The organism is Kyrpidia sp. (assembly GCF_023512215.1).
In the GTDB taxonomy this organism is placed as follows: domain Bacteria; phylum Bacillota; class Bacilli; order Kyrpidiales; family Kyrpidiaceae; genus Kyrpidia; species Kyrpidia spormannii.
The window spans coordinates 1-56,106 of record NZ_JAILZZ010000015.1 but is presented as its reverse complement, the minus strand read 5'-3'; the positions used below and the strand labels follow the sequence as shown (position 1 = coordinate 56,106).

The following is a 56,106-nucleotide window of genomic DNA, read 5'->3' as shown; positions in this document are numbered from 1 at the left end:
CGGTGGCGACCATCACCTGGGCCCTTTTCGAAAAGATGTCTTTCATCCAGTCCTTTTTCCCGCGTTGGAATCCGCCGCGAAAGGGCACGGCCGGGATGCCTCGCCGTTTCATCATGTAAAGAAGAAAATCTTGGCTAGCTCGATACTCGGTGAACACGATCACTTTGTCATGGATCTGGTTCACCAAGTCGATGGTGGTTTCCACTTTCGTGTAAGCGGGGATTCGAGCCCCGAGTTCGCACAGTTCCAGCAACCGGGCTCGAAAGCCCGCAGGATGGACCTCATCCTTTGCCATGCGTTCCAGGGTGTTCAAGGCCGCGTACGGCGAACTGCACATTTCCCGTTGTAGGGTGATCAAATGAAGGACATTTTGGGATGTGTCGATGCGCCGACGGTACTCTTCCCGAATGAAGGCGGTGACGGCCTCGTAAAAAACGCGCTCCTCCGGAGACAGTTGCAACGGGACTTGGCGCACGTACCGTTTGGTGAACTCGACATTGCCTTCGCTTCGTTTATTCCGAATCATCACTGCATCGAGGGCTTTGCGCAGTCCGGCAGGATTTTTTGGCGTTCGCTTATCTTCGACGAAATTGCGGCAGAACTCCCGGAAGCTCCCCAGCTGTCCCGGTTTTAATAGGGTGATCAGGTTGTACAGTTCCCGCAGGTCATTTTGAATCGGCGTGGCAGTGAGCAATAAACAATATTTTTTCTGCAACTGATTGACGAGTTGCCAGTTTTTCGTTTTGCGGTTCTTGAGCTTGTGAGCCTCGTCGACGATGACCATGTCCCAGGGTTGGCTCAGAACAGCCTGGCGATGGGGGTCCCGCTTGGTGGTATCAATGGAAGCGACCAAAATATTGTAGGTGGACCAAGACCATTCGTTTCTTTGGGCGAAGGCGGGGATGTTGAATTTTTCGTTCAATTCCCGTGTCCACTGCAGCACGAGGGATGCGGGGACGAGGATTAAGGCTTTTTGCACAAGACCCCGAATTAGATATTCCTTGAGAACCAATGCTGCCTCGATCGTTTTACCTAGGCCCACTTCATCGGCGAGGATCGCCCGACCGCGAAATTCTCGAAGCACTCGCTCAGCGGTGCGGAGTTGGTGCGGATAGGGAATGACTGCGGGCAGTTGTTCGATGCAGGTTAAACGGTCAAAATCCTCGGTCAACTGCCGCCGGTGTGCTTCCAGGGCCAATTGAAACATGGCCCAAGAGTCCCAGCGATCCTCCCGGACCCGGGTCACGAACTCGTCAAAGGCGGATTCATTGAATTCCACCTCCGGCAGGTGATTCACGATCCATCCCCCCAAGACATGACAGCCTTAGTGTGTGTCCATTCTCTTTTTTTTACGCACGGCGGAAAACTGGTGGCGCCTGGCCCCGATCTTCGGTAATATGAAGAATATCCAACCAACTGATGCGATGTCGGATGAAGGGTGCGGGAGAGGGTGCTGATGCACCGCCGAAGGAGCAAGGGGAGGATTCCCGATCCTCCCGCGAAACTCTCAGGCAAAAGTACCGCATCCGGACGAGTCTCTGGAGAGTGCCCCGGCGATGGCCGGGGCCACCAAAGGGGTAACCTGGACGGCCGGCGAATGGACCGGCGGCCATCCGGGCATGCTCTCAGGTTGAAGGACAGAGAGACGGGGATGGGAAACCTCGTCTCTTTTTCATTTTTTGCTTTCGGTGAAACGGGAGGGAGCACGATGGGCAAGCGGACACCGATCTACCCGGCCCATGAGGCGATGGGGGCAAAAATCATCGAGTTCGGCGGCTGGGATATGCCGGTCCAGTACGCGGGGATCCTGGAAGAACACCGGGGTGTGCGCACCCGGGCCGGGCTGTTCGATGTTTCCCACATGGGCGAATTCGAAATCTCCGGGCCAGAAAGTACGCCTTTTCTTCAGCGGATGGTCACCGGAAATGTCGCCGCCCTTTCGCCGGGCCGGGCCATGTACACGATGATGTGCCTGCCCAGCGGCGGCACGGTGGACGATCTGTTGGTCTACCGACTGGATGCAGATCGCTACATGCTGGTGGTCAATGCGGCCAACACGGCCAAAGATTTGGCCTGGCTGCAGGAGCATCGCCTTCCGGGCGTCGAAATCGCCGATCGTACCGAGGAGACCGCTCTTCTCGCCCTGCAGGGCCCCGAGGCTGTGGCGGTTCTGCGGGCGGCGAAAGGGGATGGCGAGAGTCTGAAACCCTTTCGGGCCGAGGTGGGATCGGTGGCCGGGGTACAGGGCCTGATTTCCCGCACGGGGTATACGGGGGAAGATGGTTTTGAGCTGTATGTCCCCGCTGACCGAGGGCTGGAACTATGGGACCGACTGCTGGAGATCGGACGGCCCATGGGCCTCATCCCCGCAGGGCTGGGCGCCCGGGATACTCTTCGCCTAGAGGCGGCGCTGCCGCTTTATGGCCACGAACTAACCGAAGAGATCACGCCCTTGGAAGCCGGCCTCGAGGCGTTTGTCAAATGGGACGCCGGGGATTTTATCGGCCGAGACGCCCTGCTGTCCCAACTGGAGAGGGGGGTGACCCGGCGGCTCGTAGGTCTTGTTATGGTGGACCGGGGCATTCCCCGGTCGGGTTATGCCGTGAAGTCTGGGGGACGGGAAATCGGCTGGGTGACCAGCGGGTCTTTTGGGCCCACTGTACAGCGCAACATCGGACTGGCCATGGTGGAGGAGGAATTCGCTTCGCCCGGTCAGGCCCTGGACGTGGTAGTGCGAGGGAGATCCCTGGCCGCCACGGTGGTGGAAAAGCCCTTTTATAAAAGAGCGCGGTCGTCGGCGAAGGGAGCCGGCGCACCGGGATTGGGGGGAGTGCAGTGAATGCGTGGAGTTACTTGCCGCACACAGAAGAAGACCGGCGGCGCATGATGGCGGTGCTCGGGATCTCCGACATTGAGGAACTTTTTGACGACATTCCGGAAGAAGTGCGATTTCGCGGGGCTTTGCAGGTTCCGGAGCGTCTGTCGGAAGTGGAGTTGGATCGGCATATGACCGAGTTGGCCGGGGAGAATCGACCGGCTGCTGAGATGGCCTGTTTTCTCGGAGCCGGTGCCTACGATCACCACGTTCCTGCGGTGGTGGATGCAATTATCGGTCGCAGCGAATTTTACACCTCCTATACTCCCTATCAACCCGAGATCAGCCAAGGGATCCTCCAGGCGATTTTCGAGTATCAAACCATGGTCTGCGAGTTGCTAGGCATGGAGGTTTCGAATGCTTCGATGTACGACGGCGCCTCGGCCACCGCCGAGGCGGCGCTGGCCGCCTGCGCGGCAACCCGCCGGAGCCGGGTGTGGGTGTCCGACCTCCTCAACCCCGCGTATCGCCGGGTGATCCGCACCTATTGTGAGGCGCAGGATGTAGAAGTGGTGGCGTGGCGGGATACCGATGGCCGCTCATCGGCGGCAGCCTTAAACGAGCTTGATGAATCGGTGGCGGCGGTGGTGGTCCAGTACCCCAATTTTCTCGGGATTGTGGAGCCCCTTCGCGACTTTGCCCGGCGGGCCCACGAGGTCGGGGCGCTGCTCATCGTCGCCGCCTATCCCGTCGCCCTAGGCGTTTTGGAGTCGCCGGGCGCGTGCGGAGCGGACATCGCCGTGGCCGAGGGGCAGCCCCTCGGGAACCCTCTTTCCTTCGGAGGGCCGTATCTCGGCCTCATGGCCTCCTCCCGGGCGCTGATGCGCCGCCTGCCCGGCCGAATCGTGGGACAAACGGTGGATACCCGTGGACACCGGGGTTTCGTCCTGACCCTCCAGGCCCGGGAGCAGCACATTCGCCGGGAAAAAGCGACATCGAATATTTGCTCCAACCAAGCCTTGAATGCCTTGGCGGCAACCGTTTACCTGGCGGCCTTGGGGCCCGGTGGCTTGGCCGATCTCGCGGGGTTAAATCTACAAAAAGCCCACTATCTGTTCAACCGCTTGACGGGGATCCCCGGCGTCGAGCCCCTCATCCCCGGGGCGCCCTTCTTCAACGAGTTTGCCCTGCGCCTACCCGTGGATCCGGCGAAGGTGAACCGGGTGTTGTTGCAACAAGGGATCTTGGGCGGCCTGGATCTTGGCGAGTACCGGACAGATTGGCGGGGAGGCTGGCTTTTGGCAGTGACAGAAAAGCGGACCCGGGCGGAAATGGACCGTTTGGTGGATGCGGTGAAAGAGGGGGTTCGATCGTGACCGACATGCAGTTGATTTTTGAAAAATCCCGGCCCGGACGGCGGGGGGTGGACCTCCCGGCCTGCGACGTGCCCGAGGTGGATCTGGCAGACGCGCTGCCCGGGGACTATCTGCGGCAGGTCCCGCCCGGGCTCCCAGAAGTGAGCGAACCCGATGTGATTCGCCATTACACGGCACTTTCCCGGCGCAATCACGGGGTGGATCTCGGTTTTTATCCTTTGGGTTCTTGTACGATGAAATACAATCCAAAACGAAATGAACAGTTTGCCCGAATGTCCGGTTTTGCCGGCCTTCACCCACTCCAGCCGGTTGAAACGGTTCAAGGAGCCCTAAAACTCATGGCTGCGCTGCAAGAAGCCCTGGCGGCGGTAACGGGCATGGACGCGGTGAGTCTCCAGCCCGCGGCCGGCGCCCAGGGTGAATGGACGGGGTTGATGATGATCCGGGCCTATCACCGGTCCCGGGGAGAAGACCGGACGACGGTGATCATCCCCGATTCCGCCCACGGAACGAATCCTGCCAGTGCGGCGATGGCCGGTTTTCGGGTGGTGACGGTGCCGTCGAATGACCGGGGAGGGGTCGATCTCCGGGCCCTGGAGCGTGTGCTCGGCGGGGACACAGCGGCTCTCATGTTGACCAATCCTAATACCTTGGGCCTTTTTGAGGAACAGATTGTTGAGATTGCCGAACGGGTACACGCGGCCGGGGGACTCCTCTATTATGACGGGGCCAATGCGAACGCCATCCTCGGGAAAGCGAGGCCCGGGGATATGGGCTTCGATGTGGTTCACATGAACCTGCACAAAACCTTTTCCACGCCCCACGGCGGCGGCGGCCCCGGGGCGGGCCCCGTAGGCGTGAAGGCATTCTTGGAACCTTTTTTGCCATCTCCGGTGATCCGGCGGGAAGGGGGCCGGGTGGTGCTGGACGACCATCGCCCCCAGAGCATCGGGAGGGTGCACTCGTTTTACGGGAACTTCGGGGTGTTGGTTCGGGCTTACGCCTACCTCAGGGCGATGGGACCCGAGGGTCTGCGGCGGGTGTCCGAGGACGCGGTGCTCAGTGCGAACTATTTGATGAGGCGATTGGCGCCGTACTTTGAGTTGCCTTACGGTCGGACCTGCAAACACGAATTCGTCCTTTCCGGAGCCCGGCAAAAACGCCAAGGCGTGCGAACGTTGGATATGGCGAAGCGGCTGATCGATTTCGGGTTTCACCCGCCCACGGTGTATTTTCCGTTAATCGTAGAAGAAGCCTTGATGATCGAGCCGACGGAAACCGAAAGTCTAGAGACGCTGGATGCTTTTGTCGACGCGTGGGTTCAAATCGCCGAAGAGGTGAAATCCGATCCTGAAAAGGTGCGTTCAGCCCCGCATACGACGGTGGTTTCCCGTTTGGACGAAACCCGGGCGGCCCGTGCGCCGGTGCTGCGTTGGACGGGCGAGCCATCCTCCTAGACCGTGGGCTTTGTAAAATACCACGAGGGGCCTCGAAGAAAGGCCCCTCTTGAGTGGTGTCGACGCGGTCTAGGTGCCCCGGGGCACCTCGATCCGTCGGTCCGGGTGCGCCGCTGAATTTCAGTTGGCCCGCTGGGCGGCTTGCATCACTTGATTCACGCCAGTTCCTTGACCATAGTATCCTTGGGTATAACCCGCCTGACTCGCCTGGCCTTGGCGTTGCCAATTCCCAGCTTCCCCCTGGCCTCGGTCGGCTTGAAGAACTTGTTGCACGGCGGTCTGATTGACACCCTGGGCAGCCTGGGAGTACCCGGCCGCTTGAGCGCCCTGGCCCCCGGCTTGCCAGGTTTGGCCGCCAGCTTGCCCGGCTGCCGAACCGTACCAGCCGGCAGGTTGGTTCTGATTGGCCCCCGGCTGCCGGTCCGCCTGGAGGACTTGGGAGATGGCGGCGGTGTTAACGCCTCCCCCCTGTATGCCAGCGGACTGGGCGCCGGATACCGGTGTCGGGCGGTACCAAGGACCCGTAAAGGGGTTTCGATCCGCCTGCATGACTTGCTGTAAGGTTCCGCCGGGGATATCCGGACGGCTTAACCCCTGGGCCGGACCATAGGGGGCGGTGTATGACACCGACTGCATGGGGGCGATGCCGGCTCCCGACACAGCCCCGGTCTGGGCAGTGGCCGCCAGTCCTTGTTCGATCTGGGCACACAATTGCTGAATCTGGCGAAGTTCTCTCGCGGCGTTGGATTCGAGCTGGGACATGTTCTGAAAGGTATCTTGGCCGAACTGATTCAATTGTGCGGCATTCTGCTGTTCCTGGGCAATGAGCCGGTTGCACAGGTCCTGGGCTTGTCGGGCGGCCTGCTGGAGTTGCTGAACGTTCATCGTTGGTCGTTCACCTCCAAGGCTTGGGCTAAAATTTGGCCGTGTCGCCGTGTTTAGGTTAAACGACATCCCCTTGGCTTATTCGCGGTTCCACGAGGTGAGAAATGTCGTTCGCGACGAGAAGCCGCCACTTGTCCCCCTCCTGGTGCAACATGGTGATGCTCGTGTTGTCGATGGGAGATTTTAGATCCCAATTGGGGAACAGGCGGCCGAGCAGGGCGCGAATCCAGCCGCCGTGGCTGACGACGATAAGGCGGGACCCCTTGTGTCGAGCCGTCATGTCAGCCAGGGCTTCCTGGGCGCGGTCGGCCATCCTCTCCCAGGGTTCTACACCGGAGTGCTCGTGTTCCCAACCGTGCCCCACCAAATGCGGGTAACGCTGGGCGATTTCCGTCCGAGTCAACCCTTCCAACTGCCCATAACTGCGTTCCCGCAGGCGCGGATCAGTTACAAAATTGATCCCGCATGCCTTGGCAATCACCTCTGCGGTGTATCTGGCCCGTATGAGATCGCTGCTGTACACGGCATCCCAGCGCCCTTCGGCAAGACGCCGGGCCACAGCCTCCGCCTGTTGTTGCCCGAGGTCGGTCAAGGGGACGTCCCGGTGGCCCTGCAGGCGCTGTTCCCGATTCCATGCCGTTTCCCCATGGCGCACCAGGCAAATCTGGGTGAATGCCACCGGGCCTTCAGTTTCAGGCATAAGTCTCCATCCTTTCGTTCGTGGGGGTTGCCATGGTTTTTGGCACCGATCCGTTTCGAGTATACAACGAAAGGGGGCCATCGGTGCACGATTCCCCGTCTCCAGGTTGGGTCCCGGTCGAGAGGGGATATACCGTGACCCTCGGGTGGCGTCGTTGTGTTCGCCAGGCGGAGAATGATAAAATGACGAAAGACTTAGGATCGTCGGAGATGGGGTGAAGGCGGAGGGTGTACAGGTTCTTGGTGTTGCACGGACCGAATCTCGGGGCGTTGGGGCTGCGGGAGCCGGAGATCTATGGACGGAAAACCTTGCAGGAGATCGACGAGGATTTACAAGCCTGGGCCCGGGGGCGGGGCTGCGAGATCGAGTCCTTTCAGTCGAATTGGGAGGGTGCGCTGATCGATCGGATTCATCAAGCCCGGGGACAGTTTGACGGCATTGTCATCAATCCCGGCGCGCTGACCCATTACAGCATCGCACTCCGGGACGCATTGGCGGCGGTGCCCCTGCCGGCGGTGGAGGTACATTTGAGCAACGTTCATGCCAGGGAGTCCTTTCGGCACCATTCGGTAATATCGCCAGTGGTTAAAGGGGTGATCGCGGGGCTGGGGGACTTGGGTTATCGACTGGCCCTGGAGGCCTTACTTGAGGCGTGCAAAGGAGGAGGGGAACGAGAAGGTGCGTGAACGCATTGAAGGGGTCCGGAAGGAGTTGGAAGCTCGTCAGCTGGACGCGCTGTTTGTGGCCGACCCCGATAATCGCCGGTATCTGAGCGGGTTTACGGGAACTTCGGGGTACGTCGTGGTCGGCCGGGAAGAGGGCGTGTTCCTGACGGATTTTCGTTATGTGGAACAGGCGCAAACCCAGGTCCAGGGACTCCGGGTGGTCCGGCACGGCGCGCAGATGGTGGAAACCTTAAGCGAGGTCTTGAAGGAATGGGGAGTTCAAGTCCTGGGATTTGAACAGGAGCATATGACGGTAGGCACCTGGGAGCGCCTGAAAACCGCTCTGGATCCGATCCGTTTAGAGGGGACGTCGGGGCTGGTGGAAGAGCTTCGGATGGTCAAGGACGACCATGAGCTGGCCAAAATCCGAAAGGCGGCCGCCATTGCGGACCAGGCGTTTCGAACGGTGTTGGATCACGTCCGGCCCGGGGTTCGGGAGTTGGATCTGGCCCGGGTTTTGGAACGGACGATGGAGGATCTCGGAGCTGAAGGGCCTTCCTTTGAGACCATTGTCGCATCGGGACATCGATCGGCTCTCCCTCACGGGGTGGCAAGCCAAAAAACTTTGGAGATCGGCGACCTCGTCACCTTTGATTTTGGTTGTGTTTACGAGGGGTATTGTTCCGACCTGACCCGGACGGTGGCGGTGGGTCGGGTAGACGACCGGCGACGCCGGATCTATGAGGTGGTTCTGGAGGCTCAGCAGAGGGCCTTGCAGGATCTTCGCCCGGGTATGACGGGTCGGGAGGCGGACGCCCTGGCCCGAAGGGTGATCGAAGATGCCGGGTATGGTGAAGCCTTTGGGCATTCCCTCGGACACGGCGTGGGCTTGGCCATCCATGAGAATCCCCGTTTGGCGGCACAAAGTGAAGAGGTGCTCCGGCCGGGGATGGTGGTGACGGTTGAACCCGGGATTTATTTGCCCGGGGTGGGGGGGGTCCGGATTGAGGACGATGTGGTGATGACCGCAGAAGGATGTACGCGGCTCACCTTCTCCCCAAAAGAACTTTTGATTTTGTAGAAAGGGGATTGGCGAATGATTTCCAGCAACGACTTCCGTCCCGGGGTGACCATCGAAGTGGACGGGGAGATTTGGCAAGTGATCGAATTTATGCATGTCAAACCGGGGAAAGGCTCCGCCTTTGTGCGCACGAAATTGAAAAACGTAAAAACCGGCGCGGTGAAAGAGACCACATTCCGGGCTGGAGAAAAAGTGCAGGAAGCCCGGGTGGAGACCCGGGAGATGCAGTACCTGTACAATGATGGCGATTCGTACACTTTCATGGATACCGAGACCTATGAACAGCTTTCCATTCCGGCGGCTCAACTCGAGCGGGAAACCAAATTTCTGAAGGAGAACATGAATTGTTACGTGATGTTGCATGAAGGGACGCCCATCGGGGTGGAGTTGCCCAACACCGTGGTTTTGGAAGTGGTGGCGACAGACCCGGGGATTAAGGGGGATACGGCGTCCGGGGGGAGTAAACCCGCCACCCTGGAGACTGGTTTGGTGGTCCAGGTGCCCTTTTTCATCAACGTGGGGGATAAGCTGGTGATCGATACCCGGCGGGGAGAGTACGTGTCCCGGGCCTGAAGATTCCCGGGGCGGCCCGCTGGGCGGGATCTGAGAGGATGTTCCCGGAGAGAGGAGGTTTTCTCACCAGGCGCTCGGCTCGGTGCCGGCCGGGCCTGACGAGGCACGGGTAATGCCGGGGGAATGAGTGATCGGCGGTGGCGTCGCTCGATGTGACCCAGTCCGGGATTTGTTCTCCCCGGGGTCCTGTCTGCATATATTCCCCGGTGAGGACATGCGGACAGGAGGGCCAAAGTGATGTGGGACGGACTGAGGGAGCACGCAGTGACCGCGATGGGAACCCTTCGGCTGATCTCGGGCAGCATCGAGGTGTGTGCCGGCCTCTTGATGTTATATTTTCAGTCCTTGGAGAAAGCGATGGCGATCAACGCCACCCTTGCGCTCGTCGGTCCTACCGTGCTGATTCTCGTCACGGCCACAGGCCTCGCCGCGATGGCGGAGGAGCTGTCCTGGGGGCGGATGGTCCTCATCTTCGCCGGCGTGGGCCTCATTCTGTGGGGGATTTTTTCCGATTGAGGGAGTTGCGGCATGCCGTCGGCCCGCCGGGTACATACTAGGGGCGGTTCCTCCGGCCGGGCGGGGAGAGCCCGCAACCCGCCGGTTCGGCAGGCTGACGAAAGGGGGATGCCGCGTGGAAAGCCAAGTGCGGGAAAAGATCGCTTATCTCAAGGGGCTCGCGTCAGGTCTTGAGGTCGATCCCGAGTCGAGGGAAGGTCGTTTGCTGCACGGTTTGGTCGACGTTTTGGACAGTCTGTCCGCTTCTGTGGAACACTGGGCGGACAGTCAGCGGGAATTGGAAGAATATGTAAATCTCATCGACGACGATCTCGGGGATGTCGAGGAGTTCCTCGATCTAGATGCGGATGATGAGATTGAGGAGACTTCCTATATTCGTTTGGAGTGCCCGGAATGCGGCGATACCCTTTACCTGGATGAAGGGATCGTCAACGACGAAGGGGTAGCGGAGGTCGAGTGCCCCAATTGTCATCACACGATGGTCCTGGGAGATTCTCAAGTATCCAGGCAGGATGGTCGGTCGGCGGTGTCATCCAAGCCCCCTCAGGCCTGACCGACCCAGCATTAACGAAATCTACACATGTACTTCAAGCCCTAGGGTGCCCACCTGGGGCTTGGTTTTTTTTGTCTCATATGGACGAAGGTCAGCACCATGACCATAAACAACAGGTAAATGACAAGGAACACCACGACCCACTTGATAAACACAGCTAACCAGTCCATCGATGTTCCTCCCCGCATGGAATGTACCGATGTATTCTATGCCTCCGAGGACGAGGGGGTACGGGCGAATTCCGGCGGAATCCGTCCAGGGATTGGTCTATGAGCAACCCCTGTCCCATATGATGTACTAACCTCTGTCCCGAAAGGGTGGATGTAGGGTGTCCCAGGTCGAGAATCAGCGGCGGGCGAAGGAGGGCGAGGGGGACGCGGTCCCCGGGGTGGTGCTTCGGTTGATGCCCGGGAGGGTTCGGGATGCGCTCCGGCAAGGCTTTTTCCGGGGACTTAGTGGAATTGAAGAAATCCGCATCCGTCGGGAACGGCCGGTACAAGTCTGTACGAAGGGACACGAGGGTTTTCTGACCGAAGATGGGCGTTTGGCCCGTTCGGCGGATCGAGGAATGGTCATCTCCACCGAGGAACTGATGCAGATCGTTCAGGGGTTGTCCCAATCCTCCCTTTATGCGCTGGAGGAAGAACTCCGCCGGGGGTACATTACTCTGCCGGGCGGCCACAGGGTGGGGCTCGCCGGTCGGGCGGTGGTGGCGGGAGGGCGGATTCAAACCCAGGTGGATATCACGGGATTGAATTTTCGCATCGCCAAACCGGTTGTCGGTGTTTCCCGAGTCCTGGCCCCCTGGTTGATCGATGGGATGAGCATGCCCGCCAGCACCCTCATTCTGTCACCACCACAGTGTGGCAAAACCACTTTGCTTCGGGATCTCGCCTACCATCTGAGCATCGGGGCCTGGCATCCCCGGGTTCCGCCCCTCAAGGTGGCGGTGGTGGACGAACGATCGGAGTTGGCCGGGACCTTTCAGGGGCGGCATTACCATGATCTCGGCCCGCGTACTGATGTCCTGGATGGGTGTCCCAAGGCCGAAGGCATGATGATGATGGTGCGCTCCATGTCCCCCGAGGTGTTGATCACCGATGAAGTGGGCGGGGCGGCGGACATTGCCGCACTGATGGAGGCGGTGGGTTCCGGAGTGGTGGTTTTGGCTTCTGCCCACGCCGCCAGCCTGGCTGACGCCGAGTCCCGGCCTGCATTGCGCCCCCTGTTGGAGGGGCGGCTCTTCCGCCGGTACGTGGTGCTCAGCCGGCGCCAGGGGCCCATGACGGTGGAGGGGGTGTTTGATGAAGCCGGTCGGCGATTGAAACGGGACCAGGCTAAAGCCGGAACTGGCCGGCCTGGGCCGGTGGCGTGAAGCGGGAGCATGGGGTGACGAAGGATGAGCTTGTTGCAATGGGTCGGCAGCGCCTTTGTGCTCACCGCGTCGGCGGGTCTTGGGTTTTACAAGGCCGAAAGGCTCAGGAAGCGGGTGGAGGCTCTACGGTCGGTTCAAGCGGGACTTCAATTGCTGGATACGGAAATCGCTTTCTCCGCCACGCCCTTGCCCCGTGCCCTAGCGAGAATCGCCCGGGTGTGCGCGCCCCCCGCAGCGGTGATCTTTGCCGACGCGGCCGAGGGTTTGGAAAGCCGGCCGGAGGTCGGTGCCGGGGTTCACTGGGAGGCGGCGGTGGGAAAACGGTGCGCCGAACTGGCACTGGCGCCGGCGGACGAAGAGATCTTGGTGCAGTTCGGTCGGACTCTGGGTGTATCCGACCGGGAGGATCAGCGGAAACACATCCGCATGGCTTTGGAGCGGCTGTCGGTGCAGGAGCGGGAGGCGGCCGGGGAAGCGGCTCAGCGGGTGCGAATGTGGCGGTCTGTGGGAATTCTGGCCGGCCTTGCCGTGGTGGTTTTGCTGATGTGAGAAGGGGGCCGTGGTCGTGGGACTGGATTTGAGCGCCATTTTCCAAATCGCCGGCGTCGGGGTGTTGGTGGCGGTTATTCATACGGTACTGCGCCAGTCCGGCAAGGAAGAGTTTGCCCACTGGGCCACGTTGACGGGGTTCGTAGTGATCCTGTTTATGGTGATCCACTACATCGGCCAATTGTTCAACGAGATTATGGACGTGTTCCGTCTGCATTGACCGGGGGACGGGTATGGAGATTCTTCAAATCGTCGGATTCGGGTTGACGGCGGCGGTGCTCATTGCGCTGATCCGGTCCCAAGCGCCCCAAATCGCTCTGCTATTGTCGTTGTTCGCCGGAGCCGCGCTGTTTATGCTCATCGTCCAGAAGGTGGGCACGGTGATCGGCGCGATGGAGCACCTGGCCGGTGCAGCGAACATCGACTGGATGTTCGTGCAGACGATTTTTAAAATCGTCGGCATCGCTTACATCGCCGAGTTTGGCGCCCAAATCGTGCGGGACGCCGGGGAGTCGGCATTGGCGGGGAAAATCGAGCTGGCCGGCAAGGTGATGATCATGGTGCTCGCCGTGCCGATCCTCACTTCTGTTGTCGAGACGGTCATGCGGGTCTTGCAGTGAAGGGGATGGGGGTGGAGGTGTGAAGATTCCATCGCCGGCCCAAAGCCCCTGGCGGGCGGTGGCCGCTGTGGTTCTGGTGGGGGCGACGCTGTGGATTCTTTGGGCCTGGCTTGGAACAAGGGCCTGGGCGGCGGGGCCGCTGCCGGATCCCGGATGGGGAGAAGTCCCGGTCGGAACGCGGGCCGGCGATCTTTCGGGGTACGGCCCAGGGTTTGGCCCCGTCCCTTCTCAAGGGCCGGCACCGCCCTCTCCATCCCTGCCGTCCGGATCACCGCCCGCATTGGCTCCGCCGTCCGAGGCTCCCGGCGCCTCGACACCGGGGCCTGCAGCTCCCGCCGGCACTGGCCCGGGTGCGATGGACGTCCCCGGGGTGGACACCCGCAGCGTAGAGCAATTCTGGCGGGACATCGTGGAGAAATACGGGGGCTATCTCCCTCCGGACAGTATTCCCTCCGTGGTGGGTTTTGTGGAGAATGGGTCCGGATCCTGGGCGGTGCTAAAAGGACTGGCCCGGTTTGTCCTCGATGAGTGGGGAAAGAGTTTGGGTTTGCTCGGCATGTTGATCTTGCTTGCGATTTTCGCCGCGGTCCTGGAGACCTTGCAAGGGTCTTTCTCCCATCCCGAGGTCAGCCGGATTGCCTTCGCCGGGGTGTACCTGGCCCTCCTCGTTCTCGCCGTGCAATCGTTTTTTGGAGCGGTGGGGGCCGCCCGGGGAGCCGTTCAAATGATGATCGATTGTATGCTCGCCGTGTTGCCTCTGTTGACGGCCCTTTTGGCCGCGGTGGGGGCTTTCAGTACCGCGGCTATGCTTCACCCATTGACCATTGGCATCACCCACGTGGTGAGCTATGTGACCACGACGGTGGTCATCCCGCTGATCTTTTTCAGCGCAGTGCTGGACATCACCAGTTTGCTGTCCGAGCGGTACCGGGCAACCCAATTGGCGGGGGTCCTGAGGACCGCGGCCATCACGGTGCTGGGCTTGTGTCTCACAGTCTTTCTCGGCGTGATCGCCATCTCCGGGGGAACCCGGGCGGTGGCGGACGGCGTGGCGATTCGAGTGGCGAAATTCGCCACCGCCAGTTTCGTCCCGGTTGTCGGCAAAATGTTCTCCGATGCTACGGAAACGGTGGTCGGTGCGTCCCTTCTCCTCAAAAATGTCGTCGGCGTGGCGGGAGCAGTGGTGATGCTCATGATTTGCGCCTTTCCGGCTCTGAAAATCCTGACGGTGGCCATGGTGTACAACATCACCGGTGCCTTGGTCCAACCCCTCGGCACGTCGATGCTGGCCCAGAGTCTCGGAGCGATCGGGAAGACGCTCATGATCCTCTTTGCGGCGGTGGCCACGGTGGGGATGATGTTTTTCCTGGGTATCACTGCTGTGATCACCGTGGGGAATCTGTCGGTCATGGCGAGGTGACGGGGTGGACGCGCTGGTTGCGTGGCTCAGACAAGTGGTGTTGGTACTCTTGGCCGCCGCCTTCCTGGATTGGATGCTGCCGACGAACACGATGCAGCGCTATGTCAAGGTGGTCATGGGGTTGGTGGTGGTGGGTACGCTGTTGACCCCGCTGATGCAAGTCTTTCACATGACCGAAGCCTGGAAGGCGGCGGTGGCTTCCCTTGGGGAACCTGCAACTGCAGGTTCGTCCGCTTCGGGGTTGACGGATCGGGTCATGGCCTGGGAAGCTCAACAAGCCCAAGGTGCCTGGACGGAGGAAATCCGTCGCCGGGTCGCGGAGCGGGCGGTCCAAGCGTCCGGACACGCGGTCGCCTCCGTTCAAGTGGAGGCGGGGCCGGCGGCTCCCGGCCCGGTGCCCAAACCTCCGGTTCTGCACCGGATCGTGGTAGTTCTTGGGCCGCCTTTGCCGCCGGCTCCCTCTGGCGGCCCATCGGGATCCGGTTCCGGGGCGACGGGGTCGCTGGTTACCCCCGTCCGGCCTGTCGAGATCGGGCCCGATCAGAAGCCTGCCCCTTCGGCGGATGCGGCCCTGCGGCGCTCGGTGGCCCAGGCCGTTGCCGCAGATCTCGGCATCGATCCTTCCCTGGTCGATGTACAGAATGATACCTCGGGAATGGGAGGGGGGGCGGGGTGAACTGGAATTTTGCAACTGGATCAAAATGGTTGTGGATCTTGGGGATTCTCGGGGTGGTTCTCATCGCCCTTGGGGCGTTGAACCGCGGCTCGTCCGGGGCGCCGGTCAATCCCCCGTCGGTCCCTGCGACCGACCAAGCCGGTCGGGGTTCGGCGGAAATGAAGGCCTATGAGCAAGCGTACGAACAACAGTTGACCAGCCTTCTAAGCCGACTCCCTGGGGTGCAGGATGTCCGGGTGATGGTGAATGTGGACTCGACCGAGGAGGTGGTCTACGCACGCAACGATCAGAACCAGAACCAGACGATTAATGAAACGGACAAACAGGGTGGGACCCGGGTGACCACGAGCCAGTCGTCGAACGACCAGGTGGTGTTGGCTGGGCAGAACCAGCCCCTGATCGTCAAACGGCTCAGGCCCCAAGTCCGGGGGGTGCTGGTGGTTGCCAAGGGGGCTCAGGACGCCCGAGTGCAGGCGGAGATCGTGCAGGCTGTGGCGGCCGTCCTCGGTGTGCCGCCGCATCGTGTTGCCGTGGTGCCCGGCCAATGAATCCAGGCAGGCGGGCCGGCCGCGGTTTCCGAACCGAAGGAGACGGGGGGAGACAGATTGGTCAAGAGGCAATCGGTGTGGCTTTCGACGATGATGGTGCTGGCGTTGATGGTCATCGGTTATTACACGGTGAACAGTGAGAATAAACCTCTGCCGACCACGGGGGAACAGACCCAAGGCGCGAGTGGGGCAGGAACGACGAATTCGGACACGCTGCCGCCGCTTCCTCCTTCAGCCACCGGCGACCAAGGGGGAACCGGTTCTACTCATGGCGCCGGGGGTACCGCCAGCGGCGCGGGCACCTCTGGAACCGGGGCGTCGGGGCAGAATTCGGCCACCTCATCCCAGGCCGGTTCTGGGGGCGGCACAGGGGCGCAAAACAGCTCGGGGAGCAATTATTTTGCGGAAATGGCATTGAAGGAAACCCAACGGGAGTCCGGGGTGATGGAGCAACTTCAGCAAGTCATCGCGAACCCGAAATCGTCCAGTGAGGAGGTGGCCAAGGCCAACCAACAACTGCAGGAGATTACCACCATGCAGGGAAAAGCGGAACAAACGGTGGAAATGCTCAAAGGGGCCGGGTTCCCGCAGGCGGTGATCCTGCCTTCCGGGAGCGGGGATGTGAATTATGACCACGTCACCGTCTACGTACAAGCGTCCTCGCTGTCACCCCAACAGGCCGTGAACGTGATGGGCATCGTCCATCAACAGATGGGGATCCCGGCGTCGAACATCACGGTATACTGGCACGAATGAGGCGAAACGTCCAGTGGGCCCTGGGGGCCATGGGCATTTCAAGGACTGTTGGCGTTATTGACCAACAGTCCATTTTGTTTGAAAACGGGTCGAACCGTAGGATCGAATTGCGTGTCTGTGGCCGCTCTTCATAGCGCTGTGGTATACTTGTCCAAGTGAACGAATGCACACAGGGAGTGACCACGGCATGTTCAGGGTAACAGAGATTCGGGAATTGATTCGCTTGATGGACGAAACCAGCGTAGTGGAATTGGAGGTGGAATCGGAGGGGGCCCGCTTGTCCATTCGAAAAGCCCAGGCGGCGGCTCCCATTCCGGCGGTAGCGCCGGCCGCCCCCGCTGCCTCAGCAGTTTTGCCCCAGGCTGCGCCGGTGGAGAAGACCACCGCAATCCAAGAGCAGACCGCTCCGGCAACCCCGGAACCCCGAACCCCGGAGTCCAAGTCTGAGGGGACCGGTAACGGCGGGGGGAAATCGGAGGTCGATGCCTCGCTTTATACCATTACTTCGCCCATGGTCGGCACTTTTTACCGCGCCCCTGCGCCAGACGCGGATCCTTATGTTCAGGTCGGCAGTCGGGTCGACGAGAAGACGATCGTGTGCATTGTTGAGGCCATGAAACTGATGAACGAGATCGAGGCGGACTGCCGCGGAGAGATCGTAGAAATCCTGGCGGAAAACGGCCAGTTGGTCGAGTTCGGACAGCCCCTGTTCCGAGTTCGCTTGGATTGACGGGGGGATGGCTGTGTTTAAGAAGATTTTGATCGCAAACCGGGGAGAAATCGCGGTCCGGATTATTCGCGCCTGCCGGGAACTAGGTATTCAAACGGTGGCCGTTTACTCCGAAGCAGACCGGGAAGCTCTTCACGTTCAGATGGCCGATGAGGCGTATTGCATCGGCCCCACACCGAGCAAGCAGAGTTACCTTAATATTGCCAGCATCATGAGCCTGGCGACGAAAACCGGCGTGGACGCCATTCATCCGGGATACGGATTCCTGGCGGAGAACAGCGATTTTGCCGAAGTGTGTAACGCCTGCAATATTACCTTCATCGGTCCTCCTCCTTCGGCCATCGAGCAGATGGGAGATAAATCGGTGGCTAAGGAGACGATGAAGCGGGCGGGGGTTCCCACGGTTCCGGGAACTGACGGTTTGATCGAGAGCACCGAGGAAGCTCTTCGGGTGGCTCAGCAGATCGGTTATCCCGTGATAATCAAAGCCACCGCGGGGGGCGGTGGAAAGGGAATGCGGACCGCCGGGACCCCGGAGGAGCTCGCCAAGGGGATTGAGATGGCCCGGACCGAGGCGGAAACGGCTTTCGGGAACCCTGGTGTGTATCTGGAAAAACTCGTTCAGGAACCGCGCCACGTCGAGATCCAGATCATGGCGGATCGGCACGGGAACGCCGTGTACCTCGGAGAGCGGGACTGCTCGATCCAGCGACGTCATCAAAAACTGATCGAAGAAGCACCTTGCCCCGTATTGACCCCGGAATTGCGCAAGGAGATGGGGGAGGCGGCGGTTCGGGCGGCCCTGGCTGTCGGGTACGTCGGGGCCGGGACGGTGGAATTCCTGCTCGATAAAAACGGGAAATTCTATTTTATGGAGATGAACACCCGGATTCAGGTGGAACATCCGGTAACAGAGTGGGTAACAGGGTACGATCTGGTGCGGGAGCAGATTCTCGTCGCCGCCGGGGAACCATTGTCCATGGCGCAAGAGGACGTCTCACTCCGGGGATGGGCGATCGAGTGCCGGATTAATGCGGAGGATCCCAATAAGAATTTTATGCCATCTCCAGGGCTGATTCAGGAGTACCTCCCCCCGGGGGGTATCGGAGTGCGGGTCGACAGTGCCGCCTATTCCGGTTATCGAGTAACGCCCTTTTACGATTCGATGATTGCGAAGTTGATTGTCTGGGCACCGACCCGCCTACAGGCCATCGCCCGAATGAAACGGGCTTTGGCGGAGTTTCGCATCGAGGGCATTAAAACGACCATCCCGTTTCATTTGAAGGTATTGGATCATCCGGATTTCATTGAAGGCAATGTGACCACCCAGTTTTTAGAGACCCATGAACTGTGAAAGAAAACTTGGGCGGCTCCGGAGTTGCGCCGTCCCTGTGGGTTGTGCGTCGAGGTGCAAGAAGTTTGAGGGGTTCATTGTTCCCGACGGGGCGCTTTGTTATACTGCAAGTACAGGAAAGTGATGACAGGATCGAGACGGGGTGACGGAGATGGTCGAACCGGATGACTCCATAACGGAATTGGGTAGTATTCGAATTGCCAATGAGGTCATTGAGGTGATTGCTGGCCTCGCTGCCGTAGAGGTGCCCGGGGTGGCCGGGATGAGCGGCGGTGTCGTGGGCGGTATTGCCGAGCTGTTGGGGCGCAAAAACCTGTCTAAGGGCGTCAAGGTCGAGGTCGGCCAGAAACAGTGTGCTGTGGACGTGTCCATCGTGGCGGAATACGGGGCGCGGATTCCCGATGTGGCCGGGGCGATCCAAGAGAATGTGAAACGCGCCATTGAGACGATGACGGGGTTGGAAGTGGTGGAAGTGAACGTCCATGTGCTGGGGGTGGCGTTCCGGCAGGAAGAGAAGGCAGAAGAGACTTCCCCTCGAGTGATGTAACAACGGTCGGCCGCCGGAGACGTCGGGAGGTGGGCTCGTGCACATTGTCGATCGCATTTTGCTTGGAGTCTACGCTTTGGTCGTGGGGGTTGTCGCGCTTTTCGCGGCACTGTGGGCGGCGGGATGGGACGTCGTGGCGCGGTGGGCGGCTCGGATCGACCCCGCGGCCGTTTTGGCGGTGTGCATTTTGCTCGTGGTCGTGAGCTTGCGGTTCCTCTTCTTACGAGGGGCTCCGGCAGACCCGGCGGCCGTGGTGCTTCACCGGACCGAGGGGGATGTGTCCATCGCCCTCGAAGCGGTGGAACAGATGGCCACTCGGGTGGCGAGGCAGATTCGCGGAGTGGACGAGCTGACGGCCAGGGTTCACCCGAGCGGGGAGCGGGTGGCCATTCGGCTGAAAGTGGTGGTCAAGCCCGATGTAGCGGTGCCGCCCTTGATTGAACAACTCCAGTTGTCGGTTCGGGAATATGTGGAGCAGACGTCCGGACTGGGCGTTTCGGACGTGCGGGTGTATGTGTCCGGGGTTGCGGGGGAAGTGCTGTGGAAGGGCAACCGAGACCGGCGGCGGGTGTTGTAAGATGAATCAAATTGCGCAATTGTTGAAGTGGTTGTGGGAAAACCATCCGGGTCGACTTCTCGGCACTGTTCTGGGGCTTGTGGCCGGGGTGGTGTTTTTGTTCGTGGGGTTCTGGCGGGCACTGATCTTTGCGTTCTTCGTTTGGTTAGGCTATGTATGGGGAGGGGCCTGGGAGCGCCGGGAAGACTGGAGAGACGTGATAGAACGGCTGTTGCCGTCGAGATACCGGGATTCGTGAGGGGGTAGGCGGGGTGAGTCGACGAGCCGCCAGGGAAAAGGTGTTGCAGGCATTGGTCGCCGTGGATCTCGGCGGCACCGACGCTGAAGAAGCGCTGGAACAGGTATGGCGGCTGCGGGGTGACGGGGAGGCCGCGGGGGATCCGAGCCCGGAAGATGAGGAGTTTGCCCGAAGACTGTTATTCGGTACCCTCGAGGAAGGACGCCGTGTCGATGGCGTTCTTCGGACGTACAGCACCGGATGGGACCTGGATCGAATGGCTTCAGTGGACCGGAATGTGCTTCGCCTCGCTGTTTATGAATTGCTCCATGTCCCGGCAACCCCAGTGAGTGTAGTGATGAATGAAGCGGTGGAACTGGCGAAACGGTACAGCACGGAAGAGTCCGGCCGTTTTGTCAACGGCGTTTTGGCCCGGATTGTTGCCCATCTTGAGGAACTCAGGACTCGGGTGGGGGAGTGAACCTCCTTTGGACGAGTTCTATGTTCTGGGGATCGACACAAGCAATTACACCACTTCCGTCTGTGTCTTAGACGGGTCGGGCGCCGTTCGATTCGACGGCCGCCTTCCTTTGGACGTCAAGCCAGGGGAACGAGGGCTCCGGCAATCGGAAGCCCTTTTTCAACATGTCCGCCACCTTCCTGCACTTGCGGAGGAGATGGCAAGAAAAAGGGTCGATCTCAAGAAAACGGCGGCCGTGGCCGCCAGTGTTCGGCCTCGTCCTACCCCAGATTCCTATATGCCCGTGTTTTTGGCTGGGGAGGGACTCGGCCGGAGTTTGGCGGCTGGGTTGCAGGTCCCCTTTTATGCTGTCAGCCACCAAGAGGGCCATTTGGCGGCCGCCGAGGCCGATGTGGGGGATGTACCCGCAGCGTCGTTTTTAGCCGCACATGTGTCCGGGGGCACCACGGATATTCTGAGGGTCGAGCGAAAACCCGGGGGTTACCGCATCGACACCCTGGGCCAGAGTATGGATCTTCACGCTGGACAACTGATTGACCGGGTGGGCGTGGCCCTGGGCCTGCCATTTCCCGCTGGACCTGCTTTGGAGCGACTGGCGCAGTCGCTGGCGGGGGGCGATACCGGCGGGGTCGCACTGCCGGTTTTCGTTCGGGGATGCTCCATCAGTTTCTCCGGGCCCCAGACCCGGGCGCTGCGCTGGATTGAGGATGGGGCCTCTCCGGCCAAAGTGGCGATGGCGGTGCAGCGGTGTGTGGCCCGGGCGCTGGAAAAAGCGCTCCTTCATGCCCTGGCCGAGCATGAGGAGCGGCATATTCTGATGGTGGGCGGAGTGGCGTCGAACGCGTGGATTCGCCATCGCCTCACCCACCGGCTCTCTCACCCCGCCGTCGGGGCGGTGCTCCACTGGGCCGGGCCGGAGTATTCCCGGGACAACGCCCGGGGGGTGGCCCGGCTGGGATTGGCCGCTTTTCGGGAAGAGGTGAATTCGGTATAATGAGGTCGGCATTTTTCGGCTGCGCGAGGAGGAAAGCCAATGACAGAAAAAGAAGAACTGACCCAGGAGCAGGAGGAATTATTTGACGTTACGATCATCGGGGGAGGGCCTACCGGCCTGTTTGCGGCATTTTATGCGGGCGTTAGGGACTTAAAGGTGAAGATTATCGACAGCTTGCCCCAGTTGGGCGGTCAGCTCGCGGAGTTGTATCCGGAAAAATATATTTATGATGTTGGAGGATTTCCCAAAGTACGCGCCAAGGAATTGGTGGAGCGGCTGGTGGAGCAGGCGTTTCAATACCATCCCGAAGTCTGTTTAAATGAGCAGGTTCAGGATCTGCGGAAACGAGAGGACGGGGTGTTCGAGCTCCACACGGGGCAGCGGGTGCATCTCAGTCGGTCAGTGGTGATCACCGCCGGGATCGGCTCTTTCACCCCTCGCCCGCTGCCCGCGGAAGGGGCTTCGGCCTTTGAAGGGCGGGGAATCTACTATTATATTGACAATCTTGAAAGGTTCCGCGGTCTGTCGGTGTTGGTGATCGGCGGCGGGGATTCGGCGGTGGATTTTGCCTTGATGCTTCAGCCGGTGGCTTCCCGGGTGATCTTGATTCATCGCCGGGATCAGTTCCGTGCCCACGAGGACAGTGTGAAAAAACTGTTTAGTTCCGGCGTAGAAGTGAAAACATTTTACGAGCTGAAGAAGCTGCACGGGGACGAAACGTTGACCGGAGCCACAATTGTCCACAATAAAACCGGCGAGACGGAAAACGTGGAAGTTCAGGCGGTCGTCTCAGGACTTGGCTTTTCGGCTTCCCTAGGGCCGATCCTCAACTGGGGACTGGAGATGGAAGACAACGCCATTGTCGTGAACACCAAGATGGAGACGAATATTCCCGGGGTATACGCGGCTGGGGATATTGTCACGTATCCCGGAAAGCTAAAACTGATTGCCACGGGATTCGGGGAAGCTCCTACGGCAATCAATAACGCGAAGACTTATCTGGATCCCCAGGCAAAACTGTTCCCGGGACACAGCAGCAGCCGGAAAGAATAAGCTTCCCCTGAAGGAGCGGGACGCAGGGCATGGGCTACTCGGGACACGGATGAAAAGATCGGCGGGGCGAAGGAGGCGTGGGACTTGTCGGCGCAGATTCTTGACGGGAAACAATTGGCGGCCGCCCTTCGCGAGGAGATTCGGCGGGATGTTGAGGAGTTGCGGGCCAAGCGGGGGATTGTGCCGGGGCTTGCCGTCCTCCTCGTGGGGGATGACCCGGCTTCCCAGAGTTATGTGCGGGGAAAACAAAAGGCGAGTACAGAAGTGGGAATCCACTCGGTGGTAGAACGCCTTCCCGCCGATCTGTCGGAACAGACGCTCCTCGAGAGGATCGATCACTATAACGAGGATCCGTCGATTCATGGGATTCTCGTGCAACTGCCGCTTCCGCCCCAGATAGCCGAGGATCGCGTAATCACGAGGATTTCGCCCGGTAAAGATGTGGACGGATTTCACCCGTGGAATGTCGGGCGCTTATACAGTGGCGGGGAAGGATTTGTTCCCTGTACTCCGGCGGGGATCCTCGAGATGATTCGCCGAAACCGAATCGAAATCGCCGGTGCCCACGCGGTGGTGGTGGGGCGCAGTGGAATCGTCGGGAAACCCGTGGCCCAACTACTCCTGCGGGAGAATGCAACAGTCACGATCTGCCACTCAAAAACGAAAGATCTGGGGTTTTACACGAAACAAGCGGACATTCTGGTGGCGGCCGTCGGACGGCCGGGGTTGATCACGGCGGATATGATCAAGCCAGGTGCTGTGGTGATCGACGTGGGGATCAACCGAGTGGACGGCCGCTTGGTGGGCGATGTCGATTTTGAGGCGGTTAAGGAGCGGGCGGGATGGATTACCCCGGTACCCGGGGGCGTGGGCCCGATGACCATTACGATGCTCCTTTACAACACGCTTTGGAGTGCAAAACGGATGGGGAATGTTCAATGACCGAAGCCGGCGTGCAAGCCCTCACTGTTTCGGAATTGACCGCTTATGTCCGCGACTTACTGGACCGGGACGAAGTGCTTCAGGACGTTTGGGTGATGGGTGAGATTTCGAATTTCACCCACCATTCCAGTGGGCACATGTATTTTTCTCTCAAGGACGCGGGAAGCCGGATTCGGGCGGTGATGTTTGCCAGCCGAAACCGCAAGCTGATTTTTCGGCCCGAGGAGGGCATGAAAGTCGTGGCCCGGGGGCGGGTGGCTGTCTTTGACCGGGACGGGACGTACCAATTGTATGTGGAAGAAATGCAGCCCGAAGGGGTCGGCTCTCTGTACCTGGCGTTTTTGCAAACCCGGGATCGACTGCAAAAGGAAGGGTTGTTCGATCGAGAGCGCAAAAGGCCCCTGCCGGCCTTCCCCCGGGTGGTGGGGGTGATCACCTCCACCGAGGGGGCGGCGATCCGGGACATCGCGACAACGTTGCGCAGGCGGTACCCTCTGGCCCGGGTGGCGATTTTCCCGGCGTTGGTGCAGGGTCCCGGGGCGCCCGCTTCCTTGGCGGCGGCCCTGGCGGCGGCCTGTGCCTACGGGGAGTTGGACGTGATTATCATCGGCCGGGGCGGGGGCTCGCCGGAGGAGTTGTGGGCCTTTAATGACGAGGCTTTGGCCCGGGCCATTGCCGCAGCCCCCGTTCCTGTAGTATCGGCGGTCGGGCACGAGACCGATTTCACCATAGCCGATTATGTGGCGGACGTCCGGGCACCGACCCCCACAGCGGCGGCAGAACTCGTCGCTCCCCACGTGCTTGAGTTGCGCCGGCGGGTGGAGGAAGCTCGAAGGGCCATGGTGGATGCCCTGGTGCGGCGGGTGCAGGGCGATCGTCAACGGTTGGAACACCTGTTGGGGCGACCCGGCCTGCGCCGGCCGGAGCAGTGGATTCAATGGCGTCGACAAACCGTGGACGGTTTACACACCCGACTCGGTCAGGCGGCGTGGAAATCGGTCTACCGAAGGAAGGAAACTTTGATCCGCTTGACGGATATCCTCGGCCGGCACAGTCCCAAGGAGCAGATTCAGCGGGCCCAAAACCGGTTGGAAGCGCAAAAACAGAAGCTTCAGTTTGCCGTGTGGACCGGATGGCAGAGGGCGGTCCATCGGTTCGAGCGGCAAGTGGACAAGCTGGAGGCCTTGAGCCCCTTGGCGGTCATGCGCCGGGGTTGGAGTTTGGTATACCGACCGGATCGCAGGGAGTTAGTCCGGGACATCTCCCAGCTTGCCCCCGGAGACAACGTCCATGTGCGGCTGACAGGGGGGTGGGCGGACTGTCAAGTCTGGGGTATCGAGGAGGAGTCGGAGGATGGCGGAGGAGCGACAACCGCTAAAGGAGGAATTGCCCCAAAGCGGGGGCAAGGTGGGACCCGAGGAACCGGCCAGTTTTGAGGAAGCGATGGAGCGACTGGAACAGGTGGTGCGGGAGTTGGAGAGCGGAGAACTGTCCTTGGAACGGTCGATCGTACGGTTTCAGGAAGGCATGATGTTGGCCAAGTGGTGCCGGGACCAGCTGGATCAGGCGGAGCAGCGAATCGAAGTGGTCTTACAACAGGAGGGCGGGGGATGGGAAAGTCGTCCCTTTGAACCCCGGCCCGGGGAGGATGAGTGATCGCCCAGTGGAACAAGAGCTTCGGGAATTCTGGGAGGCGGGCGCCCGGGCGGTAAACGATGCCCTGGATGCCCTGATCCCACCTGGGAAAGGGGCCGGGCGGCTGCACGAGGCGATGCGCTACAGTCTCTTTGCCGGCGGGAAGCGGCTTCGGCCTCTACTCGCGATGGCTGCTTGCGAAGGGGCGGGAGGCAGCCTGCGGGAGGCTCTGCCGGCGGCTTGTGCCCTGGAACTGGTGCATACGTATTCATTGATTCACGATGACCTTCCTGCCATGGACGACGACGATTATCGCCGGGGCAGGCCGACGAACCACCGGGTGTTTGGCGAAGCCATGGCGGTACTCGCGGGGGACGCGCTGCTGACCCTCGCTTTTGGCGTTCTCGCCAAAGCTCCGCTCCCCCCGACAACCCGGATCCGGCTGGTGGAAGAGTTGGCGGAGGCTTCGGGAAAGGAGGGCATGGTCGGGGGTCAGGTTCTGGATATCGAAGCTACGGGCGCCGAAGGCCCGCCGGACCCCGAACTTTTGCGGGACCTGCATCGCAAAAAAACGGGGGCACTCATCATCGCCTCCCTTCGAATGGGAGGATTGTGTGCCGGAGCTGATGAGTCGCTTCTGGATCGGTTGTCGGCCTACGGGCAGGCTGTGGGGCTCGCGTATCAGATCGTGGACGACCTCCTGGATGTGGGCGGGGATGCCGGACGGATCGGCAAGGCCGTGGGGCGGGATGCGGCGCTCAACAAACTGACCTGGCCAGGGGTGTACGGTGTGGACCGGTCCCGGGAGGACGTGCGGCGATTGACCAAAGAAGCGATCGCCCATCTCCATGGGTTTCCAGGGGATACCCGCCACCTCGCCGATTTGGCAAGGTATTTGGCCGACCGGGACTGGTGAGAGAAGGGCTAAGTGGATCCGCGGCCCTGACGGCGAGCGGGCGGGTGGGACGGCACATTGGGAAACGGTTCATTGAGACGACCGGTTCGGCGTGCTATAATGCTGTCAGTTTTATGGGTTTTGATCCTCGGGAAAGAAGGCGGTCTCTGTGTTGTTGGACCGTGTCAACGGCCCGGCCGATCTCAAGGCGATGTCTCTGGCGGAACTCCGGCAGTTGGCGGCGGAGATACGCCGGTTTCTGATTCAACAACTCTCGGTGACCGGGGGGCACTTCGGCCCGAATCTCGGCGTGGTGGAGCTGACCCTCGCGTTGCACCGGGTTTTTGACAGCCCCCGGGACAAGATCATCTGGGACGTCGGGCACCAAGCGTACGTGCACAAGATTATCACCGGACGAAAAGAACGTTTCCCCACCCTGCGCCAATTCGGTGGATTGGCGGGCTTCCCGAAGCGCTCGGAAAGCCCCCACGACGCTTTTGGCACGGGTCACGCCTCGACGTCCATTTCCGCGGCCCTCGGGATGGCGGTGGCCAGGGATCTCAAGGGCGAGTCCCATCATGTGGTGGCTGTGATCGGCGACGGGGCCATGACCGGCGGCATGGCTTTGGAGGCGCTGAACCATGCCGGCCACCTCCGGAAGCGCCTCATTGTCGTACTCAACGACAACGAGATGTCCATCGCGGAAAACGTTGGGGCGATGGCGAATTATTTGGCCAAACTGCGCACGGACCGGACTTATGCCAAGATGAAAAATGAAGTGGAGCATCTGCTGAAGCGCATCCCTTCCATCGGCGGCAAGGTGGCCCGGACGTTGGAGCGGGCGAAGGACAGTGTGAAATATTTTTGGGTGCCCGGGATGTTGTTTGAAGAGCTGGGCTTCACCTACTTTGGTCCGGTGGATGGCCACGATCTCGCAGCTCTCACCACCATGTTGGATCGGGTCAAAGAATGCCCGGACCCCGTATTGCTGCACGTGGTTACTCAAAAAGGCAAAGGGTATGGTCGGGCTGAGCGGGCGCCGGACAAACTCCACAGCGTCACTCCGTTTAACCCCGAAACGGGCAAGGCGGAGAAAAGCTCTTCTTCTTTAGCACCCAGTTATACGGATGTCTTCGGGAATGCCATTGTTGAATTGGCGGAGCAAGATCCCCGCATCGTGGCCATTACCGCGGCCATGCCAGGGGGGACGGGTTTAACGAAGTTTGCCCAGCGTTTCCCGGACCGCTTTTTTGATGTCGGCATTGCGGAGCAGCATGCGGCGACGTTGTCCGCGGGATTGGCTGCCTCGGGGATGCGGCCTGTATTTGCGGTGTATTCCACCTTTTTGCAGCGGGCTTACGACCAGGTGATTCACGATATTTGCATTCAAAATCTCCCGGTGGTCTTTGCGGTGGATCGGGCGGGATTGGTCGGAGCGGACGGCGAGACCCACCAGGGTGCATTCGACGTGGCCTACCTCCGGACGGTGCCGAACATGACGATCATGATGCCCAAAGATGAGAATGAGCTGCGCCAGATGCTGTATACGGCTCTCCAACTGCCAGGACCGGTGGCGGTGCGGTATCCCCGGGGTGCAGCCCGGGGTGTCCCTCTGGATAAAGAGTGGCACACCATTCCTATCGGTTCCTGGGAAGTGATTCGCCAAGGGCTTTCCCCGGTGGCGGTGGTGGCGATGGGACCGATGGTGGCATTGGCCGAAGAGGCAGCGGATCGCCTTGCCGAGGAAGGCGTCGATCCCATGATCATCAACGCGCGATTTGTGAAACCGTTAGACGGGGATTTCCTCCTTCGCCTGGCCGGGGAGGGGTGGGCACTGGTGACGGTGGAGGAGACGGCCCTCGCCGGGGGGCTGGGCTCTGCGGTGCTGGAATGGCTGGCCGGCCACGGTCTCTACGGGGTCCCGGTGCGGTGTTTGGGGCTTCCCGACCAGTTTATCCCTCACGGCGGACGGGGGGAGTTGCTCCGGGCCGTGGGTTTGACGGCAGAGCGAGTTGCGGATGCGGTGAAAGATGTTCTTCGGGCTGGCAGGGTGCCCCGGGCGGCGGTTCATCCCCTGGAAGGTTCGGATTTGCGCCTAGGCCAGGGCCGCCGTTAAAGGAGGAGTGCGATGTCGGATCGGGAAAGGGCGGATGTACTGCTCGTTCAACGGGGGTTGTTCCCCAGTCGCGAAAAGGCCCGGGCGGCGATTATGGCCGGACGGGTTTTTTCCCGAGGACGGCGGATCGACAAGGCAGGGACCCCCGTGGGTCGGGATGAGCCGCTGGAGGTGCGGGGGGAAGACCATCCTTTCGTGAGCCGGGGCGGATTGAAGTTGGAGAAAGCGTTCCAGGAGTTTCCCGTTTCTGTGGAGGGCCGGGTCGTACTGGATATCGGGGCCTCTACCGGGGGGTTTACCGACTGCTTGCTCCGCCACGGGGCCAGGATGGTGTATGCCGTCGACGTGGGATACGGCCAACTCGACTGGCGGCTGCGCAACGATGACCGCGTGATTCCAGTAGAACGCACGAACGCCCGGTATTTGAAGCGAGCGGACCTCCCGGGGCCCGATCCTGACCAGGCGGTCATGGACGTTTCGTTCATTTCCGTTCGGTTGGTCCTTCCGGTGTTATGGAGGCTTCTCCCTGACGGGGCTGATGTGATCACTTTGGTGAAACCTCAATTTGAAGCGGGAAGAGAATCTGTGGGGCGTGGCGGCATTGTCCGGGACCCGGCGGTGCACCGAAGGGTTTTGCGGGAAGTGATGGAGGCGGCAGGAAACGACGGATTCGAGGTGAAAGGATTGACATTCTCGCCCATCACCGGAGGGGACGGAAACATGGAATTTCTCCTATATCTGCGGCGAAAGGCGGAGGACGGTCTGCCCGACGGGAGGTGGCAGGAGGAGATTCCGGTGGTGGTGGAGGAAGCGCATCGGGTCCTGGGTCAGATCCGCCGAAAGGAGGGGGACCGGCGCTGATGCAGTCGGTGGGCTTGGTCGTGAATTTGGACAAACCCCGGGCGGCGGAGATCGCCGACACACTTGTTCAGTGCATCCATGCCCGGGGGCGGGATGCCGTCTTGGATCCCAAGGCTGCCGAGGCCGTGCGGCGGCCAGACCTGGGATTGGCTTTGGAGGCATTCCCGGGCCGGGTAGACGTGGTGTTTATTCTCGGCGGCGATGGCACGTTTCTCGGGTATGCCCGGCGGTTTGCACCTTTTGGCCTGCCACTCCTGGGTTTTAACCTCGGCCACCTCGGTTTTTTATCCGAGGCGGAACCCGAGGATCTCGATCAAGCGGTGGACCGGGTGGTGAGGGGCGACTACGAGCTGGAGCACCGAATGATGATCGAGGCGGAAGTGCGGCGGGGCGGGTCGACGGTTCACCACCTGTCGGCCCTGAACGACATCACGGTGGGCAAGGGGGCCCTCGGCCGCATGGCCTCCCTGCGGGTCGAAGTGGATGGCCAATATGTGGATCAGTACGCGGGGGATGGGCTGATCGTTTCTACCCCCACGGGATCCACCGCCTACTCCCTTTCGTGTGGGGGCCCGATTGTGGCTCCCCAGGCCGAGGTGATGCTTTTGACCCCGATTTGTCCTCACACCCTGAGCACCCGTCCGATGATCGTTCCTGCCGATCGAAAGGTGCGAATCGAGGCCCGGGCGAACCACCAGGATCTGGGTCTCTCTGCAGACGGTCAAGTGTCGGTGCGCCTGCGGGTCGGGGATGAGGTCCTTGTGCAAAAATCCGCTCATTGTACAACCCTGATTAAATGGCGGGAACGGCAATTCTTTGACGTCCTGCGCCAGAAGCTTCGGGGAGTGGAGGCGCAGTGATGAAAAATAAACGTTTGACGCGCATTCGGGAGTTGGTCGCCTCTCGCTCCATCGAAACCCAGGAAGAACTGGTCCAAGCTTTGCGTGAAAGTGGGTTTCAGGTCACCCAGGCCACGGTATCCAGGGATATCAAAGAACTCCAACTGATCAAAGTTCCAACAGCCGATGGTCGGTACGTCTATGCGTTGCCGCCGGAACCTGCGGTGAACAACGAAGCCCGACTCCGGCGGATGCTGCCGGAGAGTTTCGTGGCACTGGACCGGGCCGAAAACCTCATCGTGATGAAAACGCTCCCCGGGAATGCCCATGCTGTGGCCGCCCTGGTGGATGCGGTGGGATGGCCGGAGGTTATGGGAACCATCGCCGGGGACGATACCATTCTGGTCATCTGCCGCTCCGCTCTACAGGCCGCGGCCGTCGAGGAACGATTCCATCAGATGGTGTGACACCGCACTGCGAAAGGGGCGTGGGACGCTGTGCTGATGTCGCTGTCGGTGCGAAATTTTTTGTTGATTGATGAAGCCCACCTGGATTTTGAAACCGGGTTCCACGTGCTGACCGGGGAGACGGGGGCCGGGAAATCGATCCTCCTCGACGCCCTAGGACTCATTCGCGGGGAGCGGGCCTCGGCGCAACAGGTTCGGGCTGGAGCGAAACAGGCGGTGGTGGAAGCGTTGTTTTCTACCGACGGCCGCCCAGAAGCCCTCCAGTGGCTAGAGGAGATGGGCTTCGAACCAGCGGAGGAACTACTCCTGGTCCGGGAGGTTAGCCGCCAAGGTAAAAGCTTGTGCCGCATCAACGGCCGGACGGTCACGGTTCAAATGTTGCGGGATCTGGCCGCCCGTTTAATCGATGTGTACGGCCAGCATGAGCACCAGAGCCTGTTGCAGCCGGATCGGTACGCGCGAATGTTGGACGGTTATGGTGATGCATCCCATCAAACGCTGCTGGAGGAATACCGAAGGGCTCACGATCGTTTCACCCGGGCTGACGAGGACCTTAGGGCCGCTCAGTTGGGGGAGGAGGAACGATTGCAGCGAATCGACTGGTTATTGTTCCAATTGGGAGAAATCCGGGATCTTTCCCCCACCCCCGGAGAGGAAGAACAACTGGAGGCGGAATACAGGCGATTGAGCCACGCTGGGCGGATCCTCGAAGACGCTTCCCGAGGGTACGAGATGTTGGATGAAGGTGGACAGGGAGTCCGGGCTGCCACCGATTTGGTCGCCGAGATTGTAGAAACGGTTGAAGGGCTGGTCAAATACGACCCGGGGCTGGCGGGCATACTCGAAATGTTACAGAGTGCGGCGGCCAATCTCAGTGAAGCGGCCCATGAACTGAGGCGTTATTTGGAAACTGTCGAGGCAGATCCCCAGAAGCTGGAGTCCGTGCAAGAACGGCTTCATCAGTTGCGCCGGCTCATGCGAAAATACGGCGGTTCGGTGGAGTCAATTCTAGAATCCGCGGCAACAATGGAGAATGAGCTCTCCCGCCTTCGCAATTATGAAGCTGATTTGCAGGAACGATCAAAGGCCAGAACCCGGGCTTGGGAGGAAATGGTCAGCACAGCCAGGCGCCTTTCCCTTAACCGTTTGGCCCTGGCGGAACGAATTCAAGTGAAAGTCCAGGAGCAGCTGAGGGAGCTGGCGATGCCCCGCGCCCAGTTTCAGATCGAAGTGCGCTGGCTGGGGGAAACCGAGAAAGGATTTCGGTCCGACGGCGCGGATCAAGTGGAGTTCCTGTTTTCGGCCAATCCGGGCGAGCCACCGGCGCCGCTTTCAAAAGTGGCTTCGGGGGGCGAATTGTCCCGATTGATGCTCGCGTTAAAAGTGGTCTTGGCGGACGCCGATGACGTTCCAACTCTGATTTTCGATGAAGTGGACGCTGGCATGAGCGGCCAGGCGGCGGTGGTGGTTGGGGAAAAATTGGTCCAGGTTGCTCGGTGCCGCCAGGTAATCTGTGTCACTCATTTGCCCCAAATCGCGGCCATGGCCGATGGCCATCATCGCATCCGCAAGGAACAGACGGAGGAATCCACTCGGACAATCGTAGAGGTTCTGGAAGAGGCGGATCGGATCGAAGAAGTGGCCCGGATGTTGGCGGGTTCCACGGCGACGGAGATCACTCGTCGCCAGGCCCAGGAGATGTTGGAGCGACGGGCGGCGGCGCAGTCCAATTTCCGGTTGGGGTAAAAGCGGGGGGAGAGGCCACATTGCACGCGGGGTGCCAGCTTTTTGGCGGGATAGACCCACAGGCCGGGCGGGCAGGTTATAAGCACGCACAGACGCCTAGTCTACGGTGGAGGTGCATCTAGGAAAGGGAGTGGAACGGCGTGGCACACCAGCGTCGGAAGTGGGTCGGTCTGCTATTGGCAACCCTGATCGTCGTGACGTGCTTCTGTCCTCCGTTCAGCGGGTGGCTTCGTCTTCCTGATTCCATAGAAACCGTTGTGGGTTCGTCGGTGGCGGTGCAAGCCGGGGGACCCAGCCGTCTAGTGCCGGACGCCCGAAGCGCCATCGAGGTCCGCAGCGGAACGGCAGGCACCTGGCAAGTCAATGGAACCCAACCAGGCCAGGCTCGCATGCGTCTTGAGGTTTTCGGGATCCCCGTTCGACAAATGCGGGTTGACGTCCTGCCGGATTGGAAAGTGATCCCCGGCGGCCAATCGATCGGTGTCCGTCTGCGTTCAAAAGGGATCATGATCGTCGGGTATAATTTGATCCACACGGGCAATCGAGAAATTTCGCCTGGGGAACAGGCAAATATCAAAGTCGGGGACCGCATCGTTGAGATCGACGGCCACCCGGTTTCCACGGTTGAAGAGGCGGCTCAGAGGATTCGTCAAGCCGGTGAAGCGAACCGCGATCTCGATGTGACCTTGATCCGCCAGCGACAATCCTTTCATGTCAAGGTGCACCCGGTGTACGATAATGATCAGCGCACCTACCGCATCGGTTTGTACATTCGGGATTCCGCCGCTGGCGTGGGCACCTTGACTTTCTACGACCCCGTGAATCACGTCTATGGCGCTTTGGGTCACGTCATCACCGACGTCGATACGGGACAGCCCATCGAAGTTGGCGAAGGACAGGTGCTCAACTCCTCCATCACGTCCATTGACAAGGGGCAAAATGGACAGCCGGGAGAAAAACGAGGCCAAATGGTGGACGAACATCATGTGCTCGGCGACGTGAAGGAAAATTCATCATTTGGCATCTTTGGGCATATGGTCCATCCCCCGGATCACGGTCTTTACAATCAACCCATCCCCGTGGCCCCGGCAGATCAAGTCCACCCTGGTCCCGCTAAGATCCTGACGGTGATCGAGGGTCAGAAGGTCGAAGCCTTTAATATTGAAGTGGTCAGTGTCATGAAACAACGCTATCCGGCCATTAAGAGCATGGTTCTCAAAGTGACCGATCCTAGGCTACTGGCCAAAACCGGAGGCATTGTTCAGGGTATGTCCGGCAGCCCCATCCTGCAGGACGGCCGGCTGATCGGCGCCGTTACCCACGTGTTTATCAACGATCCCACCCAGGGGTACGGGGTTTTCGCGGAATGGATGATGCGGGAAGCGACCGGCAATGAGGCGCAAGACACTGTCTCTGCGGCCTGACTGAACCATGACCCCCGCAGGTTGTGCGGGGGTTTTTTCCCTGCGGGCGCTGTTAACCGGTGCGGGCATTCAAGCGCAGACGATCTGCGACCATGGCGATGAATTCTGAATTCGTGGGTTTACTTTTCCCCATGTTTACGGTGTACCCGAACACCGAACCAATCGCGTCCACGTTACCCCTCCCCCAAGCGACCTCGATCGCATGTCGGATGGCCCGTTCCACCCGGGAAGGCGTGGTGTTATATTTTTCCGCGATTCGCGGGTAGAGAACTTTCGTTATGGATCCTAGAATCTCCACATCCTGATATACCATGAAAATCGCTTCTCTCAGGTATTGGTATCCTTTAATATGCGCGGGGACACCGATTTCATGGATGATCTGGGTGATGTCTGAATCTACGCTGCGCTTTCCCGGCCCTTGCCAGCCGCTTCCCCCCATGGACTGGGTACCGCTTGAGGCGCCGGGTGCAGAGCCGGTACTGACCTGGCGAATGCGATTCGCAAGAATCTCCATATCAAAAGGTTTCAAAATGTAATAAGCGGCCCCGAGCTCGACGGCTCGTTTTGTGATTCCTTCTTGGCCGAAGGCCGTCAACATGATGAATTTCGGCATGTTTTCTCTTTCGAGGGGAGCCACTTTTTCCAAAACGCCGATTCCGTCTAATACAGGCATGATGATATCGAGAATCACCACATCGGGCTGAAGGGTTTCGATGGAGTCCACCACTTCTCGCCCGTTAAAAGCCAGCCCGATCACCTGCATATCCGGAAGGCTATCGATATAATCCTGAAGAAGCTGCGCGAACTCTTTGTTATCATCGCCGATCAATACTCGAATAGGTGTCACGCTCCACCTGGCCACCGACCAGGCACTACACCTCCTTCTATGACGGTCTGCCGACTTGGGAAGTGGACCTGCTCATCAAGGCAGGCGGACGCCGGGGGGTCTTCTACAAGGGGCACATCGATAACCATTCGACACCCGCTGGTGAGATCCTTCCCATGCGACAGGAAAATTTTCCGTGTAAGAAGTTTGCAGTTGACCGTGGATGCTCCTTTATGTATGGTGGACATGCACGAAGGAGGTCGGAGCATGAGCGCGATGAGTCCGATGTACGACCCTTGGGAGGCGCTGTTGTCTCGGAATTCCCAGGGCGAGATCCGGTTAAGCAGCATCGAGGTCACGGTAACGGGCCGGTGCAATCTGCGCTGTGAACATTGCGCCGTAGGGGATGCCTTGACAATTAAAGAAGAGCGCCCGGATATCGGGCCGCTTTTGCGGCGGCTGGATCAGATCGATCATTTGACCACACTCAGTATCACCGGCGGTGAACCGAGCTATGATCGCGAGCTGATCGAGTCCACCGTCCTTCCGCTGTTACGCTATGCGAAGAATCGAGGTTGTCAAACACAAATCAACACAAACCTCACACTCGATGTGGATCGCTATCTCCTTATAGCGCCCTTCGTAGATGTCATGCATATTTCCTATAATTATTTGACACCAGAGGATTTTGCGGTGCTGACCTTTGCGGGTCTTCGCCGACGGCCGGCCCCGAAAACCGCGGAAGCTCTGTTTCAGAGGCTAGAGGCTAACACCCGGCGACTGGCGGCAGAGGGGGTCTTCGTGTCGGCCGAGTCGATGATCAGCCCGCGGACTCAAGGAAGGCTGACGAAGATCCACCGCCGTCTCGCCGAACTGGGGGTTCGGCGGCACGAAGTTCATCCCCTGTACCCCAGTGACTTCGCCCGGGAGCTGCCGTTGCTCGGCCTGGACGATTGGCGCGCCGAAGCCCTGGCGCTACTTGATGGGCGAGATCCCAGGGTATGGATTCTGTTCGGAACCTTCCCCTTTTATCCGTGTAGTGACGACCCTCGGGACCGGGAACTTTTGGCGCGCATCGCCCGGGAGCCCGGGGTGACGGTGCGCAATGATCCGGATGGACGAATCCGTCTCAATGTAAACCTCCTTGACGGCGGCATCTATGTGACCGATTTTGCGGACATGGGGCCGATCGGGAACTGGCACAGGGAGCCGATTCGGGACGCTTTCGAGCGATGGCGTGATCAATGGCGGCACACCCGTTTCGGATGCCAATGCCCCCACGTTGGCTGTTTAGGCCCTAACGTTCTTGTGGCCGAGGCCTATTATCCTGGCGTTGATTTCCGCCGTCGCCGGGCTCCGGAGGAGAGCGGATGGCGGGGCCGCTATGCAATCAGCGGGGTACCGGTCTCCGGAGAGCGCGAATCAGTCAGGGGAGAAGGAAACCCAGCCAAAGTAGCTGATGGCCGTCTGAATATCGATTCTCCCGCCCTGGGCTGAAGCCACCGCCACGCAAGGGAGCCCCACCCCGAATCGACCGGCGGCAGCTTGACCCGGCCGGCCAGCCATCCACGGTCCGAACAAGGACCCGGCGGGTGCGAGGGTCTGGCCTTGTACCCGCCATGCCATCCACCGCCCGTCCCCGGCCATGTACCCGATGAGCACCGGGGTTTCGGGAAGATTTGGATCCCCCATGGCAGGGATGATTTGCAAATCCGGTGGGAGCGCGGCCGAGACGGCATTCCTCACGTGTCCCTGGTGATCGATCTTGTAAAGGGTGACCTCACCTGAATCCGGACGGTACAGCCCGAGGTCTGAGGCATGATCACCCGCCGGGCCTTCCCCGTTCCACGCAAACCATTCGGTCCTGGGTCCTTGACTGTGAATGCCCAGCAAAGGAACGGGAGGGGAAACCGCCGCTAAATCCGGGCCGAGCACATATCCTTCCGCCGTTCCCTCAGAGTGCAATACCACCAGCGACGGGCGCCCTGCGATCAAGTACCCGGCGACCACGGTGTCCTTCGGATACAAGGAAATGGGCAAGCGCCGGAATGAACCGAAGGCTGCGGTTTTTGCCCGGGCTGCGTACACGGCATTGGAGGCGGCGACGAGAAGATCGTCCCGGCCGTCCCCATTGATGTCGAGCGTCCACAATTTCTTGGCCTCGATCCCCGGTGGAAGCCGTCCCCAAAGTTGAGGGGATGCCTCCGGGGAGGTCCGGAGCCAGTCTCGTTCCGAGGAGGTCACCCAGATGTCTCCCGACTGGCGCTGGATGCTTACCCAATCATCCCATGCCTGGCCCGAGGGTCGCCCAGATGCCCAAAGATCCCCGGGCAGGGTATACTGCCAGGCGGGTTGCAGAGGCACCACTTGGTGGAGCGATTCAAAGGTGTATCCCTCGCGCCCCAGACCGTCGATCAATTGGTGAAGATACGAAGGCGGTCCGGGGCGATACCGGTATTCCGGCAAACCGTCTCGCCAGACTTGTCGGCCGTTTCGCTTGACCGGCTCCAAAAATGGAAATTCCAACACTGGATGATAATATAAGCTTCCGAGCCCTTCGAAAAAGGAAGCGCGGTACAGAATCCGCTTCACGGAGTCTTCGGGTTGATCGGACCGCACATACCCCAAGGGGGTCGGGATGTACACGGCTCCCCATGCCCCGGAGGCCGTCGGGCCGTCCCGGGGAACGATATCTTTTAACGACCTCACTTGCCGCCGGTCCGGCTCATACAGGATCCCAAAATTACTTCGGAGAGCCCGTTCTTGTTCCGCGGTCGCCGCATAGTGAGGGGTCTCCCAAAAGCCCGGGACCAAACCTGCGGCGGCAAAGGAATGCACGCCCGCCGCTAGCCGCCGAGCCGCATATTCGGGCGTATCCGTCAGGGGCTCATGCGGCACTTCAAACTCCCGGCCAATGGTCGTGATCGTTCCCGGGTTGCGCCAGTCCGGTTGGCCGTATTGGTGGGTGTACCCATGTACTCCGACCACGGCCCCATGTTTCGAAGCCCAGCGCAACAAAGTGACGAAGGGGGCGGCATCAGGCTGCGTGATATCGTGGACCACCGGCCGATTTTCCGGGTCTGTGCCCAAATATCTGGGGACGACGGTAATCTGGTACGGGACCTTCTCGGCAGCGAGAAATTCCATCACAGCCCGAAGTTTCCCGAGGTCTTCGGGAGTTTGATAAGGGGGCCCGGCGGAGACGTCTTCAAAGCGCAGCAATGCGACATGTCGATGATCGGGCCATAGATTCTGATAAACGGACAGTGCTGTCTGAACTGGAATAAAAAGAAATAACAAGAGAATCACGGCGATTCGGACTCCGTGAATCTGTCGCGGTCTCACCCAACCACCTCGACTCATCCACCTCCCTTTTATCTTAGCACAGAGCTCGGTCCCGCAGGGCAGTGTCCTTTTTCCATCTCGCTCACCGCATACTGACTTTTTCCCAAAGGCACACTGAAAGGCGTCAAAGTCTCGCTGCGGGGAGGGACGAGCATGGAGAAAAAGCGAAAGGAACGGGGCCCGAGATTCCTGCGAGTGCCGGTGTCATTCGCTTTGATTGTCGCCCTCCTCGGCGGTGCTTGGTGGGCGGGAGGAGGCGTACAAAGCCCGGGGCCGGGGCACGTTCCCTCCCAACCGCCCCTGAGTCATACTCCATACAGCGCGGCTCAGATCGCATCCCGGGATGTGGCGGTGACCGCGTCCTTGACGGTTTCCCGGGCCAGAAAAGACATGGCCGATGCGGCGGCTGCCCTATTGTCATCCCCCGGACCCGGCGAGCGGACGGCGCTGTTGGCCGATCGGTTATCTCCGAGGAGAGGTTATCTGGGGGCCGTGTGGTTGCCGGCCGGCGGGCCGCCCGCCGCCACCGGGTCTTCCCTGTCCCCGACGTTGTTGCGGGAAGTGGAAAATGGCACCACCCAGTCATCCGCAGGGTGGTATGTGGGCCCGGCCCGGCAGGACGAGGCCGGCCGGCTCTACTCCCCCGCGGGGCTGCGGCTGGACGGTGGACTTCTTGCGGTCAAAATCTCGTTGGCGTCGGTGCACCGGGTGGCGGCGGAGTATGAGAAAAGCTTCGGTGCTCTGACAAGTCTTCATGCCCCGGGCGGGAGGCCCCAGGTCCTCACGAAAGGGAACCCCGGATCTTTATCCTCCGCCCCGGGTGGGGTGGGAAGTTCCAAAGGGTTGGCTGGCAAAGACGTTATCCATACCCAATCGGCGGTGGATGGGACCGATTGGCATGTCCGTGGGGGCCAGGGAAGGCCCGCTCCCCGGGTCGTCCACCGGGATGGGGAATGGATTGTGCATTTTGGGCGAGTGCTCGGTACTCCGGAGCTAGAGGACCTTCAAAGGGCCTCGGGGGGCCGGGTCGTGAACCGGGACGGGCGAGGCGGATACGTATTTCGTTTCGCAAGGCCTTCGGACATGAACCGGGCGGCACCGCTCTTTCGCGCCAAAGGAGCCCGCTACATCGAACGCCACGGGGTTGCTCGGATCAACCGGACTCCGGATGATCCCTTATACCGACCCTATCAGTGGAACATGCCGATGATCGACGCGGAGAACGCCTGGCGCACGACCACCGGGGCACCGGGGATTGTAGTCGCCGTGGTGGACACCGGGGTCGACCGAGGGCACCCGGACCTTCAGGGCCAACTCCTCCCCGGTGCAAACCTGTTGGACCCCACCCGTCCCCCCGACGACGACAATGGTCACGGCACCCACGTGGCCGGGGTGATCGCCGCGTTGTCGAACAACGGAGAAGGGGTGGCCAGCCTCGACTGGCATGGGCGGGTCCTGCCCGTCAAGGTGTTGGATCAGGACGGTGCTGGCTCGGCTTTCGATGTGGCCCGGGGGATCATTTGGGCAACCGATCACGGAGCCCGGGTCATCAACCTCTCCCTGGGTCAAACCGAGGACTGTCAATACCTTCACGATGCCATCCGCTATGCAGCGGGCCGGGGAGTGCTGGTGGTGGCGGCCATGGGGAATGAAGGGACGGACACCCCCGAGTACCCCGCCGCCTATCCCGAGGTTCTGGCGGTCACTGCCGTAGACCCCGGCGGGGTTTTCGCCCCCTTCTCCAGCTACGGTGCCCACGCGGGTGTGGCGGCTCCGGGGGTCTCCATTGCCAGCACGTACGCAGGGGGACAGTATGCCGCCCTCTCCGGGACTTCCATGGCCTCCCCTCACGTGGCGGGTCTGGCGGCGCTGATCTGGGCGCGCAGCCCGAGTCTCACAGCCGACCAAGTACGAAACATCATTCAGCAAACAGCGGTGGACGGCGGTCCTCCCGGGCGGGATCCCCAGTACGGTTACGGGGTCATCAACGTCGGGGCGGCGGTTCGAAGCGTTCAGACCGGAGGAGGGTGGAGGAGTATCTTTCCGTGGTGGCCCTAAGGTCAGGACCGGTTTCGCACCGGTCGGACCCGCCGCAGCAACCACAGGCCGATGGCGGTGACCGCGACAAAGACCACCGCCGCCCAGAGGGTCCAGTGGTGCATCCAACGCTCCACGACGTGCCAGCGGGGGCCCAGCCACCGTCCGAGAAAAAGAAAGGTCAGCACCCACAAAGCCGCTCCGGCGTAGGCCCATTTGGCAAAACGGTGGAAGGCCATGCGCCCGACGCCGGCCACATAAGCGGCCACATGCCGAATCCCCGGGAAAAAATACGCGAAAAATAAGGCCCATCCTCCGTATTGATCCATCCACCGGGCCGCCTGGGCGAGTTTTCCACTTTCCATGGCCCGTCGGAGGACCCGGTCCGCAATCCGGCGAAATATCCCCCGGCCCATGACGTAGCTCAAGGTAATGCCCGAACAGCTTCCGAGAAAAGCGGACGCAGCCGTGCCCGGCAAATGAACGATGCCTTGCCAAGTCAAGAATCCGGCAAAGGTCAACAGCACCTCGTCGGGCACAGGGAGGCCAATGAGACCGGTGGCCAATATCAAGGCCAGGGCCGCATATCCGTGGGCGGCGATAAATTGTAACAGATCGGTGCTGTGCAAGATTCCTCTCTCCGGTCGTTAGTCGTTGGAATGGGCGGAGTTATCGTCCAGGGGGAGCACTCTCCAGTTTGCCAAAAGGTCCTGAAGTCTTGGATCGACCACGTGCAGGCGGATCGTGGCGGCCTGCTCCGGAGTGGGTTCCCCGGGTTCGGTGAAAAGTTTGTTCATGTCCTGGAGGATGCGCTCGACATCCAGCCCCATATACGCGGGGGCATAGGGCGAGAGATATGCAGAGGCTGTGCGCCACAATTTGCGGGCGCCACCCAGATTCCCGCCTTCGAGGTGGTATAGGGACACCGCCGTTTGGATCAATCCCTTTAAAAACGGCGGCCGCCCTTGTTCAAGCCATAATTCTTCCCCGTATTCATGGCAATCGTAGAAAGCGCGATCGACATTGAACAGGTGAATAAAATCGACCAAATGCCGGGGATAGTCGGTCATGGCTGTCCTCCGTCCGGGATCTTGCCCAAATTATACGGGATTCGCGCCGAGTTCGCACCTGGTTTTTTGCCGGCACTTTGGCAGATGGAGTTTTTTTCGCTACAATACGGTGCAGGGGTATATCACGGGCCCATTTCCGCAGCCCCGAGGAGGGATTTGACATTGGTTTATGACACCATCATTCTGGGCGGTGGTCCCGCCGGACTGTCCGCCGCTGTCTACGCCCTGCGTTCGGGTTTGAAAACGCTCCTGGTGGAACGCGGCCTGTACGGCGGGCAGATGCAAAACACCGAGGAGATCGAAAACTACCCCGGATTCACGTCGATTTTGGGGCCGGATCTTTCGGAGAAGATGCGGGAACACGCTGAGGCCCTCGGTCTGCAGACCCAGCAGGGCGAGGTGGAAAGCGTGGAGTTCGGTCCGCCGATTCACCGGGTGCATCTGTCCGGAGGAGAGGTGCTGGAAACCAAGACGGTGATTATCGCCACGGGCTGCGAGCCCAAAAAGCTCGGAATCCCGGGGGAGAAGGAGTTCTCCGGCAGGGGGGTGTCCTATTGCGCGGTCTGCGATGGCGCCTTCTTCAAGAACAAAAACCTATACGTAATTGGCGGTGGGGATTCGGCCTGCGAAGAAGGCGTGTATTTGACGCGGCACGCGGCCAAAGTGACCATTGTGCACCGCCGGGATAAACTGCGGGCACAGCCGGTGCTTCAAGAACGAGCCAGGAACAACGAGAAAATCTCTTTCTTGTTCAATCGTCGGCCGGTGGAGGTTCAGGGCGAGCGCAAAGTGGAACGCCTGGTTCTAGAGAACACCGTGACGGGAGAACGAGAAACCGTGGATGCGGACGGGATTTTCATCTACATCGGGCTTAAGCCCAACACCGAGTTTCTGAAGGGCACGCCGATCGTCAACGCGGAAGGATGGATTCCCACCGATGACCGGTTTCGAACGGCGGTCCCCGGGGTGTTTGCGGCAGGGGATGTGCGGGAGACCTGGCTCCGCCAAGTCGTCACTGCAGTCGCCGAAGGGGCGATGGCCGCGATGTCGGCCTATTACTACGTGGAAGAGCAGTCGTGATCTGTGCTGCACGGCGAAGAATCGAAAGAAATCTTTTCCGCCCTTTTGGGGTCCGGCCACGCCGGGCCCCTTTTTTCCTCGAGGCCTCCCGTTTTTCCGGGTCTCCAGGACCTTGGGTCGAGCCGGCCGTTGGCGGGTAATTCGCTTCCTCCCGGTTCCCCGTGTATAATGTGAGACAAGTGGTAAAATGTTCACCCGTTGTCTGGGTGGCGGGGAAGCGAGGGTGCCGGCGGGGCCGGGTTATTCCCGATCCTTTCCCTCTGATTCGGGGGGCAGGGCCATCAGGAAAAGCCATTCGAACAAAGAGACGGCCGCGATGAAAGCGGCGGTATGGATGGCGGAGGCCTTCAGGTCGACCGGGCGGATGTCGTCGAAATAATAGAGACGGCGCATATCCGGACTGAGGGATTGCTCCCACTGCCAGGTGCGGACGTCGCGGATAAAATACCCGACGGCGATCGCCACCAGGATGACGGTGACGATCAGAGAAACTTTGCGCACCATGGCCACTGCCTCCTTCGTCGGACGAACTCATCCCAACGATATCACGAAATTGGGGAAGATGCCATGGTCGGACGGGGTGAGGCGACATCGATGACGCCGGGGAAACGGGCGAAGCGGCTGCTGTGGCTCATCGTTCTTCTGTTGCTGGTTGTGGCGGGGTACTACGGCCTCGTTTTGGCCAGATTCGTGTCCGGCGTCTCTGAAGGAGCGCCCCCAGGCATCTGGCCATCCGGCGACGTGCGGGTGTTGGTGCTCGGTGTGGACAACCGGGGCCAGGATCCCCATCCCCGGTCGGATACGATGCTGCTCCTGGACATCCCCCAAGGAACCGGGGGAGTGACGGTGGGCTCCATTCTGAGGGATACTTGGGTGTCCATTCCCGGGGTGGGTCAGGAGAAGATCAATGCGGCCTACGCTGCAGGGGGGCCGGATTTGGCCAGGAAAACGGCGGAAACTTGGCTGGGCCTAGACATTCCGTACTACGCCGTGACAGATTTCGAAGGGTTTATCCACATCGTGGACGCCCTGGGCGGGGTGGACATCGACGTGGAGAAGCCGATGGATTACGTGGACGACGGGCGTTACGATATTCATTTGAAACCGGGACTTCAGCATCTCAACGGGGCTCAGGCTCTGGGATATGTGAGGTTTCGGCACGATGCCCTCGGGGATTACGCCCGCACCGAGCGACAAAGGAAGTTCGTGCAGGCCGTTATCCGGCAGATGATGCGCCCGCAGAACCTGGTGCGCTTCCCGAACGTTCTCGCTGCAGCCGAGCCTTATATTCGCACGAATCTCTCGCCGGGAGACCAACTTCGCCTGGGACTGTGCCTGTGGAGGGATCGGGGGCAGAGCATCACCCAGATCCAGCTCCCGCCGGCGGATGCGTTTCGCGAGGCGTGGTCGTCAGATGGCCAGAGCATTCTGGTTCCGGACACCCCGGCAGTGCGGCAGTACGTCCAGAAATATTTTCCTGGAAATACACTCGGATCCGGAGGTTTCGGCGGGTCCCAGAGTCCGGCCTCTTCGGCACCGGTGACGGAACCGGCACTCACGGGTCGGGTGAGTGGGGAGTGGGTGAACTTTCGCGCCGGCCCTGGGACCGATTATCCCACCCTCGGGCGATTGGTACACGGAACGGGGTTTGAGGTGTTGGATCGCCAGCCGGGTTGGCTTCACATCCGGCTCGGGGATGGCCGGGAGGGGTATGTGAGCGCCGCTTTTGTGCAGCTCGACAATACTCCATAATGATGGGATGTTCCCCGTCGTAAGGCGCGAGGTGGCAACAAAAACGGGATGAATCGAGAGGAGTGGCGGACATGGACGGACGGAAAGTGGCGATTGTGACGGCAGCCAGCAAGGGGCTGGGGCGGGCGGTGGCGTTGGAGTTGGCCCAGGCGGGTAACGATCTCGTCATCGCCAGCCGGGATGCACAAAGAATCGAAGAGACCGCCCGGTGGATTCGAGAGCGGTCTGATGTGGAAGTCATCCCCGTCCAAGCGGATGTAACCTCTGCCGGTGACATCGAGAAGGTGGTCCGCACGGCGGCGGATCGGTGGGGCCGGGTGGATATCCTCATCAATAACGCGGGGGGGCCGCCGGCCGGGACTTTCGAGCAATTCGATGACAAGGCCTGGTATGCCGCCGTGGATTTGAACCTGATGAGTGTTGTGCGGGCCACCCGCCTGGTGATTCCGTACATGAGGATCCAGGGCGGGGGGAGAATCATCAACCTTACCTCCACATCCGTGAAACAGCCCATCCCGAACCTCGTCCTTTCCAACACCGTCCGGGCCGCAGTGGCGGGGTTGACGAAGACGTTGTCCATCGAGCTGGCCCCTTATAACATTTTGGTCAATAACGTTGCGCCGGGGCGCATCGAAACGGATCGGGTCCGGGAGTTGGACCGGATCACTGCTGAGAAGACCGGAGAGCCCGTGGACGAGGTCCGCAAGAGATGGGAAGGTCAAATCCCGCTGGGCCGGTACGGCACCCCGGAAGAGTTTGCAAAAGTGGTCGCGTTTCTTTGTTCCCCGGCGGCGAGCTATCTGACCGGTTTGACCATTTCCGTTGACGGCGGATTGACGAAAAGTCTGTGATCAACAATGCGAAAGGAGGACGGGTCCATGAATCGGATCCAGTACCGCGGCCGATGGTACACCTTTCCTGAGGCCATAGAGGCTGGTGTGGTGGGGCCGACCCGTCACAAGAAGGAGGAGGAGTCGGAGCCGAAAAAAAAGCGCCCGGGCAAGAACCTTCTTCTCCGAATCCGGCGCCCGCGGGACGAGTGATTTGACAGATATAGAAGACGTCCATTATAATCTCCGTAATCCGATTAATCTACTCTAGAATGAGCCGAGAGACAGGAGGACACGGGAGTGACGGAGAAACAGAAGGGGTTTGAAACCTTGGCTTTGCACGCCGGCCAGACGGTGGACCCGGCGACGCGTTCCCGGGCAGTGCCGATTTATCAGACGACCAGCTATGTGTTTCGGGACACGGAGCACGCGGCGAACCTGTTCGCGTTAAAGGAGCCTGGGAACATCTATACGCGCATCATGAACCCCACCCAGGACGTATTTGAGCAACGCATGGCGGCTTTGGAAGGCGGGGTGGGGGCGTTGGCCACGGCCTCCGGGCAGGCGGCCATCACCCTGGCCCTCCTCAATATCGCCGGAGCCGGGGACGAGATTGTTTCATCGTCCTATCTGTACGGGGGGACCTTTAATCTTTTTCATCATACCTTGAGGCGGCTGGGCATCGACGTGAAATTCGTCGATCCCGGAGATCCGGAGGCGTTTCGCCGGGCGGCCACTCCGCGGACAAAGGCTTTTTACGCCGAGATCATCGGCAACCCCAAGATCGACATCCTCGATATCGAAGCGGTGGCCCAGGTGGCCCGGGAGGTCGGGGTGCCCTTGATCATCGACAACACCTTTGCCACGCCTTATCTGCACCGACCTCTGGAGCACGGGGCGGATATTGTGATTCACAGCGCCACGAAGTTTATCGGCGGCCATGGGACCTCCATCGGCGGAGTCATCGTGGACGGCGGGCGCTTCGATTGGAAGGCTTCGGGGAAATATCCCGGACTGGTGGAGCCCGATCCGAGTTATCACGGCGTGAGTTATGTGGAAGCCGTGGGGCCTGCTGCGTTCATCGTCAAGGCTCGGGTGCAGTTGTTGCGCGACATGGGACCCGCCCTGTCGCCTTTTAACGCCTTTTTGTTTTTGCAAGGACTGGAGACCCTGTCTCTCCGGATGGAACGCCATTCTCAAAACGCCCTGGGGGTCGCCCAGTTCTTGGAATCCCATCCTAATGTCCGCTGGGTGAATTACCCGGGTTTGGAATCAAGTCCTTATGCGGCGTTGGCCCGGAAGTACCTGCCGAAGGGGCAGGGGGCGATTCTGACCTTTGGCATTGATGGGGGAGTCGAGACCGGGCGGAAGTTTATCGAAAGCCTGCAGTTATTCTCTCACTTGGCGAATGTGGGCGATGCGAAATCCCTTGTGATTCACCCCGCCAGCACCACCCACCAACAACAGACTGAGGAAGAACAGCGGGCATCCGGGGTCACTCCGGAGATGATCCGGCTTTCTGTCGGACTGGAAACCTTAGAGGACATCCTGGAAGATCTCGATCAGGCTTTGCGCAAAGCGGTGCGCTGACGGCGGGCCGTCGGTCCAAAGTTGCACCCTCCTCCTTGGCCGCTCTTTTTACCGAGGTTCCTCTTTGTCGAGGGCCTCGGTTTTTGTCAATTTTTTTCTGAGTAGGACGACGACTTTTGACAGGATTCCCAAAGGAGATTTTACGGCGAGTGGCGAAACCACGAATAGACAATCATTCGTCCCAAGGAGGGTGGTCGGAGTGGCCCAACGGGGTTCCGTCGATTTAAAATTGGGATCAATTTCTCTGGTATACGTGGGAGCCCGGGTTTCCCGAGGTCTGGCCGAACGGTTTCATCGCAGGTGCGAAGAATTGGATTGCTCAACTCAGGAGACCCTCGTGGCACTTATCGAAGCCTTTATCGAGGGAGCCGGGGAGCCAGAAGATCAAACCTTGTCGAGCGGTTTTCCCCCTACGGGCGATCGGTGGACTCCCGTACCGCCGCCCGAACGGGAACAGTGGCCAAACGAAGAAGACGTCTGGGCATTTTGGAAGGATATGCAGCGGACGGCAGGAGAAGAAGTGCGGGAGCCCCGGTTGCCTTTTGTGATCACTCCGTTTCAGAACTAGCTCCTGGAGGCCGAGGGCGGACGATTGGTCTTACAGGTCGTCCGCCCCCTTGTCGCCAGACTCCTCTCGGTTCATCTCCTCCAGGCGCCGGAACAGCGGGAAGTTCGGGAACAGATCGTGAAACCGGAGAATGATGTAGACGAGGACCGCCGCGAACAGGCCTGTAAAGTACAGCCCGGCTCCGATCAGCAGGCCGATGGCGGCGGCCACCCACAACCCGGCGGCAGTGGTGAGTCCTCGCACCATACCACTGGGATCCTTTAGAATCGTACCGGCGCCGAGAAACCCGATTCCGGTGACGACTTGGGCCGCCACCCGGCCGGGATCCACTCCCCCTCCGGAGGTGGCGGCAAATCCGTAGGTACTGGCCAGGGCGTACAGGCAGCTGCCGAAGGTGACCAGGGAATAGGTTCGAAAGCCCGCCCCTTTTCCGTGCTCGCTCCGCACGTGCAACTCCCGTTCCGCTCCGATGATGGCGCCGGCCACAAAGGCGATGAGCAGTCGCAGGACCATGGGGCCGATGACCGCGGCCTCCCGGGACAACTCCTGCAGAAGATCCATCTCCGTCACCTCCCCGGATTGATCATCAAGGGGACGGGCCGCCGCGGGCAAGGAGAGAAGATGTCGATCGGTGCCGGTGATTTCCCCTGTTCTGGGAAGGGGTGTCGAATTCCGCCGCCGCCGAGTCAGTTTATGGCGTCACCGCTCGCCCGGGGTTCACCCCTAACTGTTCAAGATACCGGAACAATACTACGGGTGCCGGATCTGCTTTCTCGACATTGACAATGGTGCGGCGCACGGCCAGAAAGCCCTCCGGGTATACCAAGGGGATCACGGGAACGTCATCTCGAATGCTTTGATCGATCTGTCGGTACAAGGAGAGCCGCGCCCCTTGATCCGAAGTTTCCCGGGCCTGGGTAAACCATTTGTCCACTTGGGGATTGTCGTACTCTTGAAAATTGTATTCCCCGTGTGTCGTCAACAGATCCGCAAAGGCGTCCGGATCCGGACCCAGCCAATAGGTGTTCAGCGCCAGGTCAAAATTTTTTTCCGGGGCATCCAGAGTTTGATAAAAGGCCGTTCGATCGACCCCTTTGGGTTGAATTTGGATGCCCACCTCAGCCGCCTGGTCTGCTAACATCTGGGCGATCTTGTCTGTCGTGCGGTCAGAGATGTACAGCAGTTGAAAGCTCAGGACCTTTCCGTCTTTGACCCGCCAGCCGGAGCTGTTGGTCACGTAGCCCGCTTCGTCTAAGATTTTTTTTGCAGCGGCGGGGTTTGGCGCCGGAGGTGTTCGATTGTCGTGGGCCCAGTTTCCGGGTGGAAAAAGGGAATCGGCGGGCGACGCCAATCCCGGACCTCCAAAGGCTTTGTCCGCGATGGCAGATCGATCGATCGACAGGGCCAGGGCTTTTCGTACGGCGTGGTCCGCCAGGTATGACCCCCGCTGGTGCACCAACAGGGTCATCACCGATTCACTGGAATAGTGGACCAGGTCCGGTTTGTCCGCGGACGCGTCTTGTTGAATCTTCAAGACGTCGGCCGGAGTCGGGACAAACACGTCGATCGATTTGCTGGCAAAGGCGGACCGCTGGTTTGATTCCGGCACAATCCGATAGGTCAATTGGTCGACGCCGGGCCGGCCCGCGAAATATCCATCGAAACGTTTCAACTGGATGTTTTGCCCGCGGTTCCATTGCACGAAGGAGAAGGGCCCGCTTCCAATGGGGTGGTCGCTAAAACGCGAATCTTTGACATTCCCGTTGGGAAACGCGTGTTCGGGAAGAATGCCGACGGTAAGCGCGTTGACAAACCCCGCCGAAGGATGGGGTAAACGGATCTCCAGGGTTTGTTCGTCCAACTGGCGCATTTCCGGAGGTTCCCCGTCGACGAGGAACAGCGGTCGATAAGGGGATTGCACCTGAGATTGGAGAATCGCCCGGTATGTGAATAAAACGTCGGCGGCGGTGACCGGTTCGCCGTCGTGCCATGTGGCCCCGGGTCGCAAATGAATGGTGTAGGTGGTGCCATCCGGGCTCACCGTCACGCGGTCGGCCAACTCCGGCCGGGGGACGCCGTCCGGGCCTTCAGCTTCCACACTGTCGAACAACGCGTGAATCACCGCCAGAGACGAACGGTCTTCGGCGAAAATCGGGTTGAGGGTCTGAGGTTCAGACGGGATGCCGACGGTGATTTCCGTGGGTGGGGGAGGGGGAGGGGTGACCGGCTTTCCCAACATGCCGCAACCCGCGGTGAGCAAGGCGACGGCCCCCACCAAGGTCAACCGGACCCGTTTCCCGAGCGGTTTTCGCAACATCCTGCCGTGCTCCTTTCCGTACCCGAACCATACGCACCATAAAAACGGGCAAAATTCCGCAAGTCGCTCTTATGATAGCAGAAAATCGGACAGGCGTGCACCCGACCGAAAAAGCCCACGTGGTCGGTGGATGTTTCCCCCGGGCGGCGGTGAAAAAGCGAGGCTTGGAGAGATTGCCGGAACTTGGAGTGGCCGGGTATAATACAAGATGGACATCTGGGGAACGCCATTGCCAGAAAGGGGTAGCTGACATGGTACTGTCCGGGATTTTCTTTGTCATCATGGCTTTGTTTGCGCTCAAGGCCCTGATCGGGAGTATTCGCGATAAAGGTTGGGGCCGCACCACGTATTTGGGTCTTTCCTTCATCGGCCTCGCTATTGCTGCCTTTATTAATTTTTCCGCGGCGGCCGGGGCCGGTCAGTGAGGGGGTGGGGTGCAGTGACGACAGACTGCACCCCGCAAGTTGACTAACAACTGGAGCCGAAACTGTCCGGATGGCGAAACGTCAGGTCGTCCTCTTCGGCGGAGTAATCCACCACCAGTTCATCGAGAAAGGTGGCTGAAAAGGGGTCGGCCAGGATCGTCAATTCCGATGCCGTGATCTCCGTGTCCCCGGGGCGGGGATCGTCGAGGCTGAGGATGAACCTGGGTCCTCCACAACCGGGAATGACTTGCAGACGAACGCCGTGCCAGGGTCTTTCTTCAGCCCGGGCGAGGTCGAGGATGTACCGGCGTGCTTCTGGGCTTACGGTCATGGATGTCACCTCGGATTGTCCGTTGTCGAAGTTGATTCTATGATACCACGTTCCACGGATGGGCAGGATCCGCAGGATGGCCCCATCATTCCCTCTCTTACCGGCGCTGAATGGGAATAACTGGAAACTCCTCGTTGACACGGTGAAAAAGCTTCGATTATAATGATTTTAATGGACGGGTGCTTACCGGGATAGGTACGCCTTGTGCCTCTCGTGATCGTCACGGGATGTTAGGCGGAGGGAGGGAATCAGGTGTCGGAGATTCGGGTTCGGAAGAACGAGTCCCTCGATAGCGCGTTGCGCCGCTTCAAACGAGCGACGGCCAAAGATGGTATTCTGGCCGAGGTCAAGAAGCGCAAACACTACGAGAAGCCGAGCGTGGCCCGGAAGAAAAAGTCGGAGGCGGCCCGGAAGAAACGCCGCAAGTACTGATGGCGGTAGAACGGGCATCGGCCGGCGGGGACCGGTGATGGAAAGGGGCTCTTAAGCGTTGAACGTGCAAGACCGGCTCACAGACGATATGAAACGGGCGATGAAGGAAAAGGATAAGATTCGCTTGTCTGTGATTCGCATGGTGCGTACGGCCTTGAAGAACGAGGAGATCGAACGGCAGCGCCCGTTAACTGAGGAAGAGACGATCCAAGTGTTGCAGCGCGAGCGAAAGCAGCGGCGCGAATCCCTCCAGGCCGCGCAACAGGCGGGGCGTACCGATTTAGAGGCACAGGCGCAGCGAGAGATCGCCATCCTCGAAGAGTATCTCCCCACTCCTTTGTCAGAAGAGGAACTTCGCGGACTTGTCGAGGAAACCATCGCAGAAGTTGGGGCGAAGGGGAAGGCGGATTTGGGCCGGGTGATGGCCGCACTGATGCCAAAAGTCAAGGGCCGCGCCGACGGGAAAGCGGTCAATGCTTTGGTCCAGGAATCGCTTAGATCGTGAAGGGGTCGAATGAAAAGCCCTGCACAAGCCGTGCAGGGCTTTTTTGGGGTTTTTACCCCTGCGCCCGCGGGTGCCGGGCGCAGGGGCCACGATGTGCAGGGGTGGGGGAGGCGGCGTGAAACAGGTGGAATGGGACGACACCTTGTGGAGCCGGTGGCCGACGTGGCGGCTTGTGGTGGAGGAGCAGCCGGGGACTATCGAGGAAAAAGTTGCCCGAGACCAGGCGGTGGGCCGGAAGGTCGCGGCGGGGGGGCCGCCCACTTTCCGACTCTGGGTCAACGACCCGTGCCTCGTGGTCAGCCGCCGGGATATTGTACAAGGATTGCGCCGGGGGGGTGATCCGCCCCGGGAAGTGGACGGCCTGCCGATACGGGTTCGGTCCAGCGGGGGCACGGCGGTGCCCCACGGGCCCGGCGCCCTGCAGTTTTCCCTGGTGATTCCCCGGGTGGATCGCGTGGGGATAGAGGAAGTGTATCGGGCGTTGTGCCGCCCGGTGCAGGGGGTACTAAGTCAACGGGGGTGGCGAGCCGAGTTTGGGCACGTGGCGGGTGCATTTTGCGACGGTGCCCATAATTTGGTGGTGAACGGGCGGAAAATCGCCGGGACGTCTCAAAGCTGGAAGGGTGGGTTGGCGGTTCCGGGCTCCCGCAACCGGGGGTACATCCTGGCTCACGGGACCTTGTGGGTGCGCGTGGATCCGGAGCAAGCGGCGGATTGGTTGAACGATTTTTACGAGCGGACCACCGGGGAGCGCCCGATTCGGGCCCGGTCTTCCACGTCCTTGCACCTGTTGCCAGGCGGGGAGGGCCTGGATGTCAGGCAGGTGATCGCTGAAACGGCGAATCTCTTGGAGAGTACCATGGGTCCACAGGTGAAGCTGGAGAGGGTCCGCGCTCTCACCGACGAAGAAATCTCCTGGGGGAGAGAAGGGGCTTCGGAGACCGACCCGAGACGATTGGCTTACGGGATGGATCGGCCGTAATCGGGCGGGCGCGGGGCAGGCAAACGCCTCGGCCGGGGAAGAGGCGCCTTTTCCGACGTTTTTTGGGTGAAAAAGGTGATCGTTTTTGTGAACGGATGTATGCTATACTACGAGCGCCAGGCGAGGGGGTGAGCCTATGGACTGGCAGGGATGGGTCAGTTTGATTCTACTCGGTGCCGGCATTGTACTGCTCGCCTTGGAAATGGCCATTGTCAGTTTCGGCATCCTGGGCACCCTGGGGGTGTTGGCCGTGGGGGCTTCGGTGGTCATGGCCCTGGCCGGCGCCCGCTACGGTCTCGCGTCCCTGGGAATCGGGGCGCTCTTGGCCGTTGCTGTTGTCATCGCGCTTTTACGCTATTATGGCAAACGGGGGTTGTGGAACCGGATCGTTTTGGGAGACCGTCAGGAGAGCCGGGAGGGATATGTGCCCACCCGGGATCTCAGTTATCTTCTCGGGAAAACCGGCACGGCGGTGACGCCCCTTCGACCTGCGGGAATCGCGGAATTTGGCGAGGAGCGCGTGGATGTGGTGACAGAAGGCGAGTTTATCGAGCGGGGAGAGGAAGTTCAGGTGGCAGAGGTGGAAGGGCCCAGAGTCGTGGTGAGGCGCGTCCCGGCTTTTCGAACGGGATCGTTTGTAGACCACCATTTTTAACGAAAGTGGGGATCGGCTGAATGAACGCCGCGTGGATCGGTCTCGCGCTGATCGTACTCGTCATCATCGCCTTTTTTGCAGTCCTGTTTACCTTTGTGCCGGTGATGTTGTGGATTTCCGCATGGGCCGCCGGGGTCAGGGTGGGGATCTTTACGCTGGTCGGCATGCGGTTGCGCCGGGTCATTCCTTCTCGCATCGTGAATCCCTTGATCAAGGCGACAAAGGCCGGACTGAATCTTACGACGAATCAACTCGAAAGCCATTATCTCGCCGGCGGTAACGTGGACCGGGTGGTCAACGCCCTCATTGCGGCAGAGCGGGCCAACATCGCCCTCGGGTTTGCCCGGGCGGCGGCCATCGACCTGGCTGGACGGGATGTGCTCCAGGCCGTCCAAATGAGCGTCAACCCCCGGGTGATCGAAACGCCCATCGTGTCGGCGGTGGCCAAAGACGGCATTGAACTGAAAGTAAAAGCCCGGGTGACCGTGCGGGCCAACATAGACCGGTTGGTGGGCGGCGCCGGGGAGGAGACGATTCTCGCCCGGGTGGGGGAAGGGATTGTGACGACCATCGGTTCCGCCACTTCCCATAAGGACGTGCTGGAGAATCCGGACAAGATTTCGCGCACGGTGCTGGACAAAGGATTAGATGCCGGTACGGCGTTTGAGATTCTCTCCATCGACATCGCCGATGTCGACATCGGGAAAAATGTCGGCGCCCAGCTGCAAACGGACCAGGCGGAAGCGGATAAGCAGATTGCCCAGGCCAAGGCCGAGGAGCGCCGGGCGATGGCGGTGGCCCGGGAGCAGGAGATGCGGGCGTACGTTGAGGAGATGCGGGCGAAGGTGGTGGAGGCCGAATCCGAGGTGCCCCGGGCCATGGCCGAGGCGTTGCGGGAGGGCAAGCTCGGGGTCATGGATTACATGCAGATGCAGAACATCGTGGCAGATACTCGGATGCGGGAATCCATTGCGAAATCTCCACCGCGTGATCTCCCGGGGCCCTTGTCGGGAGGGGAAACGAAGTGAACGGGGAGAAGCTGCCCGAAGACGTGTCGGCGTGGGACTGGCTCTTCGGGGGCCAGGGGAAGGCAAGTTCGGATCAGGAAGGAAGCTCGGGCCAGGAAGGAAGCCTGGGGATGGAAGGAACCGAGGGGCTCCCGGGGAAGGAAGGATCCTCTGGCCAGGAGGGTTCCGGGTGGGAGGGGAAACGGAAAACACGAAGGGAGGAGGGCCCGGGGTTTTCAGACCCGTGGAAGCTTCCCGGGGGCGAACCCCAGGTGCGCAAAGACGAGGCGCGGCCTGAGCCCGATCTGCAACCCGTCCAGTGGGAATCGCCCGTGGTGGTTGTGCCTGGACCGGCACCGGCGGAAGACCCAACCGTTCCTAGGTACCAACGGGGGATATCTCCGGTTGGCGCGCCGGTGATTCGAAGGGATGATCGCGGGGAAGAACACCGGGAAAGTTGGCGCCGGGCGGTGGCGGCGGCGGTGATTCTGGGGCCGCCCAAGGCGGCCCGGGGTCGATTCCGCCCTTGGTGAACGTGTTATTTGTCTGACGGAGGTGCCCAGGATCCAGAAGTCGGCCAAGTTCGGGTCTAGGCGGGTCGACAAACGCATACAGGTCTACCAAAGGAGGGGTGACCTGTGGGCGCGCGGGGGCGTTTCTGGAAATCCTGGGCAACCGAAAAATTGCAGCTGCCAGAGGATGTGATTTGGGACCATCCTCGGGTGGATTGGGTCCCCGGCGGCCTGTTGCGGCTGGACAACCACGGCCGCATTGTTTCTTTCCGGGAGGACGCCCTGGTGGTGGAGTTCGGCGATGCCGAACTGCAGGTTGCCGGAGCGAATCTGGTGCTGGTTCGCCTCTCGCCGGATCACTGCGTGATTCAAGGGCACGTGACCGACCTTTCGTACCGGGCGCGAAAGGGGCGAGAGGGATGAATATACACGGGCTGTCGTGGTTTGAGTTGGAGCTTTGGGGCTTGACCGATGCCCGGGAGTTGGACCGGGCGGTCCGGGAGGGGGCGCGGCTGGAAGAGGTACACTGGGTTGACAAGGATCGCTTGCGCCTTCGCACCGATTGGCAGGGCATTCGGATTATCCGGCAGGTATACCGCGGACAGCGGGTCGGGATGCGGGTGAGCCGCTACGGAGGCTGGTTGCCGTGGCGGAGATTTGTCCGCCGGCGCCCGTTCTGGATTGCCGGATTCGGGATGTTCGTGGCCGGCCTCTACGTGCTCAGCTCGTTGATTTGGACGGTACAGGTCACGGGAACGGATCGGGTGGAACCGGAAGAGGTGTTGGCGAAAGCCCGGGAGATAGGACTCGTCCCCGGGGCGTGGAGGCCCTCCCGGATGGAAATCGACCGCTTGCAAGGCCAGTTACTCGATTTGTTACCCGATGCGGGATGGGTGGGGTTACACCTGTCCGGTACCCGGGTGACCATCGAGGTGATGGAGCGGATCAAACCGAAGAAAGACGAGGTTCAGCCCCAGGGGCCTCAAGCAGTGGTGGCGGGAAAACCCGGGGTGGTGGAGTCGGTCCTCGCCCGGCGGGGAATTTCTCTCGTGCAGCGGGGGCAGGCGGTGGCCCCGGGGACGGTGGTCATCTCCGGCCAAATGCCTGACGGAACCCTTGTGGCGGCCGAGGGCAAGGTCAATGCCCACGTTTGGTACACCTCGGACATCGTCGTCCCGCTCCAAGGCCGGCAGTTGGGCTTTACCGGGGAAAAGGTGAGGCGCACGTACATCACCCTGGGATCCTGGGCCATTCCGGTGTGGGGGGCCGCTCACATTCCTTTTGCGTCCTATGAAGAACGATCGGTGGATGAACCGCTGAAGGTGGCGGGGCGGACCTGGCCCCTGGGGCTGCGCAAGGTCGACTATCTGGAGGCCGCCGGCCACAGTTGGATGATTGCCCAGCAGGAGGCGGTACAGCGGGGGCTGGCCGCGGTGCGGGCGGACCTTTTGGCCCGGGCAAAACCGGGCGCCCGGGTGCAGGAACAAAAGATTTTGCACCAGGAGTGGAAGAATGGTAATCTATATATGACTGTTTGGACAGATGTGGTCGAAGATATCGGGGTGGCCCGGCCGATGGCCGCCCCGACGCCGGGGTCGCCGGAGCCGATTTCGCCGAATTAGGGAGTGAACGTGGCGTTTGACCAAACAAAGCGCCTTGCGGAAGATCAGCCTACAGGATAACCGTGAAGCGGCGTTATTGTTCGGAGTTCACGATGCGCATCTTCGCCGCATCGAGGAACAATTTCCGGCCAAGATCGTGGCGCGCGGCGGGGATATTGTCATCAGCGGGGACGCCCGGGATGTACAAACCTTGGAGCGCCTCTTTTCCGTTTTGTTGCAACTGGTGCGCAAAGGCCATATTCTGACCGAGCCCGACGTGGGTTACGCCATCGAGATGGCCCGGGAGGGCCGGCCGGAGTCGTTGTTGGATTTGTACGGGGAAGCGCTCGGGGTCAGCGCAAAGGGGAAGTCCATCCGGGCGAAAACATTTGGGCAGCGCGCTTATATTGAGGCGATTCGCAAGCGGGATATCGTGTTTGCCATCGGCCCGGCGGGGACGGGAAAAACGTACCTGGCCGTGGTGATGGCGGTGCAGGCGTTGCGCCGGGGGGATGTCCAGCGGATCGTGCTGACCCGGCCGGCGGTGGAGGCGGGGGAAAACCTCGGGTTTTTGCCGGGGGATCTTCAGGACAAGGTCGACCCGTATCTTCGCCCGCTTTACGATGCCCTGTACGACGTATTCGGTGCTGATCAGGTTCATAAGGCGCTGGAGCGAGGCATGATCGAGATCGCTCCCCTTGCCTATATGAGGGGCCGCACGTTGGAAGAGTCTTTCGTGATCTTGGACGAAGCGCAAAACGCCACCGGAGAGCAGATGAAGATGTTCTTAACCCGGCT

64 protein-coding genes and 2 riboswitches (1 of these 66 only partly in view) are annotated in these 56,106 nt (G+C 60.5%); of the genes, 52 read left to right on the top strand and 12 right to left on the bottom strand.

Features of this window, described 5'->3' with window-relative positions; genetic code table 11:
* A protein-coding gene (locus tag K6T64_RS07815) for a DEAD/DEAH box helicase (RefSeq protein WP_288009408.1) crosses the window boundary here: on the bottom strand, window positions 1-1,297 show its 5' portion. The gene continues 422 nt to the left of window position 1, outside the view; the window shows 1,297 of its 1,719 coding nt (coding positions 1-1,297); the start codon lies at window positions 1,295-1,297; the stop codon falls past the left edge of the window.
* 134 nt (window positions 1,298-1,431) lie between these two features.
* A riboswitch (glycine riboswitch) is annotated at window positions 1,432-1,533 on the top strand.
* A 2-nt stretch (window positions 1,534-1,535) separates the two neighbouring features.
* Window positions 1,536-1,644: riboswitch (glycine riboswitch) on the top strand.
* A gap of 64 nt (window positions 1,645-1,708) precedes the next feature.
* Between K6T64_RS07815 and gcvT the strand changes: the two genes are divergently transcribed.
* From gcvT to gcvPB, 3 genes are read left to right on the top strand one after another with little or no spacing between them, the layout of a single operon-like run.
* Window positions 1,709-2,839: a glycine cleavage system aminomethyltransferase GcvT gene (gene gcvT, locus K6T64_RS07810; protein WP_288009407.1), complete on the top strand. Its 1,131-nt coding sequence runs from the start codon at window positions 1,709-1,711 to the stop codon at window positions 2,837-2,839.
* Window positions 2,836-4,191 (top strand): aminomethyl-transferring glycine dehydrogenase subunit GcvPA, encoded by a 1,356-nt coding sequence (gene gcvPA, locus K6T64_RS07805; RefSeq protein WP_170085237.1) that lies wholly within the window; start codon window positions 2,836-2,838, stop codon window positions 4,189-4,191. The genes gcvT and gcvPA overlap by 4 nt, the downstream gene beginning before the upstream one ends.
* 5 nt (window positions 4,192-4,196) lie before the next feature.
* Window positions 4,197-5,648, top strand: a complete 1,452-nt coding sequence (gene gcvPB / locus K6T64_RS07800; protein WP_100669198.1) for an aminomethyl-transferring glycine dehydrogenase subunit GcvPB — start codon at window positions 4,197-4,199, stop codon at window positions 5,646-5,648.
* Between the two features lie 120 nt (window positions 5,649-5,768).
* Here the strand turns inward: gcvPB and K6T64_RS07795 are convergent, their stop codons facing one another.
* Window positions 5,769-6,533, bottom strand: a complete 765-nt coding sequence (locus K6T64_RS07795; protein WP_288009406.1) for a hypothetical protein — start codon at window positions 6,531-6,533, stop codon at window positions 5,769-5,771.
* 58 nt (window positions 6,534-6,591) lie between these two features.
* Window positions 6,592-7,233, bottom strand: a complete 642-nt coding sequence (locus tag K6T64_RS07790) for a histidine phosphatase family protein (protein WP_288009405.1) — start codon at window positions 7,231-7,233, stop codon at window positions 6,592-6,594.
* A 227-nt stretch (window positions 7,234-7,460) separates the two neighbouring features.
* On the opposite strand from K6T64_RS07790, the gene aroQ reads away from it, so the two are divergent.
* The 5 genes from aroQ (at window position 7,461) to K6T64_RS07765 (ending at window position 10,621) form a co-directional block, all read left to right on the top strand.
* The gene (gene aroQ / locus K6T64_RS07785; RefSeq protein WP_288009403.1) at window positions 7,461-7,919 is read left to right on the top strand and encodes a type II 3-dehydroquinate dehydratase; all 459 of its coding nucleotides are present in this window, start codon (window positions 7,461-7,463) and stop codon (window positions 7,917-7,919) included.
* Window positions 7,912-8,979, top strand: coding sequence for a M24 family metallopeptidase (locus tag K6T64_RS07780; RefSeq protein WP_288009401.1), 1,068 nt, complete (start codon window positions 7,912-7,914; stop codon window positions 8,977-8,979). Before aroQ ends, K6T64_RS07780 begins: the two co-directional genes overlap by 8 nt.
* A 15-nt stretch (window positions 8,980-8,994) precedes the next feature.
* Window positions 8,995-9,552: an elongation factor P gene (gene efp / locus K6T64_RS07775; RefSeq protein WP_013074770.1), complete on the top strand. Its 558-nt coding sequence runs from the start codon at window positions 8,995-8,997 to the stop codon at window positions 9,550-9,552.
* A gap of 237 nt (window positions 9,553-9,789) precedes the next feature.
* On the top strand, window positions 9,790-10,068 hold the full coding sequence (locus K6T64_RS07770; protein ID WP_170099226.1) for a YqhV family protein: 279 nt from the start codon (window positions 9,790-9,792) through the stop codon (window positions 10,066-10,068).
* A 115-nt stretch (window positions 10,069-10,183) separates the two neighbouring features.
* Window positions 10,184-10,621 carry a CD1247 N-terminal domain-containing protein gene (locus K6T64_RS07765; RefSeq protein WP_288009399.1) on the top strand — a complete coding sequence of 146 codons (438 nt, stop codon included), beginning with the start codon at window positions 10,184-10,186 and terminating at the stop codon, window positions 10,619-10,621.
* Between the two features lie 41 nt (window positions 10,622-10,662).
* Here the strand turns inward: K6T64_RS07765 and K6T64_RS07760 are convergent, their stop codons facing one another.
* Window positions 10,663-10,791 carry a hypothetical protein gene (locus K6T64_RS07760; protein ID WP_269148834.1) on the bottom strand — a complete coding sequence of 43 codons (129 nt, stop codon included), beginning with the start codon at window positions 10,789-10,791 and terminating at the stop codon, window positions 10,663-10,665.
* A 158-nt stretch (window positions 10,792-10,949) separates the two neighbouring features.
* Here K6T64_RS07760 and spoIIIAA point away from each other — a divergent pair, with 158 nt between their 5' ends.
* The 26 genes from spoIIIAA to spoIVB all read left to right on the top strand — a co-directional run bounded on the left by spoIIIAA (window position 10,950) and on the right by spoIVB (window position 33,443).
* Window positions 10,950-11,996, top strand: coding sequence for a stage III sporulation protein AA (gene spoIIIAA, locus K6T64_RS07755; protein WP_288009397.1), 1,047 nt, complete (start codon window positions 10,950-10,952; stop codon window positions 11,994-11,996).
* 24 nt (window positions 11,997-12,020) lie between these two features.
* Window positions 12,021-12,545, top strand: a complete 525-nt coding sequence (gene spoIIIAB / locus K6T64_RS07750) for a stage III sporulation protein SpoIIIAB (protein WP_170099229.1) — start codon at window positions 12,021-12,023, stop codon at window positions 12,543-12,545.
* 16 nt (window positions 12,546-12,561) lie between these two features.
* Entirely contained in the window at window positions 12,562-12,765 is a 204-nt protein-coding gene (gene spoIIIAC / locus K6T64_RS07745) for a stage III sporulation protein AC (protein WP_041303678.1), read from the top strand.
* Window positions 12,766-12,778: 13 nt separating this feature from the next.
* The gene (gene spoIIIAD, locus K6T64_RS07740) at window positions 12,779-13,165 is read left to right on the top strand and encodes a stage III sporulation protein AD (RefSeq protein ID WP_100667218.1); all 387 of its coding nucleotides are present in this window, start codon (window positions 12,779-12,781) and stop codon (window positions 13,163-13,165) included.
* A 19-nt stretch (window positions 13,166-13,184) separates the two neighbouring features.
* Window positions 13,185-14,585 carry a stage III sporulation protein AE gene (gene spoIIIAE / locus K6T64_RS07735; RefSeq protein WP_288009395.1) on the top strand — a complete coding sequence of 467 codons (1,401 nt, stop codon included), beginning with the start codon at window positions 13,185-13,187 and terminating at the stop codon, window positions 14,583-14,585.
* A 4-nt stretch (window positions 14,586-14,589) separates the two neighbouring features.
* Window positions 14,590-15,261: a stage III sporulation protein AF gene (locus K6T64_RS07730; RefSeq protein WP_288009393.1), complete on the top strand. Its 672-nt coding sequence runs from the start codon at window positions 14,590-14,592 to the stop codon at window positions 15,259-15,261.
* The gene (gene spoIIIAG, locus K6T64_RS07725; protein WP_288009392.1) at window positions 15,258-15,809 is read left to right on the top strand and encodes a stage III sporulation protein AG; all 552 of its coding nucleotides are present in this window, start codon (window positions 15,258-15,260) and stop codon (window positions 15,807-15,809) included. The genes K6T64_RS07730 and spoIIIAG overlap by 4 nt, the downstream gene beginning before the upstream one ends.
* 57 nt (window positions 15,810-15,866) lie before the next feature.
* Window positions 15,867-16,565, top strand: a complete 699-nt coding sequence (locus K6T64_RS07720; RefSeq protein WP_288009390.1) for a SpoIIIAH-like family protein — start codon at window positions 15,867-15,869, stop codon at window positions 16,563-16,565.
* Window positions 16,566-16,752: 187 nt separating this feature from the next.
* Window positions 16,753-17,295, top strand: coding sequence for an acetyl-CoA carboxylase biotin carboxyl carrier protein (accB, locus tag K6T64_RS07715; protein WP_288009387.1), 543 nt, complete (start codon window positions 16,753-16,755; stop codon window positions 17,293-17,295).
* Window positions 17,296-17,308: 13 nt separating this feature from the next.
* Complete coding sequence (accC, locus tag K6T64_RS07710) at window positions 17,309-18,649, top strand: acetyl-CoA carboxylase biotin carboxylase subunit (protein ID WP_288009414.1); 1,341 nt, start codon at window positions 17,309-17,311, stop codon at window positions 18,647-18,649.
* A gap of 151 nt (window positions 18,650-18,800) precedes the next feature.
* Window positions 18,801-19,196, top strand: coding sequence for an Asp23/Gls24 family envelope stress response protein (locus K6T64_RS07705; RefSeq protein ID WP_041304880.1), 396 nt, complete (start codon window positions 18,801-18,803; stop codon window positions 19,194-19,196).
* Between the two features lie 37 nt (window positions 19,197-19,233).
* The gene (gene amaP / locus K6T64_RS07700; RefSeq protein ID WP_100667225.1) at window positions 19,234-19,773 is read left to right on the top strand and encodes an alkaline shock response membrane anchor protein AmaP; all 540 of its coding nucleotides are present in this window, start codon (window positions 19,234-19,236) and stop codon (window positions 19,771-19,773) included.
* A gap of 1 nt (window position 19,774) precedes the next feature.
* Entirely contained in the window at window positions 19,775-20,011 is a 237-nt protein-coding gene (locus K6T64_RS07695; RefSeq protein WP_170085250.1) for a DUF2273 domain-containing protein, read from the top strand.
* 13 nt (window positions 20,012-20,024) lie between these two features.
* A complete protein-coding gene (gene nusB, locus K6T64_RS07690) occupies window positions 20,025-20,471 on the top strand; it encodes a transcription antitermination factor NusB (RefSeq protein ID WP_288009384.1) in 447 nt (148 codons plus the stop codon).
* A 7-nt stretch (window positions 20,472-20,478) separates the two neighbouring features.
* On the top strand, window positions 20,479-21,465 hold the full coding sequence (locus tag K6T64_RS07685) for a tRNA (adenosine(37)-N6)-threonylcarbamoyltransferase complex transferase subunit TsaD (RefSeq protein ID WP_288009382.1): 987 nt from the start codon (window positions 20,479-20,481) through the stop codon (window positions 21,463-21,465).
* A 39-nt stretch (window positions 21,466-21,504) separates the two neighbouring features.
* The gene (locus tag K6T64_RS07680) at window positions 21,505-22,518 is read left to right on the top strand and encodes an NAD(P)/FAD-dependent oxidoreductase (RefSeq protein WP_288009380.1); all 1,014 of its coding nucleotides are present in this window, start codon (window positions 21,505-21,507) and stop codon (window positions 22,516-22,518) included.
* Window positions 22,519-22,602: 84 nt separating this feature from the next.
* Complete coding sequence (gene folD / locus K6T64_RS07675) at window positions 22,603-23,460, top strand: bifunctional methylenetetrahydrofolate dehydrogenase/methenyltetrahydrofolate cyclohydrolase FolD (protein WP_100667230.1); 858 nt, start codon at window positions 22,603-22,605, stop codon at window positions 23,458-23,460.
* Window positions 23,457-24,896: an exodeoxyribonuclease VII large subunit gene (gene xseA / locus K6T64_RS07670; protein ID WP_288009379.1), complete on the top strand. Its 1,440-nt coding sequence runs from the start codon at window positions 23,457-23,459 to the stop codon at window positions 24,894-24,896. The genes folD and xseA overlap by 4 nt, the downstream gene beginning before the upstream one ends.
* Window positions 24,868-25,116, top strand: a complete 249-nt coding sequence (gene xseB / locus K6T64_RS07665; protein ID WP_288009377.1) for an exodeoxyribonuclease VII small subunit — start codon at window positions 24,868-24,870, stop codon at window positions 25,114-25,116. Before xseA ends, xseB begins: the two co-directional genes overlap by 29 nt.
* Window positions 25,109-26,011 carry a polyprenyl synthetase family protein gene (locus K6T64_RS07660; RefSeq protein ID WP_288009375.1) on the top strand — a complete coding sequence of 301 codons (903 nt, stop codon included), beginning with the start codon at window positions 25,109-25,111 and terminating at the stop codon, window positions 26,009-26,011. The genes xseB and K6T64_RS07660 overlap by 8 nt, the downstream gene beginning before the upstream one ends.
* Window positions 26,012-26,159: 148 nt before the next feature.
* Window positions 26,160-28,106 (top strand): 1-deoxy-D-xylulose-5-phosphate synthase, encoded by a 1,947-nt coding sequence (dxs, locus tag K6T64_RS07655; RefSeq protein ID WP_288009373.1) that lies wholly within the window; start codon window positions 26,160-26,162, stop codon window positions 28,104-28,106.
* Window positions 28,107-28,118: 12 nt separating this feature from the next.
* Entirely contained in the window at window positions 28,119-28,967 is an 849-nt protein-coding gene (locus tag K6T64_RS07650; protein ID WP_288009371.1) for a TlyA family RNA methyltransferase, read from the top strand.
* On the top strand, window positions 28,967-29,827 hold the full coding sequence (locus K6T64_RS07645) for an NAD(+)/NADH kinase (RefSeq protein ID WP_288009370.1): 861 nt from the start codon (window positions 28,967-28,969) through the stop codon (window positions 29,825-29,827). Before K6T64_RS07650 ends, K6T64_RS07645 begins: the two co-directional genes overlap by 1 nt.
* On the top strand, window positions 29,827-30,273 hold the full coding sequence (gene ahrC, locus K6T64_RS07640; RefSeq protein WP_269152999.1) for a transcriptional regulator AhrC/ArgR: 447 nt from the start codon (window positions 29,827-29,829) through the stop codon (window positions 30,271-30,273). Before K6T64_RS07645 ends, ahrC begins: the two co-directional genes overlap by 1 nt.
* Window positions 30,274-30,309: 36 nt before the next feature.
* Window positions 30,310-32,019 (top strand): DNA repair protein RecN, encoded by a 1,710-nt coding sequence (recN, locus tag K6T64_RS07635; protein ID WP_288009367.1) that lies wholly within the window; start codon window positions 30,310-30,312, stop codon window positions 32,017-32,019.
* Between the two features lie 140 nt (window positions 32,020-32,159).
* Window positions 32,160-33,443, top strand: coding sequence for a SpoIVB peptidase (gene spoIVB / locus K6T64_RS07630; protein WP_288009365.1), 1,284 nt, complete (start codon window positions 32,160-32,162; stop codon window positions 33,441-33,443).
* A 52-nt stretch (window positions 33,444-33,495) separates the two neighbouring features.
* Here the strand turns inward: spoIVB and spo0A are convergent, their stop codons facing one another.
* On the bottom strand, window positions 33,496-34,290 hold the full coding sequence (spo0A, locus tag K6T64_RS07625; RefSeq protein ID WP_288009363.1) for a sporulation transcription factor Spo0A: 795 nt from the start codon (window positions 34,288-34,290) through the stop codon (window positions 33,496-33,498).
* 246 nt (window positions 34,291-34,536) lie between these two features.
* On the opposite strand from spo0A, the gene yfkAB reads away from it, so the two are divergent.
* On the top strand, window positions 34,537-35,766 hold the full coding sequence (gene yfkAB / locus K6T64_RS07620) for a radical SAM/CxCxxxxC motif protein YfkAB (protein WP_288009361.1): 1,230 nt from the start codon (window positions 34,537-34,539) through the stop codon (window positions 35,764-35,766).
* Here yfkAB and K6T64_RS07615 read toward each other — a convergent pair.
* Window positions 35,692-37,614 (bottom strand): DUF2334 domain-containing protein, encoded by a 1,923-nt coding sequence (locus tag K6T64_RS07615; protein WP_288009359.1) that lies wholly within the window; start codon window positions 37,612-37,614, stop codon window positions 35,692-35,694. The two genes, yfkAB and K6T64_RS07615, sit on opposite strands and share 75 nt — an antisense overlap.
* A 153-nt stretch (window positions 37,615-37,767) precedes the next feature.
* On the opposite strand from K6T64_RS07615, the gene K6T64_RS07610 reads away from it, so the two are divergent.
* A complete protein-coding gene (locus K6T64_RS07610) occupies window positions 37,768-39,672 on the top strand; it encodes a S8 family peptidase (RefSeq protein WP_288009358.1) in 1,905 nt (634 codons plus the stop codon).
* A 2-nt stretch (window positions 39,673-39,674) separates the two neighbouring features.
* Here the strand turns inward: K6T64_RS07610 and K6T64_RS07605 are convergent, their stop codons facing one another.
* Both K6T64_RS07605 and K6T64_RS07600 read right to left on the bottom strand, forming a co-directional pair.
* A complete protein-coding gene (locus K6T64_RS07605; RefSeq protein WP_288009357.1) occupies window positions 39,675-40,280 on the bottom strand; it encodes a DedA family protein in 606 nt (201 codons plus the stop codon).
* Between the two features lie 18 nt (window positions 40,281-40,298).
* Window positions 40,299-40,721, bottom strand: coding sequence for a DUF309 domain-containing protein (locus K6T64_RS07600; RefSeq protein WP_288009355.1), 423 nt, complete (start codon window positions 40,719-40,721; stop codon window positions 40,299-40,301).
* A gap of 162 nt (window positions 40,722-40,883) precedes the next feature.
* Between K6T64_RS07600 and trxB the strand changes: the two genes are divergently transcribed.
* Window positions 40,884-41,801 (top strand): thioredoxin-disulfide reductase, encoded by a 918-nt coding sequence (gene trxB / locus K6T64_RS07595; RefSeq protein WP_170085263.1) that lies wholly within the window; start codon window positions 40,884-40,886, stop codon window positions 41,799-41,801.
* Between the two features lie 240 nt (window positions 41,802-42,041).
* On the opposite strand, the gene K6T64_RS07590 is transcribed toward trxB, so the two are convergent.
* A complete protein-coding gene (locus tag K6T64_RS07590) occupies window positions 42,042-42,311 on the bottom strand; it encodes a hypothetical protein (protein WP_288009354.1) in 270 nt (89 codons plus the stop codon).
* Window positions 42,312-42,395: 84 nt separating this feature from the next.
* Between K6T64_RS07590 and K6T64_RS07585 the strand changes: the two genes are divergently transcribed.
* The 5 genes from K6T64_RS07585 to K6T64_RS07565 all read left to right on the top strand — a co-directional run bounded on the left by K6T64_RS07585 (window position 42,396) and on the right by K6T64_RS07565 (window position 46,541).
* Entirely contained in the window at window positions 42,396-43,553 is a 1,158-nt protein-coding gene (locus K6T64_RS07585; RefSeq protein ID WP_288009353.1) for an LCP family protein, read from the top strand.
* 71 nt (window positions 43,554-43,624) lie between these two features.
* Entirely contained in the window at window positions 43,625-44,404 is a 780-nt protein-coding gene (locus K6T64_RS07580; RefSeq protein WP_288009351.1) for an SDR family oxidoreductase, read from the top strand.
* 27 nt (window positions 44,405-44,431) lie between these two features.
* Window positions 44,432-44,596 (top strand): hypothetical protein, encoded by a 165-nt coding sequence (locus tag K6T64_RS07575; RefSeq protein ID WP_157935387.1) that lies wholly within the window; start codon window positions 44,432-44,434, stop codon window positions 44,594-44,596.
* 87 nt (window positions 44,597-44,683) lie between these two features.
* The gene (locus K6T64_RS07570) at window positions 44,684-45,973 is read left to right on the top strand and encodes a homocysteine synthase (protein ID WP_170085267.1); all 1,290 of its coding nucleotides are present in this window, start codon (window positions 44,684-44,686) and stop codon (window positions 45,971-45,973) included.
* Window positions 45,974-46,172: 199 nt separating this feature from the next.
* Window positions 46,173-46,541, top strand: a complete 369-nt coding sequence (locus K6T64_RS07565; RefSeq protein ID WP_100667249.1) for a hypothetical protein — start codon at window positions 46,173-46,175, stop codon at window positions 46,539-46,541.
* 30 nt (window positions 46,542-46,571) lie between these two features.
* Here the strand turns inward: K6T64_RS07565 and K6T64_RS07560 are convergent, their stop codons facing one another.
* Both K6T64_RS07560 and K6T64_RS07555 read right to left on the bottom strand, forming a co-directional pair.
* Window positions 46,572-47,102 (bottom strand): MgtC/SapB family protein, encoded by a 531-nt coding sequence (locus K6T64_RS07560; protein WP_170085268.1) that lies wholly within the window; start codon window positions 47,100-47,102, stop codon window positions 46,572-46,574.
* A gap of 130 nt (window positions 47,103-47,232) precedes the next feature.
* Entirely contained in the window at window positions 47,233-48,858 is a 1,626-nt protein-coding gene (locus tag K6T64_RS07555; RefSeq protein ID WP_288009347.1) for an ABC transporter substrate-binding protein, read from the bottom strand.
* A 251-nt stretch (window positions 48,859-49,109) separates the two neighbouring features.
* Here K6T64_RS07555 and K6T64_RS07550 point away from each other — a divergent pair, with 251 nt between their 5' ends.
* Window positions 49,110-49,283 carry a hypothetical protein gene (locus tag K6T64_RS07550; protein ID WP_157935388.1) on the top strand — a complete coding sequence of 58 codons (174 nt, stop codon included), beginning with the start codon at window positions 49,110-49,112 and terminating at the stop codon, window positions 49,281-49,283.
* Window positions 49,284-49,326: 43 nt separating this feature from the next.
* Here K6T64_RS07550 and K6T64_RS07545 read toward each other — a convergent pair whose 3' ends face one another.
* Window positions 49,327-49,614 (bottom strand): iron-sulfur cluster biosynthesis family protein, encoded by a 288-nt coding sequence (locus K6T64_RS07545; RefSeq protein ID WP_170085270.1) that lies wholly within the window; start codon window positions 49,612-49,614, stop codon window positions 49,327-49,329.
* Window positions 49,615-49,866: 252 nt separating this feature from the next.
* Between K6T64_RS07545 and rpsU the strand changes: the two genes are divergently transcribed.
* From rpsU to K6T64_RS07500, 9 genes are all read left to right on the top strand, one after another.
* Window positions 49,867-50,046 (top strand): 30S ribosomal protein S21, encoded by a 180-nt coding sequence (rpsU, locus tag K6T64_RS07540; protein ID WP_013074815.1) that lies wholly within the window; start codon window positions 49,867-49,869, stop codon window positions 50,044-50,046.
* A gap of 58 nt (window positions 50,047-50,104) precedes the next feature.
* Entirely contained in the window at window positions 50,105-50,551 is a 447-nt protein-coding gene (locus K6T64_RS07535; RefSeq protein ID WP_100667252.1) for a GatB/YqeY domain-containing protein, read from the top strand.
* 115 nt (window positions 50,552-50,666) lie between these two features.
* On the top strand, window positions 50,667-51,533 hold the full coding sequence (locus tag K6T64_RS07530) for a lipoate--protein ligase family protein (RefSeq protein WP_100667253.1): 867 nt from the start codon (window positions 50,667-50,669) through the stop codon (window positions 51,531-51,533).
* A gap of 136 nt (window positions 51,534-51,669) precedes the next feature.
* The gene (locus K6T64_RS07525; protein WP_100667254.1) at window positions 51,670-52,188 is read left to right on the top strand and encodes an NfeD family protein; all 519 of its coding nucleotides are present in this window, start codon (window positions 51,670-51,672) and stop codon (window positions 52,186-52,188) included.
* 20 nt (window positions 52,189-52,208) lie between these two features.
* The gene (gene floA / locus K6T64_RS07520; protein WP_100667255.1) at window positions 52,209-53,216 is read left to right on the top strand and encodes a flotillin-like protein FloA; all 1,008 of its coding nucleotides are present in this window, start codon (window positions 52,209-52,211) and stop codon (window positions 53,214-53,216) included.
* Window positions 53,213-53,728, top strand: coding sequence for a hypothetical protein (locus K6T64_RS07515; RefSeq protein ID WP_288009342.1), 516 nt, complete (start codon window positions 53,213-53,215; stop codon window positions 53,726-53,728). Before floA ends, K6T64_RS07515 begins: the two co-directional genes overlap by 4 nt.
* Window positions 53,729-53,833: 105 nt before the next feature.
* Window positions 53,834-54,130: a YabP/YqfC family sporulation protein gene (locus tag K6T64_RS07510; RefSeq protein WP_100667257.1), complete on the top strand. Its 297-nt coding sequence runs from the start codon at window positions 53,834-53,836 to the stop codon at window positions 54,128-54,130.
* Window positions 54,127-55,329 (top strand): sporulation protein YqfD, encoded by a 1,203-nt coding sequence (locus tag K6T64_RS07505; RefSeq protein ID WP_100667258.1) that lies wholly within the window; start codon window positions 54,127-54,129, stop codon window positions 55,327-55,329. Before K6T64_RS07510 ends, K6T64_RS07505 begins: the two co-directional genes overlap by 4 nt.
* Window positions 55,330-55,345: 16 nt before the next feature.
* On the top strand, window positions 55,346-56,106 hold a 761-nt coding region (locus K6T64_RS07500), incomplete at its 3' end, for a PhoH family protein (RefSeq protein WP_288009339.1).

Bases quoted from the DNA above. Each gene is read 5' to 3' on its own strand.
- gcvT (WP_288009407.1), top strand. From the start codon at position 1,709: ATGGGCAAGCGGACACCGATCTACCCGGCCCATGAGGCGATGGGGGCA.
- gcvPB (WP_100669198.1), top strand. From the start codon at position 4,197: ATGCAGTTGATTTTTGAAAAATCCCGGCCCGGACGGCGGGGGGTGGAC.
- K6T64_RS07795 (WP_288009406.1), bottom strand. From the start codon at position 6,533: ATGAACGTTCAGCAACTCCAGCAGGCCGCCCGACAAGCCCAGGACCTG.
- K6T64_RS07790 (WP_288009405.1), bottom strand. From the start codon at position 7,233: ATGCCTGAAACTGAAGGCCCGGTGGCATTCACCCAGATTTGCCTGGTG.
- efp (WP_013074770.1), top strand. From the start codon at position 8,995: ATGATTTCCAGCAACGACTTCCGTCCCGGGGTGACCATCGAAGTGGAC.
- K6T64_RS07770 (WP_170099226.1), top strand. From the start codon at position 9,790: ATGTGGGACGGACTGAGGGAGCACGCAGTGACCGCGATGGGAACCCTT.
- K6T64_RS07760 (WP_269148834.1), bottom strand. From the start codon at position 10,791: ATGGACTGGTTAGCTGTGTTTATCAAGTGGGTCGTGGTGTTCCTTGTC.
- spoIIIAB (WP_170099229.1), top strand. From the start codon at position 12,021: ATGAGCTTGTTGCAATGGGTCGGCAGCGCCTTTGTGCTCACCGCGTCG.
- spoIIIAD (WP_100667218.1), top strand. From the start codon at position 12,779: ATGGAGATTCTTCAAATCGTCGGATTCGGGTTGACGGCGGCGGTGCTC.
- accB (WP_288009387.1), top strand. From the start codon at position 16,753: ATGTTCAGGGTAACAGAGATTCGGGAATTGATTCGCTTGATGGACGAA.
- K6T64_RS07705 (WP_041304880.1), top strand. From the start codon at position 18,801: ATGGTCGAACCGGATGACTCCATAACGGAATTGGGTAGTATTCGAATT.
- K6T64_RS07695 (WP_170085250.1), top strand. From the start codon at position 19,775: ATGAATCAAATTGCGCAATTGTTGAAGTGGTTGTGGGAAAACCATCCG.
- K6T64_RS07680 (WP_288009380.1), top strand. From the start codon at position 21,505: ATGACAGAAAAAGAAGAACTGACCCAGGAGCAGGAGGAATTATTTGAC.
- xseA (WP_288009379.1), top strand. From the start codon at position 23,457: ATGACCGAAGCCGGCGTGCAAGCCCTCACTGTTTCGGAATTGACCGCT.
- K6T64_RS07660 (WP_288009375.1), top strand. From the start codon at position 25,109: ATGAGTGATCGCCCAGTGGAACAAGAGCTTCGGGAATTCTGGGAGGCG.
- K6T64_RS07650 (WP_288009371.1), top strand. From the start codon at position 28,119: ATGTCGGATCGGGAAAGGGCGGATGTACTGCTCGTTCAACGGGGGTTG.
- K6T64_RS07645 (WP_288009370.1), top strand. From the start codon at position 28,967: ATGCAGTCGGTGGGCTTGGTCGTGAATTTGGACAAACCCCGGGCGGCG.
- ahrC (WP_269152999.1), top strand. From the start codon at position 29,827: ATGAAAAATAAACGTTTGACGCGCATTCGGGAGTTGGTCGCCTCTCGC.
- recN (WP_288009367.1), top strand. From the start codon at position 30,310: ATGTCGCTGTCGGTGCGAAATTTTTTGTTGATTGATGAAGCCCACCTG.
- yfkAB (WP_288009361.1), top strand. From the start codon at position 34,537: ATGAGCGCGATGAGTCCGATGTACGACCCTTGGGAGGCGCTGTTGTCT.
- K6T64_RS07610 (WP_288009358.1), top strand. From the start codon at position 37,768: ATGGAGAAAAAGCGAAAGGAACGGGGCCCGAGATTCCTGCGAGTGCCG.
- K6T64_RS07600 (WP_288009355.1), bottom strand. From the start codon at position 40,721: ATGACCGACTATCCCCGGCATTTGGTCGATTTTATTCACCTGTTCAAT.
- K6T64_RS07585 (WP_288009353.1), top strand. From the start codon at position 42,396: ATGACGCCGGGGAAACGGGCGAAGCGGCTGCTGTGGCTCATCGTTCTT.
- K6T64_RS07580 (WP_288009351.1), top strand. From the start codon at position 43,625: ATGGACGGACGGAAAGTGGCGATTGTGACGGCAGCCAGCAAGGGGCTG.
- K6T64_RS07575 (WP_157935387.1), top strand. From the start codon at position 44,432: ATGAATCGGATCCAGTACCGCGGCCGATGGTACACCTTTCCTGAGGCC.
- K6T64_RS07560 (WP_170085268.1), bottom strand. From the start codon at position 47,102: ATGGATCTTCTGCAGGAGTTGTCCCGGGAGGCCGCGGTCATCGGCCCC.
- K6T64_RS07555 (WP_288009347.1), bottom strand. From the start codon at position 48,858: ATGTTGCGAAAACCGCTCGGGAAACGGGTCCGGTTGACCTTGGTGGGG.
- K6T64_RS07550 (WP_157935388.1), top strand. From the start codon at position 49,110: ATGGTACTGTCCGGGATTTTCTTTGTCATCATGGCTTTGTTTGCGCTC.
- K6T64_RS07545 (WP_170085270.1), bottom strand. From the start codon at position 49,614: ATGACCGTAAGCCCAGAAGCACGCCGGTACATCCTCGACCTCGCCCGG.
- K6T64_RS07525 (WP_100667254.1), top strand. From the start codon at position 51,670: ATGGACTGGCAGGGATGGGTCAGTTTGATTCTACTCGGTGCCGGCATT.
- floA (WP_100667255.1), top strand. From the start codon at position 52,209: ATGAACGCCGCGTGGATCGGTCTCGCGCTGATCGTACTCGTCATCATC.
- K6T64_RS07505 (WP_100667258.1), top strand. From the start codon at position 54,127: ATGAATATACACGGGCTGTCGTGGTTTGAGTTGGAGCTTTGGGGCTTG.